The organism is Polynucleobacter sp. JS-JIR-II-50 (assembly GCF_018687895.1).
GTDB lineage: Bacteria > Pseudomonadota > Gammaproteobacteria > Burkholderiales > Burkholderiaceae > Polynucleobacter.
Genome location: NZ_CP061307.1, coordinates 1,659,563 through 1,715,384, shown reverse-complemented (window position 1 = coordinate 1,715,384; position 55,822 = coordinate 1,659,563). Strand labels below are relative to the sequence as shown.

Genomic DNA, 55,822 nt, shown 5'->3' with positions numbered 1-55,822 from the left:
CCGCGCTAGCTATCGCGAAGGTCCTGCGAAAGATGGTTGGGAAAAATGTATTGCTTGGTTTAAGAAAAACGGAGTGGCATAAGCGCGATGACTGTTTTACAAAGCATCCTCTTAGTCACTGCGTTAGCGGGTACTGCCAGCGTCTTGGTGGCTGCAAGTTGTTCTTTGGCTATGCTATCCAAGATGGTCAACAATATGGTGAGCCTATCGGTTGGTATTTTGCTAGCAACAGCTTTGCTCCACTCCTTGCCTGAGGCATTTAGCATGGAAGGTGCAAATCCCCAGTTTTTATTTGCTACTTTGCTTGCTGGGCTATTAGGATTTTTCTTGCTTGAGAAGATTGCTTTATTGCGACACGATCATCATCATGAGGGTGATGGTCACCACCACCACCATGGGCATGATGCAGAAAATGCTGGGCGTAGTGGCTGGATGATTTTGGTTGGGGATGGCATTCATAACTTCGTAGATGGCATCCTGATTGCTGCAGCCTTTATGGCCGACTTTCAAGTAGGCATTTTTACAGCCATTGCGATCATTGCCCATGAGATTCCACAAGAGATCGGCGATTTCATTGTCTTGTTAAATGCTGGGTTCTCGCGCGCGCGCGCCTTGTTGTACAACTTTATTTGCGGCTTGTCGGCGGTAGTGGGTGGCGTATTGGCTTATTTCTTCTTGGAAAAAGCGCATGCAGCGATGCCATATTTATTGGTGGTCGCTTCTAGTAGTTTTATTTATATTGCGGTGAGTGATCTCATCCCGCAGATGCACCGTCGCCCACACTGGGTCGAGTCTTTACGTCAGACGATCTTGATTGCTTGTGGCGTAGGGTTTGTGATCCTACTGTCCCTATTGCACTAACAAGCTTTAAAGCTCAACAGGCCTTTTGGGGTCTGCGCACCATTCGCTCCAGCTACCTGCATACAGGCGTGAGCCTTTAAAGCCAGCAAGCTCCATCGCTAGAAGATTGTGGCAGGCAGTGACGCCAGATCCACATTGGTGAATCACTTCAGAAGCTTTAGTAGTCCCGAGGAATTCTGAAAATTCTTTGAATAACTGCTCAGGAGTTTTGAATGCAGTCGCATTAAGATTATTTTTAAAGAAGCGATTCATCGCCCCCGGAATATGCCCGCCAACTGGATCCAACGTTTCATTTTGACCATGAAAGCGATCTTCAGTGCGCGCATCGATGATTTTGTTTTTCTTTGTCTCTAGATTAGCCACCACTTCATCAACTAGAACCAGCCCCGCATAAGGCATCACTCCAATGGCTTCGGCGCAAGGGGTAGGCGCTCTTGGAATAGAACCCATGGGGCCATTCCAAGAATCTAAGCCGCCATCTAGTACTCGAACATTTGCATGCCCTGTTGCCTTGAGCATCCACCACAAACGGCTGGCATACACAGAGCCTTGTTTGTCATAGGCAACTACTAAGGTATTGGGGTTGATGCCTAAGCGCGTTTTAGTTTGAGCCCAGACTTCTGGATTGGGCAGGGGATGTCTGCCGTTCATCCCAGTTTTACTCCCTGAGAGATCTTTATCGAGGTCTACATAAATGGCACCAGGAATATGGCTTTCTTCGTAGGATTTTTTGCCGATTAGTGGGTCGGCTAAATCAAAGCGGCAATCACAGAGCAATACATTTTCACCACTATTAATGATTTCTTCTAACTGGTTAGCTGAGATCAGAGGAGTCATGATGCTTCCTATTTTTAGTGATGAGGGTTATTCATAAAGGGTATTAATGAAACCGTGAAGCCTGTTTGGATTATGCGCCTTCGAAGTTCATGACGCGGCGATACCACTCATGAAAATGTTGCATGCCATCTTCCATTGGGCTTTGATAGGGACCTACTTCATTAATGCCACGGGCAAGTAGGGCTGCTCGGCCCTGATCCATGCGCTCAGCAATTTCATCATCTTCGATGCAGGTTTCCATATAAGCAGCACGTTCTGCTTCCACAAATTCGCGCTCAAACAAAGCGATTTCTTCTGGGTAATAGAACTCGACGATATTTCGTGTTTTACCGGGCCCCATTGGGTGCAGCGTTGATACGCACAAAACGCCTGGGTACCACTCCACCATGACATTGGGGTAATAGGTTAGCCAGATAGCCCCATGGCGTGGGGCTTTACCGTCAAATTGGCGAAGCACTGCTTCGTGCCAGTTACGATAGGTTGATGAGCCTGGAGTTTGTAAATCTTTGTGAATGCCAACGGTTTGAACGCTATGCCAATCACCGAACTCCCAGTGTAGATCCTCGCAAGAAACAAATTTTCCAAGACCCGGATGAAATGGCACAACGTGATAGTCCTCGAGATAGACCTCGATGAATGTTTTCCAGTTGTAGTTGCATTCATGCACTTCAACATGGTCTAGAACGTATCCTTCAAACTGAAGATCGTCGGCAACACCCAGCTTAGCAAGATCAGAGCGCACATCGCGAGGACCTTCAAATAACAAGCCTTGCCAATTTTGTAGCGGGGACTTGCCAAGATTTAAACAAGGCTTATCTTCAAAGTGAGGTGCGCCTAATAAATTGCCTCCTAAGTCATAGGTCCAGCGATGTAATGGGCAAACAATATTGTCTGCTTTACCGCGACCATTGAGCATCAATGCTTGACGATGGCGACAAACATTAGAAAGAAGTTCTACGCCAGACTCATTGCGAACAAGGATGCGACCTTCGTTTTCTGCGCTTAAAGTCTGATAGGAGCCCATTTCAGGCACCATCAATTCGTGACCAACATAGCCAGGGCCCTGCTTAAAAAGCAGTTCAATTTCCCGCTGATACAGGTCAGCGTCAAAATATGCCGAAACCGGCAATTGCAGATTGGACGGCGCAAGCTTCTGCGCGGTAGCCAGATTAGTCATTCTCCCCACCCCCGAAAACGTCAGCCGAAGCTAAGCGGAATAACCAATCCAACCATCGACGGATCGATATTGGAAAGGAAGGGGTGAATTATACCCATCCAAGGGGCTTCTCGCTTTAATATGTAGGGCCATCTGCACAAGAAATATCAAGGAAATCGCTTATGCCAGCCAAGAAGTCAGAGAGTCAAAAACCAGGCCTTGAGGTCCAAATCGACCCAGATCTTCGCTATGAGCAAGCGGTAAAAGAGCTTGAAAAGCTTATTTCCGATATGGAGTCTGGCAAATTTTCCCTAGAAGAAACCTTATTAGCCTATCAACGTGGCGCAGCCTTGCTAAAACATTGTCAGGGGATGCTGGCCCAGGTTGAGCAACAAGTTCGAGTGTTCGAGGCTTAATTGGGCGCTGCTTTTCAATTTCAGGAGTGGATTACTTCTCACTCCGAGCGAACTGAGTTGGCTTTAGATCGCTTGCTCGATTCCGCCCAAACTACGCCGCATCGTTTACATGATGCTATGCGTTACGCAGCGCAAGGTGGCGGCAAGCGTATTCGCCCCTTATTGGTTTATGCCGCAGGTCAACTTGGCGAAAACACAGAAAGTAGCGAAGCATTAGATGCTGCGGCCGTAGCAATTGAATGTATTCATGCTTATTCATTGGTACACGATGATTTGCCATGCATGGATGATGATGACTTGCGTCGTGGTCGTCCGACAGTGCACAAAGCTTTTGATGAAGCAACAGCATTGCTGGTTGGCGATGCATTACAAACGCGCGCTTTTGAAATTTTGGCCAATGCAAATGGCGATGCGCAAGTTCGCCTCAACATGATTTCTGCATTAGCGGCTGCCTCTGGCTCACGCGGCATGGCGGGTGGTCAGGCAATTGATTTAGAAAGTGTTGGCAAGAAATTAGATCTGAATGGGCTAAAGCAAATGCATGCTATGAAGACAGGTGCCCTGTTGTCATGCGCCGTGGAATTAGGCGGTATTGCTGCCCACCTAAATCCAACGCAAATGGCGCACCTGGCAAATTACTCAAAGTCCCTTGGATTGGCGTTCCAGATTGTGGATGATGTGCTGGATGCCACTGCGGATAGTCAAACCTTGGGGAAGACGGCCGGCAAGGATGCCGCTGCCAATAAGCCGACCTATGTGACCTTGATGGGTTTAGACTATGCACAGAAGCAGGCTAAGGGGTTGCAAGAAGCAGCAATTACTAGCTTAGATAGTTTCGGCGCATCTGGACAAGCATTAAAAGATTTGGCTCTCTTGGTTGTCAATCGCGGCAAGTAAGAAAGATGCAAGTTAAATACAAGAGAAATTCATCGGTACAGATAATTTAGATTCAATGACTTTACATTCCATTAATTCCCCCGATGATCTCAAAAAACTCTCCCGCGAAGAGCTACCGGTTTTAGCGGATGAGTTGCGCGAGTTTGTTTTGGATTCCGTATCTAAGACGGGCGGACATCTGTCGTCCAACTTGGGAACAGTGGAGCTATCTATTGCTTTGCACTACGTATTTGATACCCCAGACGATCGCATCGTTTGGGATGTTGGGCATCAAAGTTACCCACATAAGATTCTGACTGGTCGTCGTGAACGTATGGGAAGCTTGCGTCAGTACAAAGGCCTATCAGGTTTTCCGCATCGCTCTGAAAGTGAGTTTGATGCTTTTGGTACCGGTCATTCATCCACTAGTATTTCTGCAGCAATGGGTATGGCGCGTGCGTTTCAAACTAAAGGCGAACGACATGTAGCTGTAGCAGTGATTGGCGATAGTGCGATGACCGGTGGTATGGCTTTCGAAGCCATGAACAATGCTGGCGTGTATGACGACTTACCGCTCGTAGTGATTCTGAACGACAACGACATGTCGATCTCGCCTGCCGTGGGTGCGCTTAATCGCCACCTGGCTAGATTACTCAGCGGCAATATATATTCGGCAACTAAAAAAGGTATTGATAGTGTTTTATCAATTGCGCCCCCTTTACGTGAATTTGCAAAACGCCTTGAGGATCATGCTAAAGGGATGGTTTCTCCATCAACGATCTTCCAAGAGTTTGGCTTTAATTATTTCGGCCCGATTGATGGTCATGACTTAGACGCCTTGATTCCGATGCTGCAGAACGTGCGTCGCTTAGCTTTAGAAGGCCGTGGTCCGCAGTTCTTGCATGTAGTGACTAAAAAAGGTCAGGGTTATGAGTTGGCTGAAGCAGATCCTGTGCTGTATCACGGTCCCAGTAAATTTAACCCTGAAGAGGGTGTCAAAAAAACAGCTGCTAGCAAAAAAACTTTCACTCAAGTATTTGGTGAGTGGTTGTGCGACATGGCGCACGCAGATCCTTTATTGGTTGGCATTACTCCAGCAATGCGAGAAGGTTCCGGCTTAGTAGAGTTTGAGAAGAGTTTCCCTAAGCGTTACTACGACGTAGGTATTGCTGAGCAGCACGCGGTCACTTTTGCAGCCGGTATGGCATGTGAAGGAATGAAGCCAGTGGTAGCGATTTACTCTACCTTCTTGCAGCGCGCGTATGACCAACTGATTCATGATGTGGCGATACAAGACTTACCAGTATTGTTTGCATTAGATCGTGCTGGTCTCGTTGGTGCTGATGGCGCCACCCATGCTGGCGCTTATGACATTCCATTCTTGCGTTGTATTCCGAACATGCTGGTAATGACACCGGCTGATGAATCTGAATGCCGCGACTTATTAACTACAGCTTTTCATCAGCCGCATCCAAGCGCAGTTCGCTACCCGCGTGGCGCAGGTGTTGGCGCTATTCCGTCTAAAGAATTGCGTACTTTGCCATTCGGTAAGGGTGAGATTCGTCGCAAATCCACTGCACCTGCTGGTCAGCGCGTGGCGATATTAGCGTTTGGCACTTTGCTCTACCCGGCGCTCGAAGTGGCCGAAGGGATTAATGCAACGGTGGCCAATATGCGCTTTGTGAAGCCGCTCGATGTGGACCTCATCCAATCGTTAGCAGCCGATCATGATTATTTTGTGACGATTGAGGATGGGGCTATTGCCGGCGGTGCAGGCAGCGCTTGTTTAGAGGCACTCTCGAATCTCGGTATTCATAAACCCCTCCTGCAATTAGGTCTTCCTGATCAATTTATCGAGCATGGTGACTACAGCCTGCTGATGACCAAGTGCGGCTTGGACGTTGAGGGTGTTGCCAATTCCATCAAACAGCGTTTTCCAGCAATTTTGACTGTAAATTCAGCGCTTGTAGGCAAATAAGCCCGTTTTGCCTGAAAATAGAGCCATGAATGACTTGAATCCCGCGTTTCTGAAAGCCAGCGCAATGCCTGACGTGCAATCCACTTTGGATGAGCGCGCACTGCCTATTGAGCAAGTTGGTATTCGTGGCGTACGTCATCCACTGACCATTCGTAGCAAGACAGGTAACTTTCCATCGGTTGGAACTTTTGAGATGGATGTGGCATTGCCCGCCCATATAAAGGGTACGCACATGTCTCGATTCATGGCGCTTCTCCAAAAACAAGATGCGGCTGTGGATAGTGCGACCATTGTTGCCTTAGTACGCGATATGTTGCCTTTGCTCGATGCTAAAGAAGGCCACGTGCAATTTACTTATACGCACTTCGTTAAAAAAGCGGCACCGGTTTCTGGTGTAGAAAGCTTGATGGATTACGAAGTCACGTGGATGGCAACAGGGAAGCAAAATTCAACGAGCGCTGCTGACGTTGAATTGGGTTTGCGTGCACAAGTTCCAGTAATGAGTTTGTGCCCTTGCTCAAAAGAGATTTCTGAGTTCGGTGCGCATAATCAACGTTCACACGTCACTATGACGGTGGTATTGGATTCCGAGACGCAGATGACGGTGGAAGATTTAGTTGCCGCTGCTGAAAGTGAAGCTTCTAGTGAGTTATGGGGATTGCTGAAACGTCCTGATGAGAAGTGGGTTACCGAACATTCTTATAGCAACCCAAAGTTCGTCGAAGACTTAGTGCGTGATGTGGCCGGCAATCTCAAGGCAGATCAGCGTATTCGCTCTTTTGTGGTGGAGGCTGAGAACTTTGAATCTATCCACAACCACAGCGCATTCGCCAGAATCAGTCATCAGAAATAACAAGCAATCAGTCTATTTCAGATTATTGCTTTGCAAATCCCAGCGGGGTTTGATATCAAAGGCTCCAGATGTTGTGGAGCCATTATTTTTTTCGATCATGCGTAGCGCTCCAGCAAAAGCAATCATCACGCCGTTATCGGTGCAGAGTTCAAGCGGTGGGTAATGTACTTCAAAGCCATTGCGTTTTGCTTTGTCATTGAGCGCAGCACGTAGTTGCAAATTGGCACCAACGCCACCTGCGAGCACTAAATGTTTACAACCCGTTTGCTTGAGCGCTTTTTCTGACTTACTGACAAGAACCGCTACGATCGAGTCAACAAAGCTTCTGGCAAGATCCGCATGAAATTGTGCGACCTCCGAAGGATTCGCAATATTTTTTTCTGCAAACTTTTTCACTTGATTGAGGACGGCCGTCTTTAATCCCGAGAAAGAAAAATCTAAATCGCCAGAGTGCAGCATGGGTTTTGGTAAATCAAAAATGCCTGGGCGACCTTGCTCTGCCAATTTAGAAATAGCTGCGCCACCGGGGTAATCCAAGCCGAGTAATTTAGCCGTCTTATCAAATGCCTCTCCTGCCGCGTCATCCAAGGTTTCGCCAAGCAGTTCGTATTGACCAATCCCAGAGACCTTCATGAGTTGCGTGTGGCCACCAGATACCAGTAGGGCAATAAAGGGAAATTGAGGTGCTGTTTGACCCAAAAGCGGGGAAAGAAGGTGTCCTTCGAGGTGATGTACCCCTATAGACGGTAAATTAAGGCCTTGGGCTAGGGATTTAGCAAAAGCGCTTCCAACTAGGAGGGCGCCAGCCAATCCGGGCCCCTGAGTAAATGCCACGGCATCAATATCGGCCAATTTGAGGCCAGATTGGGCTAAGGACTGGTCTAAGAGCGGTAAAACACGACGAATGTGGTCGCGGGAGGCTAATTCGGGGACAACGCCCCCATAGTCCCGGTGCATGGCGATCTGGGAGTGCAAGCCCTGGCCCAATATGCCCTGGAAGGCCGGTTTACCGTCTTCCCAAGGCGTGGTGTTGTATAAAGCCACCCCGGTCTCGTCACAAGAAGTTTCTATTCCTAAAACAATCATTTTTTTACTTAGCCGTGCTAGAATCGCAATTCAGTTAATTTTTCGATATCTATCGAGCATATACGAGTTAAATAAGTATGACTACAGTCCGCCTCCGCGAAAACGAACCATTTGAAGTGGCATTGCGCCGTTTTAAGCGCACCATTGAAAAGAATGGCCTTTTGACAGACTTGCGAGCACGCGAGTTCTACGAGAAGCCAACGGCTGAACGTAAGCGTAAGAAGGCCGCAGCTGCTAAGCGCCATTACAAGCGTATTCGCAGCCAAATGTTGCCTAAGAAGCTTTACTAATAGAATTTAAAAGCTCTCCTCACCGAGAGGCTTTGAAACCCGCTGACGGTGAAACGCAGCGGGTTTTTGCTTTTTAATCACCATTATTAAATGTTCGACGTTTTATATTCAACATCAGGAATAAAGCCATGAGTCTAAAAGATCAAATCACCGAAGATATGAAAAACGCTATGCGCGCTAAAGAAGTTGAGCGCCTTGGAGCGATTCGTCTTTTGTTGGCGGCGATTAAGCAACGCGAAGTTGATGAGCGTATTGTGGTTGACGATGCTGGCGTAATTGCGACTGTTGAAAAAATGATTAAGCAACGTAAAGATTCGATCTCTCAGTTTGAAAAAGCTAATCGCGCCGATTTAGTGGCGATTGAAGCTGCTGAGATGGTGATTTTGCAAACCTACTTGCCTGCGCAGTTATCCGATGCTGAAGTAGAGGCTGCAGTAGCTGCTGCCGTTGCTTCGACTGGCGCTGCAGGCCCACAGGATATGGGTAAGGTCATTGGTGTACTTAAGGGTCAATTGGCTGGCAAGGCAGATATGGGTAAAGTATCTGGCTTGGTAAAAGCCGCATTGGCGAAGTAAGTAATTTCAGTGGCTAGCTAAGAAAGCAAAATCCTTTCATACTGGCTACATGGCGCTCATCCCACAATCCTTCATTGCCGATCTTTTAAATCGGGTTGATATCGTTGATGTGGTTGGGCAGCACGTTAAGTTAAAAAAAGCGGGTGCGAACTTTCAGGGTTTGTGCCCGTTTCATTCAGAGAAGTCTCCCTCATTTTCGGTATCGCCTACTAAACAGTTTTATCACTGCTTTGGTTGCGGCGCCCATGGCTCTGCCATTAGTTTCTTAATGGAGTATTCCGGACTTGGATATGTGGATGCTATTGAAGATCTTGCGCGTTCCGCAGGCTTGGATGTGCCTCGTGAAGAGCGCACTGCAAATGATGTAGCGAGACAGCAGCAAGCAATGGCATTGAGTGAGGTGATGAGCACTGCTGCAGATTGGTATCGCCAACAACTCAAAGGCAATACCAGGGCGGTCGAGTATTTAAAGGGCCGCGGACTTACCGGTGAGATTGCTAAGCGTTATGCCTTAGGTTATGCGCCTGACGGCTGGCAAGGTCTTGAAGCAGTATTTGGCACCTACTCTAATGATGAAGTTGCCAAGACCTTGCTCGAGGGCGGCTTACTGATTCAGGGTGAGCAGTCTGAAGGTGCAAATGTAAAGCGCTACGACCGTTTCCGTGACCGTATTATGTTTCCTATTCGCAATCCCAAAGGTCAAACCATTGGTTTTGGTGGACGGATTTTGGATCAAGGTGAACCTAAGTATTTAAATTCTCCTGAGACTCCATTGTTCTCAAAAGGTAATACGCTCTACGGTTTGTTTGAGGCAAGACAAGCGATTCGTGCCCAGGAATATGTTTTGGTGTGCGAAGGTTATATGGATGTTGTTGCCTTAGCGCAATTGGGATTCCCTAATGCGGTTGCTACTCTAGGCACGGCTTGTACTGCAAACCATGTGCGCATGCTGCTTAGACAAACCGATAAAGTAGTTTTCTCATTTGACGGTGACTCCGCTGGTCAACGTGCTGCACAGCGTGCACTTGAAGCATGTTTGCCACTCATGTCAGACGATAAAGAAATTCGTTTCTTATTCTTACCGACAGAGCATGACCCTGATAGCTATGTTCGTGCTTATGGTGCACCCGCTTTTGAGAAGGTGATTAAAGAGGCGATGTCTATCTCTAGCTTCTTCTTTAAGGTTGTTAGTGAGGGTCACGAGCAAACTACCCCAGAAGGTCGAGCCTATACCCATCATGCCGCTAAGCCGCTTTTACTGTCGATGCCTCCCATTGCTTTGCGTACGCAAATTTTGCGTGAGCTCGCGATTCGTACCAATACCACCCCTGCGGAACTAGAAGCATTTTGTGGTTTAACAGTAGCGCCTGCACCGGTTCGTCAAACTACGTATCAACCAATGCAAGCAAGAACGCAAGGCGGCCAAGGTAATCAAAATAATTCAAATACCTACGCAAGTAATGGCAATCGTCAAGGTGCGCCTTGGCAAGCATCCAAAGGTTCCGCAAAACGGGTTGCCACTCAAAATATCGAGCCACCCAAAGCGCCAACGGATTTAGCGGAGCAAATGCTGCGAGTGATTATTCAGTTTCCGCATTTAGGTAAAGCTTTGGATTCGAACAAGCGCGCGCTTGCATTGAAGGCGGCAGAGCAAAGATCTGTAAAGGCCCATGCTTTGATGCAAGATCTATTGTCACAGTGTGACTTGGTTGAGCTGATTCCGGGCGAAGGTAATAAACCAGCGATCGCTGGTGCCGGCGCATTTGCCATGTTCCAAGATCAACTCTCTCATAGTGAGTTGGCTCCTCTGTATGAGGTCCTGAGAAATCGGGTAATGGGTTCTGATTTGGAGTTAGAGGGTGCAGCCGCCGATCTTGAGGGGGCATTCAAAAAGCTGGAATTAACCCATCTCAAGCAAGAAATGACTGAAATCGCCCAAAAGATCTCTGGAAGCACCGCTTCCGAGCAAGACAAGGCCCGTTATCGGGAATTGGGCGAAAAGCTGAAATTCTCCTAAGAATTTACTGAAACACCCCTAGAAAACTCTCAAAATTACCCCATATTTTTAGGTGATGCGGGGGTAAAAAAGTCGCAATCGACTATAATCCTCTGTTCCCAAGAAAAAACCGATTTAATTCAGCCACTTGCGCTTTATTTTGATGAAATTTGGGGTAAGTGGGTAAGTGAATTACTACGGGGCTGTGTTTCATCAGTCGATATCAATAACAGTAATGTGAGTAAGTGCTAATAAATGCCGAATACCAAGACCAAAAAACCAGCTCCAAAAGCGAAAGCTCCAGCTAAACCAGTAAAAGCTGCTGCAAAACCAGCGGCTAAAGCAAAAGCTCCAGCTAAGCCAGTAAAGGCTGCAGCCAAACCAGTTTCTAAAGCAAAGGCACCAGCTAAGCCGGCCCCAAAAGCGAAAGCTCCTGCTAAGCCAGTAAAAGTTGCTGCTAAACCAGCGCCGAAAGCGAAAGCTCCAGCTAAGCCAGCCCCAAAAGCTAAAGCACCAGTTAAGCCAGTGAAGGCTGTCTCAAAGCCAGCACCTAAGGTTGCGGCTAAAGCACCAGCAAAACCAACAAAAGCAGTTGCAAAGCCAGCGGCAAAAGTACCTGCTAAGCCAGTTGCCAAAGCCCCTGTAAAAGCAGCAAAAGCAGAAGTCAAAGTTGAGCCGCTAAAAAAAGGTAAAGCTGCACCTGCACCTAAGGCTGAACCAATTAAAGAAGTAAAAGAAACCAAAGATAAAAAAGCCAAGGTTGCTGAAGTTGAGGCGCCAGTAGCTGAAGATGAAAAGAAGCGTGGCCGTAAAGCAAAGGCGGATGCCCCTGCGGAAAATGCAGAGCCAGTATTAACGGATCGTCAAAAAGCGCGTGAGCGTAAGGCTAAAGAGAAGGCGCTTTTAAAAGAATTCGCAGCACAGCAGTTGGGTACTGAAGAGCAGCAAGAATTACGTCGTGCACGCTTGAAGACCTTGATCAAGATGGGTATGTCCAAGGGCTATTTAACCCATGGTGAGATGAATGACGTGATGTCTGACGAGTTGTCTGATGCGGACGCATTAGAAACCTTGATTAGCTTGCTCAACGACATCGGCATTACTGTTTACGAACAAGCACCTGATGCTGAAACCTTAATTCTGTCTGACAACACAGAAGCTGCAGCTTCCGAAGAAGAGGCTGAAGAAAAGGCTGAAGCTGCTTTATCTACAGTAGATTCAGAATTTGGACGCACTACCGATCCAGTACGTATGTACATGCGTGAGATGGGTACAGTTGATTTGCTGACTCGCGAAGGCGAGATCGTCATTGCGAAGAAGATTGAGGCCGGCCTCAAAGATATGGTGATGGCTTTGGCTGCTTGCCCAGTAACGATTGCTGAGATTATGAGCAACGTTGACAAGATCGCTAGTGGCGAGATGGAGATTGACCAGTTTGTTGATGGTCTAGTTGATCCTAACGCAGAAGATATTAAGCTTGGACCTGAAGAGCCAGAAGTTGATCCGGATGCCGAAGAGGGTGAAGACGACGGTGGTGAAGATGAAGGCGGCGGTGGCGGTGGTGGCGCTGCAACGGCTAACGCTAAGCAATTAGAAGAGTTGAAGCAGATTTCTTTAGAGAAGTTTGCAATCGTACGCACACAAGCCGACAAGATGCGCCGTGCGTTTGATAAGGATGGTTATAACTGCCCTGCGTATCTGAAGGCACAAGAAGCAATTCGCGCTGAGTTACTTGGTTTCCGTTTGACAGCGAAGAGCGTCGAGAAGTTATGCGACACCATGCGCTCACAAGTAGACCAAGTATGGAAACTTGAGCGTGGCATCGTTAGCTTGTTGGTAGACAAAGTCGGCGTCAATCGTAGTGAAGTATTAAAAGACTTCCCTAAGATGTCTATGAATTTGACTTGGACTGAGAAGTTGCTCAAAGAGAACAAGCCTTACAGCGCGCTCTTGGAGCGTAACGTTCCGGCCATCCAAGAACTTCAGCAAAAGTTGATTGATATTCAGAAGAATGTTGTTATTCCACTTCCAGAATTAAAAGAAGTAAACAAGCAGATGATCGCTGGCGAGAAGCGTGCCCGTGAAGCGAAACGTGAGATGACAGTAGCCAACTTACGTTTGGTAATCTCCATCGCTAAGAAATACACCAACCGTGGCCTGCAGTTCTTGGACTTGATTCAAGAAGGCAACATTGGCTTGATGAAGGCGGTAGATAAGTTTGAATACCGTCGTGGTTATAAGTTCTCTACCTATGCAACATGGTGGATTCGTCAGGCGATTACTCGCTCTATCGCTGACCAGGCCCGTACAATTCGTATCCCTGTTCACATGATCGAGACGATCAACAAGATGAACCGTATCAGCCGTCAGATCTTGCAAGAAACTGGTCATGAGCCAGATGCAGCAACTTTGGCACTGAAGATGGAGATTCCTGAAGACAAGATTCGTAAGATCATGAAGATTGCTAAAGAGCCTATCTCCATGGAGACACCAATTGGTGACGATGAAGATTCTCATTTAGGTGATTTCATTGAAGACGGCAACACATTGGCTCCAGCTGAAGCGGCATTACATGACTCTATGCGCGATGTGGTGAAAGACGTTCTGGATTCATTGACACCACGTGAAGCAAAAGTATTGCGTATGCGCTTTGGTGTTGAGATGAGCACTGATCACACCCTCGAAGAAGTCGGCAAACAGTTTGACGTGACTCGTGAGCGTATCCGTCAGATTGAAGCTAAGGCCCTGAGAAAAATGCGTCACCCAAGCCGTAGCGACAAACTCAAGACCTTCCTCGAAGAAGATTGATCCAAGACTAACGGGCCCATAGCTCAGTTGGTTAGAGCAGAGGACTCATAAGAAAGAAGCCCAAGGGGTCTTGTAACAAAGACCTCAATAGATTCAAGAGGTTAGTGGTGAATTAGGTAGTCAAAATTGCTTACACACCGCTTACACACCAAGGTAAAAACCGAGGTGTGTAGTAAATGCGGTTTTAGTGTGGTTTTAAGAAGTAAAGCACCCCTCAAAAGGTGTGTAGTAAATGAAAGTTTTAGGGCCCATAGCTCAGTTGGTTAGAGCAGAGGACTCATAGCGAAAGTTGTGCCTTATGCGTGGAAACTGCATAAGGGATGGTGTCAAATTCGGAGAAAGCTAAATTCAGCCAAAAGCTGCACAAGCTAACGCCGAGCCAAGCTTCAGTATGAAAGTGCTGTTGAAGGTGTAGAGACTAGACGGCACCCACCTAAGTGCGCAAGCATATGGTGAAGGCATAGTCCAGGGAGTTAGGAAACTAACACAAACCGGAATCCTTTGGTCCCAGGTTCAAGTCCTGGTGGGCCCACCAGAAATGAAAATACCAACCTTCGGGTTGGTATTTTTTATTTGGCCATCGCTTTTTATTCCCCAAACTTAATTCATTTGGTGTAAATTTATTGTGTGCCTGCCTCATTTATTTTGTTAAATACTGAATCATCAGTTTAAAAAGGTGCCAACGTTGAATATTGATGTCAATCAAGTACTACTGAGAGAGCGGTACCCTGCGGGAAAATTTAGAGATGGTAAAGAGTATCCTGCAATTGATGAATTAAAACCATTGAGCTTATTAAATGCCAGCATTCCAAAGCTCTTTCAGTACACTGGCAAAGATGAATTATTACCACCACCTGAAAGATCTCGCCCCAGAAAAGAAGTGCTGGCCGCCACTTTAATAAAGGCTATTCAAGCTAAAAGTTATTGGGAAGAGGAGTGGATTAGTTTCTGGAGGGATCATTTCTCCGTCTATGGATATGAGCAGAATGTCGGTGCATTTCTTCCGCATTGGGAGAATGAAGTCATTCGGAAGAATGCTTTTAGCAACTTTCGAAAATTTCTAGAAGCTACCGCAACCCATCCCTGTATGCTGTATTACTTAAATAATAAAAGTTCTCGCGCGGGAAGTGCGAATGAGAATTACGCAAGAGAATTGTTTGAATTACACACTTTAGGACGTCATTCTTATTTAAATAATTTGTATGCTCAGTGGCGAGAAGTGCCCGGGGCGTTACAGGGTAAGCCAAAGGGCTATATAGATCAAGACGTATATGAAGCTGCTCGGGCATTTACTGGCTGGACGGTAGAGGATGGCACTGGTATTGGCGGCGGACAAAGTCTTCCAAAGACGGGCCAATTTATTTACCTAGAGTCGTGGCATGATAACTACCAGAAAAGAATTCTGGCAAATGAATTTGATCCCTATAGTGGCCCGATGAAAGATGGTAAAAAAGTATTAGACTTATGTGCATTTCATTCCGCTACCGCGCAGCATTTAATGCGAAAATTAATCAAGCGTATGATTAGCGATGAGCCGTCAGAAAAGATGATTCAAAGTGCGCATGCGGTATTTGTCGAGCATCGAAACGCGCCAAATCAATTAAGCCTTCTTTCTAGGCACATTGCAAAGCTAGCTTCATCGATACCCAAAGAAGGTCGTCAAAAAGTAAGAAAGCCAATGCGACTTGTTGCCGCTTTCGTAAATGCAGTAAACCTGCCATTTGATCTTTCTGAAGGAAAAATCATGCCTCAAGTCGAGTCCGCAGGGCCTGCTCTATATGGCTGGATTTCACCTGACGGTCCGCCAGATGGTTTGCAATGGAATCTATCTGCCGCATACCTCAAACAGAGGATCACCCTGATTCAGGGAGTTGCTGAAAATTGGTGGGGTACTGGCGAATGGAATCCTTTTGCTAATCTTCCTTCTAGCCCTACTTACACTCAACTTTTATCGCGTTGGGAAACCCCATTGTTTGGTCAATCAAGACCTGAGTTATCGCAAGCACTTATACGTTCACAGGGATTAACTGGAATTGAGCGGGTCAGTGATCCAAAAGTGGCAAGAAAAATGGTTGGCTATCTTGCTTGTTCACCGTCATTTCAGACCGAGGCAATTGAACCTGATTTTTACGCTGGGGAGAATATATGAATGTGAAATATATTGATCGCCGCACATTCCTAAAAATTGGTTTAGCCACCCCTCTATTTGGTATTAGTGACATTGCTTTTTCGCTTGATCAAAAAAAGTCTGCTGGTATATTGGTGCCCCCGCAGATGTTGCATCCCTTTATAGTCGTATTTTTGCGAGGCGGTGCTGATGGACTCTCTATTTTGTCGCCGCTCGAAGATGAAAATTTCTTGGCAGCAAGGCCACCAGAGATGCGTTTTTCTTTAGAAGTAAGCGGCGGTAGGGTCGAAGCAGGAGGTGCTAATTTATTTTGGCATCCGGAGGCGGCGCCTCTAGCCAATTTATTTGCCCAGAGAAAATTGATTGCATGGCCAGCATTAGGCATTATGGATGAGACTCGATCGCACTTTGAGGCTCAAGAAATTATGGAGCGCGGTATAAATTCCCTAAATACATTACCTGATGATTTGGGGTGGATGGCAAGGCAAATTATTGCGAAAGATCGATTTCAAAAGAACGCAATTCCGTTATTTGCTGGAAACAATAACTCTCCAAGGTCGATGCAGGGTGCCCATAGAGCGATTGCAGTTCGAGATATTCAAAATGGGATTGCATTGCCAAATAGCGTAGGAGGATTTAATGCTGTCAGTGCATTATGTAATGCGGACTCCAACACAGTATCTACGCCTTGGATGAAAGATCATCTGAGTAATTTAGATTTCATTAATCAAACCCTCACCAAAGGATCTAATAAACCGATCCCATATGAAAGCGCTGGGAAAACTGCTTATCCGAATGCTGATCCAGGCGTTGGGCTTCGATCTGTTGCTAGATTAATAGATGCGAACGTAGGTCTTCAGTATGCTTGGGTAGATCAGTCAGGGTGGGATACGCATGAAAATCAGCCCAGTAGGCTCAATGGACAGATTAAAAATCTGAGTACAAGTCTTGCGGCATTTTCTGAGGATATGGAAGCTAAAAAACAACCCTATACATTGGTGGTAATGACTGAGTTTGGAAGACGGTTGCGCAGTAATCGAAGTAACGGAACTGATCATGGCCATGGATCTCTTGGACTCATTATGGGAAGTAATGTTCCCGGCGGTAGGGTAATGGGGCAGTGGCCTGGGCTGAGTACCGAACGACTGGATCGAGGTGTTGACCTAGCTGTTACTACAGATTATCAAAAGTTTTTAAATCAAGCCTTCAGTTATCAAAAAGCGTAATCATGAAAATCAATAGATTTAAGGTTGCTACTTTTTTCTTTTTTCAAGTCATACGGGCTGCGTCAGCAAATGATGAAATCGGGGATGTGGATAAAGCAAGGGTATTTCCTGTTCAAAAAAATAACACCGTGATTCATAGTACCTCCAAGAATGAAGGGGATGCCAATGAAAGCCAGGCTTTGTCTTCCTCAACTCCAGCCAGTAAAGTACAAACCAAAGACACTAGTTTGATAATTAATGGCAATGGTGGCTCGACCAATCGCGCGGCTGGTGGTAATGCAACCCTACGAAAGCGTTTTAAATTTGATTAATTGGGAGATGTGTTTTTTATCGCACAAGTGCTTACACGCCGACGCTGACCACCCTCATACCCACTGTTTATATGGCTCTATCATGGGTCTCTGCTCTCATAATCCTTTGGTCCCAGGTTCAAGTCCTGGTGGGCCCACCAGCAATATCGACGACTTAGGGAGAAATTCCTAAGTCGTTTTTCTTTCTGTGACACAAAGCGTGTAAGCAACCTCAGCAGCAGTTCCTCGTCCAGCAGTCACAATATAACCCAGAGAAATCAGTAAATATAAATCTTATCAAGGGCATCTATAGTGAGACTATTGACTCGGTCACTGGGTTTAAAACCATCATTGATACCCGAGACTCTCATGGCCATATTGCCGGAGCTCGGTAATAATTGCTAATGCTGGTATGAGATTTAATTTAGTCTCTTTTGGGCTGTTACCAGTCGGCTGCCATAATCCTTGCTTAGAGTAAGGATGGGGTAATTGCCTTAAGGAACGGCGGCTAATACCTATTTAACTAAGTTTGGCCCAATCAAAATAGTAGGGATTGGTCTTTTAGGTCTTTTGAATTAACTGCTCAAATGCATTGATAAATGACTCGGGAGGCTGAGCACCCTGTAAAAGATATTGATCGTTAAGAATGATAGAGGGTACAGAGCTGATGCCTGCATTTGTATAAGTAGCTTCTTCATCCCGAACTTCCTGAGAAAATTCTTTACCCTGGAGTATCCCTTTGGCCCTTTCCTTATTTAGGCCAGAACGAGTTACTGCATCTATTAGATTTTTCTGATCATCTAAATTAACTGCCAGGCAAAAGTAAGTATTGAGCAATTCCTTTTTGAGGACTGCTTGCTTCTCTAGTCCAAACTCCTCTCCCGCCCAATATAAAAGACGGTGAGCATCAAATGTGTTGTACACCCTTTTACGACCTTCTGGATGAAATTCAAATCCTGCTTCCAACGCTTTAGCCCTAATATTGGCTTGATTAGATTTAACCTGATCGACTGTTAAGCCATATTTTTCTGTGAGATGCTCGATGGCATCTTGACCACCCAAAGGCATATTGGGATTGAGCTCAAAAGGATGAAAGTGCACCTCAAAATTAGCCCGATCACTTAACTGGGAAATTGCCTGATTGAGATTGCCTAGCCCGACAGCACACCAAGGGCAGGCTACATCAGATACATAGTCTATTTTGATCGTTGGTTTCATGAGCTTTATTCTACAGAAGCATATTGCTGAAGTATTTAGGAGTAACTAGACGCTAGGATTAGTGCTCCCAAGCATTTTGACTTTCAAAACTAAAGAGTAAGAAAGTGGTTTTCTTCGGATATCTACTCATACAGCTCTTTGGTTTTACCAAGGTAATTTTTCACCTGAGTAAGTCAGAAAGCTGCCTGAATCTTCTTTCTTCACATTTGCAAGGACATTAAACATGTCACTTACCGCCTCTAGGGGATCCCTGCCGATTTGCTGGCCGCGAAAAGGTTGTGACAATCCAGAGTTCACGGTGCCGGGGTGAAGGGCAATCAAAGCAATATTGGGCTTCGTTCTTGCAAATTCGATAGAGGCTGTTTTGATGATCATATTCAGCGCGGCTTTTGAAGCTCTATAGCTATACCAACCACCCAGTCGATTATCTTCAATGCTGCCCACCTTAGCAGAGAGGGTTGCCATAACTCCATGCTTTGGGTCCAAGAGTTTTGAGAAATGCTTGATTGTTAGGGCTGGACCAATAGTGTTTGTATTGAACATCTCAGCCAATTGAGTTGCATTTAAATCATCCAATTTCTTTTCAGGCATCCATTCTTCTGAATGTAATACACCAATAGTGTTGATGATCAATTGAAATGGCCCTAACTTAGCCAGACTTCTTGCAGAAGTTTCAATAGTCTGTGGATGATGGTAATCAATTGCATGAGCGGAGTTACGATGTATGCCAATTACCCTGGAGCAAGATGGATGATTCTGCAGTAGTTTTACAAAATGGGAGCCAATAGTCCCCGATGCTCCAATGACAAGTGCGCTAAATGGTTTTGGAAGTAAGCTCATCGCTAAGTATTAATTATTTTTCTGAATGTTAGGTTAATGCGGGGTTCAGCTATTGTTTTCGTTTTCAATAAGGCATGATGCCAAAATTCTTGAGTGGGTGCATGCATCATTAATGCGCTACCATTTTCTAGGAAAACTGAGATAGTTGTTTTATCCAGCTTGTGTCTAAAGGCGAACTTGCGCTTGGCACCAAGGCTCAGTGATGCAATAGGGGACGATGCATCAAGCTCTTTCTCATTATCGCTATGCCATCCCATACCGTCATCACCATCATGGTAAAAATTGAGTAGGCAAGAGTTAAATTCAGATTGAGATATTTCTTCTAGCCTAGCTTTTATCATTAATAGTTCGGGCGTCCATGCTTGAGGACTCTTTGTTATCCCAGAGTAGGTGTAGGAGCAAGAGGGCTCTCCCACCCAAGAAACTTGCCGGCGAGTAGTGATCGTTTTGCCAAACATCACCAGTCGATCAGATTCCCAAGCAAGAGACTCTTTCAGCTGATTCATTAATTGCGTGGTCTTCTGCTCAGAAAAGATGCCGGAATAGTAATGAGCACATCCATCCTTTGGTAGCAGGTTTAGGGTGCAATCGGCGGGGTTAGTTTCAAATAACGAACTTTGCATCATTGCTGGCGAGTGGTAAGCACTAATTCTCTAAAAACCCTAGAATAGTCTTAATTTCAATTTCTAGAGAAGGCATACCCATGAAAGCCCCAGATAAGCGATGCTGCGGCTCCGGTGTTTGCATCATTAATGATGTTGGCGAGTGCTGGTGTGGACAAGTTTGGGATGGGGAAAAAATGGCTGCCCCAAGCCTTACCTTGAACAAGTCAAAAGATCTGGCGCCTGACATCGGCAGGCAAGTAGATCAGAGTAATTCCGAGTCAAAATAAAGCAACGCCACTAGGAGGCATCCATGTTACAAAAACTTCGCATCAAACTCGCTCGTTGGATTCTGGGTAAGCATTGCCCTTGTTATCAAATGGGTTATCACACCATGGTTGATTTTCAGCAAAGAAGCGCTGATCAGCTAGCCAAAGAGCAAGAGCGTAAAAAAATTCATTAACCCTTTTTAGCTAATCATCTAATAGGTATATTGAGAATGAAGCGTTGGCAAATGCGAAGAAATTGTGCGCTGACGCCAAAGCAGCTACTACAGTTTTATATTGTTTTGGTCTGTCTTTCGCTGATCGTTGCAGCAGGCTTCTTTTTGGCAGGGGTATGGGTTATACCCATTTTTACCGCCCTAGAGTTAAGTGCGGTAACACTTGGATTTTTAATCTATTGCCGGCATGCCCTCGATTCTGAAACCATTGAAATTGAAGGCAAGCGCTTAATAGTCAAAAAATTTATCGGCTACAAGGAAACTGTTCATGAATTTAATACTCAGTGGGCAAAAATAGACTTGCCAACCGAGGAGTCAAAGGTATTCCACATCAGCCAATCTCATTTACGAGTCGAGTTAGGACAGTTTTTAAGGCGGGAGCAACAGTTGCCTTTGATTGCTGCCGTTAGAGCCCATCTAGGGTGATCAAAGTAACGAGAAAAATGCTGTATTGCTATGTACGACACTGTACCCATCCCTTGAGAAGAATTCTTAAGACCGATAACTTCAACCATAAATGAAATAGGGTTAATGAATGTGCTGCAGCACAAGTTTGGAATCAGTTTCATACTAGCCTTAATAACATTTTTATATCCAAAAAACCATGGAAGTCACAAAAGCAGTTAAGTCAGCACTCAACACTTTGGTTGATATTGCAAGTCATTCTGTCAATGGACAACTTGTAACTGTCCCAGAGATTTCAAAAAGGCAGCATATATCGATTAGTCGTCTTGAGTTGTTGCTACGCCCACTTAGGGAGTCAGGACTTGTGATTGGCATCAAAGGCCGATCTGGTGGATATCAGCTTTCAAAGGATCCTCGAATTATCACCATTAAAGATATTGTTTTGGCGATGAATCAGATTAAGAAGAAAAAAGTTGAAGTAGCGGATATTGCTAAAGAGCTTTATCAATCACTTGAGACTTACATGATGAGTTGTATTTCAAATGTTACTTTGGCTACTGCAATCAAAGATTACATTCCACGGTTTAGTGAAGTTCAAGCGGCCCCTGAGCGAAAGCCTTATTTGCCGGTTGACCCTTTAATGAATGCTGGGCGAGAAAAGAAGCAAAAGAGGGAAGTTCAGAGGGCAGTTAAAACTCCCTTTAAACAAGTGGAGAATATCCCTCGCGGTCCTAACTCAATCTTTAGCTTTGCTGAATATTTGAATAGAGATACCTCTACAAACTAAATAAATCCAAGACCTCTAGCGTGGACGTTAAGCCGCACTCATACCCTGATTTAGCATTTGTTGATATTGAAACCACGGGGTCGAATTTTGAGCGTGATCGAATTACAGAGATAGGGATTAAAACCCTGGCAAGTCATGAGATTCATGTATGGGAAAGGTTAATTAACCCCCAGGTCTTTATTCCACAAAACATTCAAAAACTGACGGGCATAGTCCCATCCATGGTCGAGTCTCAACCATGTTTTTCTGAGATCGCTAAGGAGTTGGCAAAAGAGCTTCAGGGAAAAATATTTGTTGCTCACAATGCTAGATTTGATTATGGGTTTATCAAAGCCTCCTTTAAAAGAATCGGAATTGACTTTAAGCCAAAAGTTTTATGTACAGTAAAACTCTCCAGATTGTTGTTTCCAGAGCAGCCTCGCCATAATCTCGATACTCTTATTAGTGCCCACGGCCTGAAAGTGGGTGCTAGGCACCGTGCACTTGGCGATGCAGATCTACTGCTTCAGTTTTGGCGAGTGTGCGAATCCCAATTTGGGTTTGATAAATTAAATCAGGCAATTAACCAGCTGATTGGCAACCCTAGTCTTCCTCCAAACATTGATCAGCATGCAGTAGATTTAATTCCGGATGGCCCAGGTTGTTATATCTTTTATGGGGATAACAAGATCCCACTCTATATTGGTAAAAGTATCTCGTTACGCAGTAGGGTGATGGGACATTTTCAGGGGGCATTAACACAGCGTAAGGAAATGAAGCTTTCGTTGCAAGTTCGCGACATTGATTGGATTGAGACTAGTGGTGAGTTGGGCGCCTTAATTCTTGAATCCAAATTAATCAAAGAGCGCATGCCTGTAATGAATATCAAGCTTCGTAAATCTAAGGATTTATGCGCATGGCGTTTGGAGGAAGATGCATCTGGAGTCCTTGTTCCCCAGCTGGTTACACACCATCATCTTGCCCCCGGCTTGCAAGAGAACTTATACGGTTTGTTTTATAGCAAGCGAGAGGCGCACTCTTACTTAAAAGCGATTGCAAAAAAACATCACTTATGTGAAGCGCTATTAGGGCTTGAAAAAAGATTGGACGGCAAATCTTGTTTTGGGTATCAGGTGAAGCAATGTGAGGGAGCTTGTCTCAATCTCAAACCGGTTGCCATGCACAATCTGCAATTGAGGACGGTAATGGACTTATTCAAGGTGCAGGTATGGCCTTATTCCGGAGCTATTGCCATTAAAGAGGGTGATGAGATGATCGTGGTAGATAGGTGGTGTTACCTGGGTACCGCTATCAATCACGATGAACTTCATGAATTGGCTGAGTTTGGAGAAGGTGATTTTGATCTCGATATCTATAAGATATTGAAAAAAGCCCTGGCTGGAGCTTATAAAAATAAAGTGATAGAGCTCTGATTTGAGGGCCTATTCAGCATCAACTCTATTTGCTTGCTATGCTTAGCTATGTTTGTATATATGAAATGTCCTAAGTGAATATTAATTCTGATTACAGCAAGAAAGTTGTTGTAAACCACCATGACTTACCATGGGTTCCTAGTCCCGAGCCTGGGGTTGAGCGTCGCATGCTCGATCGTATCGGTGATGAAGTAGCAAAGGCAACCTCTATCGTGCGCTATCAACCAGGAGCCCAATTTAACACTCACGCCCATGAATTTGGTGAGGAGATTTTGGTTTTAGATGGTGTCTTTAGTGATGAGACAGGAGACTACCCTGCCGGCACCTATCTCATGAATCCCCCCGGATCCTCTCATGCGCCATTTAGTCAAACTGGCTGCACTCTGTTTGTGAAGCTACGACATCTGGGTCCAGATCAAGTGGAGCGAGAGGTCATTAATACCAAAACTGCTCCTTGGTACCAGGGTATGGTTCCAGGTCTTAATGTAATGCCACTAATGCAACAAGGCAGCGGATCTACTTTAGTTCGGTGGGCTCCTCAGACCTATTTCAATCCCCATAAACATTACGGCGGTGAGGAAATCTTTGTGGTTGAAGGCGTATTTGAGGATGAGCATGGGCGCTATCCTGCTGGTTCCTGGATCAGAAGCCCTCATATGAGTCTTCATCAGCCTTTTAGCAAAGAAGGCTGCACTATCTTTGTAAAGACTGGTCATCTACTCGACTGATGCGGTGACGGTAATGGTGTTGCGGGAGATAATAGCGCTCATGTCATCTTTCGCACTATTTTGGAATCATCCCCATGGAAATTAAAGTCAATTTTCTCGATAAGCTTCGTCTAGAGGCAAAGTTTGATGACTTTACGGTCATTGCTGACCAGCCAATTCGATATAAGGGCGATGGTTCTGCCCCAGGGCCGTTTGATTACTTCTTAGCCTCATCTGCTTTATGCGCAGCTTACTTTGTAAAGCTGTATTGCGAAACTCGGAATATTTCTACCGAGAATATTCGGCTCTCACAAAACAATATTGTCGACCCAGAAAACCGCTACAAACAAATCTTTAAAATTCAAGTTGAGTTGCCGACCGATATTTCAGCAACTGATCGACAAGGTATTCTGCGCTCAATTGAGCGTTGTACGGTTAAGAAGGTGGTGCAGGAAGGCCTCGATTTTGTTATTGAGCAGGTTGCTAATCTTGATGCTGATGCGCAGAGTCTATTGACCTTAAAGCCTGACGTTAGTGCTAGCACCCATATTCTGGGTAAAGATCTGCCCCTGGAGGAAACGATTGCCAATATGTCGGGTCTTTTGGCTAATCTTGGTATTAAGATCGAAATCGCTTCGTGGCGCAATCTGATTCCCAATGTATGGTCATTACATATACGTGATGCGCATTCCCCGATGTGCTTTACCAATGGTAAAGGCGCAACCAAAGAAAGCGCTTTAGCTTCTGCTCTGGGCGAATATATCGAGCGCTTGAGCAATAACCATTTTTATGCAGGTGCATATTGGGGCGAGGATATTGCTAATGCAGAGTTTGTGCATTACCCCAATGAGCGTTGGTTCAAGCCTGGCAAAAAAGATGCATTGCCCACTGAAATTCTAGATGAATACTGTCAAAACATTTATAACCCAGATGGAGAGCTAAAAGCTTCACATCTAGTGGACACCAATTCCGGTAATGTAGAGCGCGGCATCTGTTCATTGCCGTACGTGCGGCAATCCGACGGCGAGACTGTATATTTTCCATCCAACCTGATTGAAAATTTATTCGTCAGTAATGGTATGAGTGCTGGTAATACCTTAGCCGAAGCCCAGGTACAGTGCTTGTCAGAGATTTTTGAGCGAGCAGTAAAGCGTGAAATTCTGGAAGGCGAAATTGCATTACCGGATGTACCGCAGGAAGTGCTCGCGAAGTATCCCGGCATTCTGGCTGGTATTCAGAGTCTAGAGGAGCAGGGTTTCCCGGTATTGGTTAAAGATGCATCACTCGGCGGCATCTATCCAGTCATGTGCGTCACCTTAATGAACCCAAGAACAGGTGGTGTCTTTGCCTCATTTGGCGCACATCCAAGTCTTGAAGTTGCCTTAGAGAGAAGTTTGACTGAGTTATTGCAGGGCCGTAGCTTAGAAGGCCTGAATGATTTGCCCCCACCTACCTTTGCCAGCGAGGCTGTGACTGAGCCCAACAACTTTGTGGAGCACTTCATTGATTCCAGTGGCATTGTGTCTTGGCGCTTCTTCAGCGCCAAATCAGATTATGAATTTGTAGAGTGGGACTTCTCTAGCAGGGGTGAGGATTCGAATGCTAAAGAGGCACAAACTCTGTTCGGTATTCTGAAAGAGATTGGCAAAGAGGCTTATGTAGCTGTCTATGATCAACTGGGCGCAACAGCTTGTCGAATCTTAGTGCCTGGCTACTCTGAGATCTACCCAATTGAAGATTTGATTTGGGACAACACTAATAAGTCTTTGCTGTTCCGCAAGGATGTTCTCAATTTATCCCAACTAGACGATGCTAGTTTATCTGCACTTCTGGATCGTTTGGAAAATAACGAGCTAGATGAGTATGGCGATATCGCCACATTAATTGGCATTGAGTTTGATGAGAATACCGTTTGGGGTCAACTTACTGTTCTCGAGCTAAAGCTGTTGATTCATCTTGTTTTAAAGCAATTTGAGGAAGCACATGAGCTAGTGGGTGCCTTTCTTCAGTTCAACGACAATACAGTAGAGCGTAAATTGTTTTACCAAGCCCTAGATGCTGCCCTTGAAGTTCACCTAGATGATGAATTAGAGATGTCAGACTATGAATCGAACTTCCGCCGTATGTATGGTGATGCTAGGATGGATGCCGTTTTGGGTTCAATCGATGGCAGCGTTCGTTTCTGCGGTTTAACGCCAACGAGTATGAAGTTAGAGGGGCTAGATAGGCACCATCGTTTGATCGATAGCTATCGTAAGCTACATAAGGCAAGAGCTAGTAGCGCTAAAGCTAAATAAAGTTAAGGAATCTTGATGAAGACATTAACTGCTGCCGAGGCAATTACCTCACGTATGTCGGTAAGAGCTTTTACAAAAGAAGCCGTCTCAAAAGAGATCATCCTCAAGCTGCTCGATATCTCTGCGCGAGCACCCTCAGGTACCAATACACAACCTTGGAAGGCCTATGTTGTAGAGGGTGAGGCACTTGATAATTTATGCAAAAAGGTATGCGCTGCTTATGATGACATTGCACTTAATCCCGAGTTGGCGAAAGAATATCAATCTGCATACGACTATTACCCCACCAAATGGTTTAGCCCTTACATAGATAGACGTCGTGAAAACGGTTGGGGCTTGTATGGTTTATTAGGGATTACTAAAGGCGATAAAGACAAGATGCATGCTCAGCATCGAAAAAACTTTGAGGCATTTGGTGCGCCAGTTTGCATCTTCTTCACTATCGATAAGGAGCTTGGTAGAGGCTCGATGCTTGACTATGGAATGTTCTTGCAAAATATGATGGTTGCTGCCAGAGGTGAGGGTTTGGATACCTGCCCACAAGCCGCTTGGAATGATTACGCAAAGATCATCCTGCCTTGTGTTGGTGCGAAAGAGAATGAGATGCTTGTGTGCGGTATGGCACTAGGATATGCCGACAAAAACGCCTTAGTGAACAGTTTTCACACTCCCAGAGTCAGTGCAGAGGAATTTACTACCTGGGTAAAGTAGGGGCGCCTAACCCTTTATTGCTAATGATTTTTGGAAGTTTCTAGTTAATTCCCCTAAAAACTATATGGGAAAATTAGAATTTAATTGCCCAATAAACCTCATTTAAAGGCTTGAAATGGGGTTTTAGAAAATATATGTTGCTTTGCAACAAAAATATCTTGCTTTTGGAAAATGGCGATCTTAAAATGGTGCATCGCAATAAAAAACCCTCATTTACTTTAAGTTAGGATAAATCATGTTTCAAACTCAATTAAACGACCAACTCGCTTCTGCACAAGCTAAAGCAATCGAAACTGCTAAACATTTGGCACAAGTTGCTGTTGAAAGCGCTCAAGAATTAGCTGAAATCAACCAAGCAGCTGCTAAAGATGCTTTAGTTGCCGCTCAAGATACAAGCTCACAATTGTTGGCAATCAAGGATCCACAGCAATTAGCTAAATTAGCTCAGCCAGAAGCTGCTCAAGAAGCCGCTAAATATGCTGCTGCTTACCAAGCTAAAGTAAACCAAGTAGTTCGTAACGGTAACAAAGAAGTTGCTCAAGTAGTTGATGCTTCTATTGATGACGCACGTGCTGATTTGGTTAAGTTTGTTAAAGAAGCTACTAAGACAGCTCCTGCTGGTTCTGAAGCTTTTGTTTCTGCATTCAAAACTGCATTTGATTCTTCACTCCAACAGTTTGACCAAGTTCGCGCATCTGCAACGGACGCATTTGCTAACTTTGAGAAGAGTGTTGATGCTGCTTTGGCAAACATTCAAGGTCAATACGCTGTTGCTAAGCCAGCTGCTAAAAGCCGCAAAGCTGCTTAATTAACTGAATAGTTAATTTTGCTGTTAAAAAAGCCACCCTTGGGTGGCTTTTACTTTTTCTATACTTCTATTTATTACTCAATCCAAGTAACAAAGTCTTCCTTAGGCTTTCTGACTTTTTTCAAGTTAAGCAACCAGTCTTCGTCTGCTTTTCTGTATCCTAGCGGCAGCATGACCACGCTGCGCAAACCTTTTTCTTTGAGGTTGAGGATTTCATCGAGAGCTGCAGCATCAAAGCCTTCCATTGGCGTGGAATCTACCTGCTCGTAGGCTGCCGCAATGAGGGCAGTACCAAGTCCAATATATGCTTGCTTTGCAGCATGGGTGTAATTGGTTTCAGCATCTCTTGCGGTGTAACCACTTAATAGCTTTTGGCGATAGACGTCACCAGCTTCGCTTTTGAAGTTACGCAGCTTCTCAGTCATATCAAATGATTGATTGATTCGGTCTGCCGTGTAGGTATCCCAGGCGGCAAAAACGAGCAAGTGAGAAGAATCTACTACCTGGGTTTGGTCCCATGAAATAGCTTTAATCTTCTCGCGAATAGCTTTATTAGTAATCACAAGCACTTCATACGGCTGTAATCCACTAGAGCTGGCAGTCAAACGAATGGCCTCCAGTATTAGCTCTACCTTTTCCTGCGGTACGGACTTTGAGGGGTCCATTTTCTTGGTGGCATAGCGCCACTGTAATTTGTCTATCAAGCTCATTCTGATTTCCTTGGATTTAATATAGCAATAGTGAGACAGTGTAATTTATAACGAGTGCTAGTGCTAAACAAGCTAATATGTAGGCATTCAATCTCAAAAGACCGAAATATGAATCAAATTGAAATTATTAGAGATGTCAGCGATGTGATGGATGCTCTTGGAGTCGCCGTGGTGTCCATCGGTGTTTTATGGGGCCTCTTCTGTTTTGCAAAAGGCTTGATTACGCAGACGGCCGATATTGCTTATAAAACCTTTCGCATACAAATCGTGCGCTCGCTTATTCTGGGGCTCGAAGTCCTGGTTGCGGGTGATGTGATTAGGACGGTAGCCATAAGTCCAACATTGACCAGTGTGGCGGTACTGGGCGCCATTGTATTAATTCGTTGTTTCTTGAGTTGGTCTTTGACATTGGAGATTGATGGCCGCTGGCCATGGCAAGCACCTAGATCAGGTCAATCAGAATAAGTCATATTGGGCTTTAAACGAGAAAGGGAGTCGAAAGACTCCCTTTTTTTGCTGCAGATTAATTGTTGCTTACGCAGCAACCGCGTCTTCTGGCTCAGTAACCGATGAGCGAATGAGGTAATCAAATGCTCCTAGCGAGGCTTTAGCACCTTCACCCATCGCAATAATGATTTGCTTGTATGGAACGGTGGTGCAGTCTCCCGCTGCAAATACTCCCGGCAAAGAGGTTTCACCTTTTGCATCGACGATGACTTCGCCGTGCTTGGATAAATCAATGCTGCCTTTAAGCCAATCAGTATTTGGTAACAAGCCGATTTGGACAAAGATGCCTTCCAATTCAATATTGTGCTCAGTGTTGTTGGTACGGTCTTGGTAGCGCAAGCCATTGACTTTGCCATTGGCACCCAATACTTCTTTGGTGAGGGCGCTCATGATGACGGTTACGTTTGGCATGCTAGCCATCTTCTTTTGCAACACCGCATCAGCACGCAATTTGCTATCAAACTCAATTAAGGTAACGTGACTAACGATCCCCGCTAAATCAATTGCAGCCTCAACACCGGAATTACCGCCGCCAATCACTGCAACACGCTTGCCTTTAAATAAAGGGCCATCACAATGAGGGCAGTAAGCAACCCCTTTACCGCGGTATTCTTGTTCGCCAGGAACATTCATTTCTCTCCAGCGAGCGCCGGTGCTGATGATTACAGACTTGCTAGTGAGGACTGCGCCATTAGCCAATTCCACTTCAAGACCATGATTCGTTTTGCGCAAAGCATTGGCGCGCTGTAAGTTCATGATGTCGACTTCATAGCTCTTCACATGTTGCTCAAGTGCTTGCACTAATTTAGGCCCTTCAGTTTCTTTTACAGAAATGAAGTTTTCAATACCCATGGTGTCCATGACTTGCCCGCCAAAACGTTCAGCCACAATACCAGTGCGAATACCTTTACGTGCCGCGTAGATTGCAGCAGCAGCACCAGCAGGCCCGCCGCCAATAACTAAAACGTCAAAGGGCTCTTTAGCAGAAAGCTTCGCAGCCTCTTCTTTCGGTGTGGAGGTATCTAATTTGGCAACAATCTCTTCAACGCTCATGCGTCCTTGACCAAATACTTCACCATTGAGAATCACGGTTGGAACAGCCATGATTTGGTATTGATCTACCAAGCCTTGATAGAGGGCGCCATCAACCATTTCATGGGTAACGTTTGGATTGAGGGCTGCCATTAAGTTCAGCGCCTGTACAACGTCAGGACAGTTGTGGCATGACAAAGAGATGAAGGTCTGAAAGCTAAGCTTGCCATCCAATCTAGTAATGCGATCAATCACTTCTTGCTCAACTTTGGCTGGGTAGCCACTGGCCTGCAAAATAGCCAAAATGAAAGAGGTCATTTCGTGACCCATTGGTAGGCCGGCAAAGGTAATGCGTGCCTCTTGATCAGTCTTGCTAACGGTAAAGCTAGGAATATGCTCACTCTTGCCGTCAGTTTTTAAGCTGATCTTGTCAGACTGCTCAGCCACTTCATTTAAGAGCTCCAGCATCTGCTTAGAGCTGTCGCTGTCATCGAGGCTAGCCACGAGAACGATCGGGCTAACGATCTTTTCAAAATATACCTTTAACTGGGATTTGATATTGGTATCGAGCATGATGATTTCCTTAGGAATTTTTTAGGTGAGTCTATTGGGCAGGATCTGGTCCTCTCCAATAGACTCTCTTAAAGAGAGTCTATTGATTACTGATTTAACTTAGATCTTGCCTACGAGATCCAAAGATGGAGTCAATGTTGCTGCGCCTTCTTTCCATTTGGCTGGGCATACTTCGCCTGGGTGCGCTGCTGTGTACTGAGCGGCCTTCAACTTACGCAATGTTTCAGAAACATCGCGAGCGATTTCATTTGAATGAATCTCCGCTGTCTTGATGATGCCTTCTGGGTTGATGATGAATGTGCCACGCAATGCCAAACCAGCTTCAGGAATATGAACACCGAAAGCGTTTGTCAATGTGTGTGTTGGATCGCCAACGAGTGGGAACTTTGCTTTTCCAACAGCAGGAGAGGTCTCGTGCCAAACTTTGTGTGAGAAATGAGTGTCGGTTGTTACGATATAAACCTCAGCACCCATTTTTTGAAATTCAGCATAGTTCTCGGCTGCATCTTCAATTTCTGTTGGGCAGTTAAAAGTAAATGCTGCTGGCATGAAAATCAGAACTGACCAATGGCCCTTGAGGGATTCGTCAGTAACAGTTACAAACTTACCATTGTGGAAAGCTTCGGTTTTGAAGGGTTGAACTGCGGTATTAATAATGGACATACTGTGCTCCTAGTGTTGGTTAATCAATTTCTTTAGTAACTACTGCAACTGGATGAATTTTGAACCTCAGTTGTTTATTTGTCTAATGAATAAATTTGATATTTATGATCGATTTTTTAGATAATTGATTTCAGAGCCTACAGCGTGCTTAAAACGGGTTATTTCTGGATTCTTTAGGAAAACTACTATTTTTTTATGGGTATTTGAAGGGTTCGGGTAAGCCTTTGGGCTATAGTGGTCTTAATGCCTACAAGGCTAATTTTTTACTGAATCTGGAGAAATGACATGAGTTTCATGAAACAAGGATTAATTGCCATATCTATTGCAGCACTTGCACTCTTAACTGCTTGCGTTACTGATGGCAAATACAACCAATTGGACCAGGCCTATAGCCAGCTTCAACAGGCCTACCAAGGCGACGAAGTGGAAATTCGTCAATTACAGGGTGAATTGCGCATTACGATTCGCGACAAAATTTTGTTCCCAGAGGGTGGCTATCGTTTAAATGCTAAGGCCGAACAGGTATTGGCAAAGATGGCCCCAACATTATCTGGCTTCAAAAATACTAAGGTAGTGGTTCGTGGTTATACAGATAACGTTGCTATTGGTGCTGATCTTCGTAAGCAAGGAATTGCAACCAATCTTGATCTGTCTTCAAAGCGGGCAGATAACGTAGTCGACTACCTCATTCGCAAGGGCGTAAGTCAGGGACTTATTTCTGCGCAAGGCATGGGTGAATCTAATCCGATTGCCTCTAATGCAACTCCAGAAGGTCGTGCACAGAATCGTCGTATTGAAGTTACCTTGGTCGGCCCAGGCAATTAATTCGTAGCTTATCTAAAAGGATCAACAATGAAATATTTATTAAGACTTTGCGCAGTAGTAATGGTTGCATTGGGATTAGCTGCTTGCTCAAGCGCGCCCGATGTCAAAACATCCTCAGCAGATTTTATTAAAGTAACAAATGGCATTTTGACCAGCAGTTATGGCAAGACCATTTATACCTTTGATAAGGATCAGGCTGGCTCAGGCAAATCTGAGTGCGTAGCAACTTGCGCTACAAACTGGCCTCCAGTCTACGTAGAGCCTGGTATTAAGCTCTCCGGTGACTTTTCCTACATTAGTCGTAACGATGGTCAGAAGCAATTGACATACAAAGGCAAGCCGCTGTACTTTTTCGTTAAGGATAAAAATCCTGGTGACAAGACAGGTGATAACGTCAACAATGTTTGGCATGTTGTAACGCCGTAAGCTGAAAAATATTTAATGAGTTAAATGTAATAAATGCCACCTTAGGGTGGCATCGCCTTTTTATGAAATTATTTTTATTACTCATCATGAGTCTTTTTGCCTTAGCAAGTAATGCTGAGGACTTGTTAGTTCCCCTCTCAAAATTTGATAATGATTCTCAGCAATTAACAAACAGTAAGGTGCTGGAGTTTTGGGGTTATCACAATTACGACGGTAACGATAACTATCAAAATATTTTGAAGTTGCGTTACTACAATCCCTTGGCGGCAGGTGACTGGCGTGGACGTATACGTCTCGATAGTTCTTATGCATCCAATTACAACTCTATTTCATCGGCTAATAATTCAGGGCAGTACAGCGCAGGAAACACCATGGTCACGATCTGGGGGCAGGACCGAACTTTTCTAAAGCCATTGGGCGCTTTGGTTGGTGGCCGCCTTGTATTTCCATTTGGCAATAATGGGCAGTGGGCGGTTGGACCCCAATTAGGCTGGTCATTCATTCCTGAGGTCGATAGCTTGTTGGGCGTGACTGATTTCTCGCCCTTATTGCGCTACATGTACGGTTTTGATACTAAAAATAATAGCCAAACCATTAACCCCAATCAGCCTGCATTGGTCAGAAACCTGCAAATATTCCCAACCATTGGCTTTCAGCTATCTCCAAACACAATGCTGCGTTTTTGGGATGAAAACGGGGCGGTTTACAACTCTGCTGGTGGAGGGTGGTTTGTGCCAATTGATGCCATGGTGACCCATCGCTTCGCAAGGCAATGGGTATTTGCAGTGGGCGCCAGCAAACAAGTGGTTCAAAGTTATCACCAGTACGACTGGTCTACCTACGCGAAGATCTCCTATAACTTCTAGAGCGTAAGCCTTTAACGGTAAAGCCTACAGACTATAATTATTTCCAAAATTAGTATAAATATTCCCTAGCTAACCTTATATCAAACCGATCCTTTTATGAATAAGAAAATTTTTACATCTCTAATGGCTATATCTTCAATCTTCATGTCTGTAGGTGTTGCTCATGCAGATGAGGCGCTCACTCCGATTCCCAAGATCTCCAATCAGTGGACTGTTGATGTAACGCCGTATGTTTGGCTTCCTAATGTTAGTTCTACACTCAATTACAAAGGTCAATACCTGAATACTGCTGATGTGAATATGAATAACATTATTAGTAATCTGAAGTCTGGGGGAATGATTTCTGGGGAGGCTCATTATGGTAGCTGGGGAATTATGGCTGATCTAGTTAGCGCTACATTGCAAAAGAGTGGTACTACCTCGGTCACTCCAGCGCCGGGTTACAACTTTAAGCTAGCGATGAAGCCTACCCTTCAACAAACCATGTTGACTGGCGCAGCTACATATAACCTTGTAAACAATAAGGACGCTACTGTGGATGGTTTATTGGGGGTGCGTTGGATTAGCATGACCGCCACACTGAATCTTGCGCTTGACGGAACAAATTATTCATTAAGCGACTCTAAGACTGTCAGTACTGTTGATCCGATTGTTGGCTTTAAAGGACGCTATCGCATCGCAGATTCCACTTGGTATATCCCTTTCTACGCTGATATTGGTAGTGGTGGTGGAACAACTAATGTGACTTGGCAGGCAATGGCTGGTGTTGGCAAGACTATTGAAAAGTGGGTTGATGTCTCCTTGGTTTATCGCGGTCTTTACTATGACATGAGTAGCTCGAAGACTAACGGTGCGGGCCTTCTTCAGAAGACAACCTTTCAAGGCCCACAATTATCAGCAACATTCCACTTTTAAATCTCTTTTAAATATTTTATGAAACCTACTTTAAAAATAGCGGCTACATTATTGGCGCTTGGAGTTATATTCACCTCAGTTTTTGCTCAAGAAATTCCTGCACGTGCAGGCACAATTGCTGCTGAGAAATCAGGCGCCGTAACTGTTTCTGCTAAACCGGCTGTAGATAGCGTTGAAATTGCTAAGAAGCTGGCAAATCCAATTGCTAATATGATTTCTGTACCGCTGCAATATCAGTTTAGCCGCGGTGTAGGCCTAAATCAGGGCGGCTCTGAGCAGACTCTTTTATTTCAGCCAGTCATGCCATTCAACCTAGGTGGCGGCGATGTTTTCATTGTTCGTCCTATTGTTGCGGGTGCTAGAGAAACTAGTGTTCAAACTGCGCCTGGCCAATCATTTTCTGGATACGGCATTGCTAGCGTAACTCTCGAGTCTTTTTATGCGCCCAATACCAACTCTTCTTGGATTTGGGGTATTGGCCCCTATGCACAATCACCATCCGGTAATAGCGGTAAGTTTGGTTCGCAACAAACGGGTGCCGGCGTGACTGCTGTTGTTTTGAATCGTGAAGGTCCATGGACTTATGGCTTGCTTGGCTATCAATCATGGAACGTGGGCGGCAACCCAACTTTTGGTACGCAAAATAATCTGTACGGACAACCTTTTGTTGCTTACACCGATAAACAGGCTTGGACATATACAGCCAATATGGAAGCGCAATATAACTACGATACGCATCGCACATCTAACCCTCTATATGTAGGCGTTTCCAAATTAGTAGTGATTGATGGTGTGCCTTTCTCCTTTGGTGCTGGTCCTATGTATTACGTCAGCAATACACCCGGTGGGCCATCTGGTTGGGGTGCGCGTGCTACGGCCACACTAGTTGTTCTTAAGTAATTTGCTGCAGAGTTTCCCACTTATAAAAGATAGGAAGTTAATTATGAAAAAACGGATGTTTAATAAATTACTAGCCGCTTCGGTTTCGGCGACCTTGGCATTCGCACCATTGATGAGTGATGCTTGTACTAGCTTCTTACTCAAAGGGAGCGATGGCGGCTATGTTTATGGCCGCACAATGGAATTTGGTTTGCCCTTGAATTCGCAATTGACGACTATTCCAAGAGCTTATGCTCATAAGGGCATTGGTGTTGATGGTAAATATGGTTCTGGTCTGAATTGGAATTCTAAATATGCAGTAGCTGGCATGAATGCGCTTGGCTTGCCTGAGTTGGTAGATGGTATGAATGAAAAAGGCCTGATTGGAGGCGTATTAAATTTTCCAAATAGTGCTGCTTACCAGGCGGTTACTCAAGCTGAGTCATCCAATAGCATTAATTCAGTTCAGGTGCTCACTTATGTGCTGACAAATTTTGCTACCGTTGATGAAGTAAAGGCTGGCCTACCAAAGATTAAAGTGAATGGCGCAAAGTTGGCTGTTTATGGGAATCAAACTCCACCGGTGCACTACACATTCCATGACAGCAATGGCAAAAGTATTGTGGTCGAGTATTCCAAAAATGGATTATCTATCATGGACAATCCAACGACTGTATTGACAAATGATCCCCCATTTCAGGATCACCTTAACAGCATTGGAAATTATGCCAATCTCTCTAAGGTAGAGAAGCCACCACTAGTCATTAATGGAGCAACTTACGCAGCACCGAGTTCTGGTAATGGATTGCATGGTCTTCCTGGCGATTTCCTGAGCCCAAGCCGCTTCATTCGCGCACTATTTTTATCTAACTCAGTGCCAACAAACTTTACCAACGCCCAAATGGACGGTGCTGCTTGGCACATTCTAGGAAGCTTTGATATTCCCCCTGGATCAGTGACCTTGCCAGCTAGCAATCCCTATGGTGGTGGCACAGGCGGCTATGAGGTAACTGAATGGAGCATTGTGGCGAACAATAAAACTATGATTTACAACGTCAAGATGTTTGAAAACAATAATACGTATGCATTTGATCTGAAAAAAATGGATGTGAATGCTAAAGAAATGAAGTATGTCAAATTAGCTCAGCCCAAGATTTTGGTCCCAGTGAATTGATGGATTTAAGCTAAGACATCTGATATCAAAAAGAGGCTCGCTTGTCGAGCTTCTTTTTTTAATAGATTGATGATTGCAATTAACGCATGGTTAGTATTTTATAAATGAAGGTTTGATAGAGGCTCCCAGTGAATCTAAAGTCTAAAATTATTTATGCCGGTGTACTAGGCCTTTTCTCTAGCCTAGCTTCAGCGGTTCAATTGCTTGATCCACCATCAACACCTAAGGTCACCAATATCACTGTGTTCGTGGCTAAAAAAATTGTCACGATGGATCCGGCGATTCCAAATGCAACTGCTGTTGCTGTTGCCGACGGACGTATTTTGTCCGTAGGTTCTTTGGAGGATATGAAGCCTTGGACAAGTAAGTACCCTACGCAAATTAATCGGGATTTTGCTAATAAAGTCATGTACCCGGGATTCATTGAACCACATGCACACCCTTTGTTGGGCGGTATTTTGTTCAACAAACCATTGCTGACACCATCGCCCATGCCTAATCCGTGGGGGCCGGCGTTCCCTGGGGTTGCCAATTTACAGTCAGCAATGACGCAGCTCAAAAAATACTCTGATGACATCAAGGATCCGAGCAAGACTCTGTTGGCATGGGGCTTTGATGTAGTAGCTATGGGGAAGATGCCTGATCGTCAACTCTTAGATCAAGCTTCGAGCACGAGACCAATTGTTGTATGGGATGCTTCGGGCCACGATATGTACGTCAATAGTGCTTTTATCAAGTTCTATGGCATCACGCCTGAGAAGGTAAAGAATGTGAAAGGCGTTGGTATTGATAAGGATGGTCAATTAAATGGCCAGTTCTTAGAAATCCCTGCAGTAACTTATATTTTGGGCGTTGCAGGAAAAGATGTTCTCAATCCAAGTGAAATTCCGACTGACTATTTGTATATGAGCGATCTCATGCAGCAGGGCGGAATCACCACCTCTGGTGATTTAGCATTTGGAACCTTGAACATCGAGATGGAGCTCAAGATTGCCAAGGCTTTTAGTCAATCTTCAGCAGGCGCTTTACGGATTGTGCCTGTCGTTTACTCAGAGCCCTTTATTCAGAAGTATGGTGACAAGGCGATTGCAGAAGCACAGGCTCTACAACAGCAAGACAACGACCGTTTGATATTTCAGGGCGTAAAGTTCTATAGTGATGGCGGTTACTTACCAGAAACCATGCGTATGGAGCACCCGGGTTATACCGATGGTAGCCTGGGATCATCAAACTACAAGTCAGCCCAAGACTTTGCTGCTGCCATGAAGCCATGGTGGGATGCTGGCTATCACATTCATATTCATAGTAATGGCGATATTGGCAATCAAAATTCTATTAATGCTTTGCAGTTAATGATCGATGCCAAGCCACGCTTTGATCATCGTTACACGATTAACCATTTCGGCATTCCATCGACTGCAATGGTGATGAAGATTAAGGCTCTTGGTGCAGTAGTCAGTGCCAATATTTCTTATATTTCCGAGCGCGCTAAATTGGAGTATCCAGCTTTAGGTATGGATCGTGTGTCTTATGCGACTCGACTAGGCACCCTGGTTCGTAATGGCATTGTTACCTCCATTCATTCGGACGCGCCTGTATCTGCACCTGTGCCATTAAAAGAGGCATGGACTGCAGTGACCCGTAAGGATGTATATAACGATGGCAAAGTATGGGCTCCAGCGGAGGCGGTAACTGCCTCTGATGCGATGAAAATGATCACCATTAATGCTGCTTACACATTAGGGGTGGAGGATAAGGTGGGAAGTATTGAAGCCGGCAAGTTCGCAGACTTTGCGGTCTTAGATGCGGACCCACAAACTGTTCCCGCAATCAAAATTAAAGATGTTGGGGTCTATGCGACAGTTTTGGGTGGAAAAGTCATTCCGGTATCGGAAACCAAGAAGCCTAGACCTTTGGAGTAGCGCTTCCAGATAAAGTATAGGGAGATCTGAAAATGCCAACCATAGGGTTGGCATTTTCTTTTGAGGTTGCTTCCAGTAATCAATGGTTACTCAGGAAAGTGCAACTACTCCTGAAATCAAGTTGATAGCCAATGCAAGTAAAGAGGCATTAAAAACAAAGGCAGTCATTCCTTGAAGCATAACCACGAACCGGATTCTGGAGCTAGCAATATTGACGTCAGCGGTTTGGCAAGTCATACCAATTACCATGGAGAAATAGAGAAAGTCCACATAGGTCGGCCTTAACTTGGAGGCAAATAGCAAAGGCGCTTCTTTAGTTTTTTCAAGTTCTTGGTAGTAAATATGTGCATAGTGCAGGGCAAATGCTGTGTGTACATATAGCCAAGAAATGATGTAGGTTGCTAAAACCAGCCCCACATGACGAATGGCAAGATTGGTTGGAAGCGCCTTGATGCCTGAAAGAATGATCACGATCGTCACTAAACTGGCTACGGCTGCAAGTACGATGATCAATAGAATCATCGCTGCACCATCATCCTCTCTCTTCGAGAGGTCAAGAATGTTTTCTTGGGTGGAGAAATACATCATGACGTAGGTCAGCATCAAGTAGAACCCTCCTGCAGCCAACCAGGAAAGGGCTAAGCGGACAATTGGGCTCTGATCAGCTGGAATGACAAAATAAGATCCAAGTCCAGTGAGCGCAACAATGATGAGTCGGTGAGTGGCGCCTATTTGATGCCAGTATTGTGTCCAACGGGATACTTTCATAGTGGCTCTAGTATGCCTTTAAAATGGAATGCATTACCCGGGCAATAAAAATCCACCTGAAATGGAATCTGGGAGTGAATGCAGATGGTAAACATAAAGAGGGGAATGTTAGATTGAAGTCGAATATCAGAACTTGGAGCTTAGTGGCGGGCGCACTCATTATTTTGGCAGCCTGTGTTTTCTCCTATATATTGACTAAGCCTGCAGAGGCTGACGTGTCTATCCTACGTCTCCCTGCCGCCATTCAAACTGTATAAATAAATTTTCCTATGACTATTACATTTAAATATTTTTCAAAATACGTTGCTCTAACTTTGCTAGCAGCAGCCTTTCTGGCTGGTTGCCAATCTACTGGACAGGATGGTAAGCCACTCACTACTGCAGAGATTATTCAAAAGCGTGATGCTACGTTAAAGATGTCGAAGACGGGTCTTGATGCATTGATCAAGCAAAAACCGGATGTTCAAAAAGAAATTGATCAGGCAGCTGGCTATGCAGTATTTACGACTACCAATGTCAATATCGTTTTGCTGGTAGTGGCCCGTGGCGAGGGTGTCTTGTTTGATAAGCGACGCAAGGAGCCTATTTTTATGCAAGCACTCAAAACAGGTGAGGGCTTGGGGGCTGGCTATCAAGATCAATACCAGGTGGCGATCTTTAAGACCCCGGGAGCCATCGATCAGTTTTTATTGACCTCGATTGATGGTCGTCGTGGTGGCATCGATGTAGACGCGAATTTTTCTGCTGGTTCTGGCGGTACGATTCGCTCCTTTAATCCCGAAATTACCTTCTATACAGTGGGGCTCTCAGGATACGATTTACAAGCTAACTATGGCGGCACGCTCTATTTAGTGGACCAGCAGCTTAATAGTGCTGAGACCCTGAACAGTCTTCCAAAGAAGAAGCCAGATACAAAGTAAGTTTGGCGTAAAGTAAGCGCCAGAGCCTATCTATGGCCCAGCATTTGTAGAGCCCCAGCTAGCATGTCTGGGGCTTTTCTTTTGCCTGTATCGGTTTGATCTACTGGTATTTCTCTATAGAAACCCGCCTGAACCAGAGTAGATTGGTATCTGAAATTACCCATCTGAAAGGCTGATATGAGCAAGAAATCACTTGATATGAATGCAATCCCAGGACAACAAAGAGCTATTGACGCCACCAAGGCGGCTGGGCGTGTGGCGATTGAAAGTGCTCAGGCAATCGCACAAATTAATCAGCAGGCAACTCAGGAATTGGCTGGAAGGATTCAGAAGAGAGTATCTGAGTTAATGAAAACCCAGGACCCTCGATCGGCATTTGAGTATATCCATTCTGAGGTATTACAGGATGCTGCTAAAGAGATCTCTCAGTATCACAACCAATTACTTCAGGTGCTTAAAAGCGGCAATCAAGAGCTGGCTGATATAGCTGAAACCATGATTCAAGAATCTAAGGCAGATTTAATTCACTTTGTAAATGATGCAACGGATAATGCGCCACTTGGTAGCGAGGCTTATGTCTCTGTATTTAAAACCTCATTTAACAATGCGTTACAAAATTTCGAATTGATTCGTGCTGCAATGGCAGACTCATTTACGAATTTTGAGAAGAGCGTCGAGAATGTCAGTAATCTCGCCAGCCCAAAAAGCGCCTCAAAAAAGAAGAGCTAAAGATTTAATATTGCCTCTGAAATTGCAGGGCGGTCTTAATGGTCTGAAAGTGAATATCCACTGTAGATGTCATTTCCTTTCCGTAGCCGCCCGCCATTGAAAATGCGATGGATAGCTGCCTATCCAATGCATACTGAAATACCGTCTCATCCCGCAAGTGCATTCCTGCTGTACTGACCTTCAGCCTTCCTAAACGATCACCTTCATGGGGGTCTGCACCAGCTAAGAAAATGAGGCAGTCTGGCTTGAAGCGTGAATCCAGTTGATCTAGTGATTGGCGCAGGGCATATAAATAGGCGGCATCATCGCAACCGTCCTCTAGGCCCAAATCAAGATCGCTCTCTTCTTTTTTGAATGGAAAGTTATTTTCCCCATGAATAGAAAGAGTAAAAATAGAATCGTCATTTTGCAAAATCGACGCAGTACCATTTCCTTGGTGCACATCCAAATCAATTACTGCAATCTTGAGAGATGGGCTAATCTCTTTTTGTAAAGTGCGGGCTGCAATAGCCGAATCATTGAAAACGCAAAAACCGCTGCCAGAATCTCGATAAGCATGATGGGTGCCGCCCGCAAGATTAGCGGCAATACCTTCTCGTAAAGCGGTTTTGGCTGCCGCAACAGTGGCGCCTGCTGAGCGACGGGAACGTTCCACCATCTGCTTGCTCCACGGAAATCCAATTTCTCTTTGCTCTTGCAGAGAAAGCTTTCCTTCAATGACTTTAATGAGATAGCTTGGATCGTGAGCATACAGAATTTGAGTATCTGTTGCAGGCGGTGCTTCTACAAGCACAATATTTTTTTCACCACTCACCAAATCACGTAAACGCGAATACTTTTCCATTGGGAAGCGATGACCCTCAGGAAGTGGCAATACAAAATGGTCGGTATAAAACGCTTTCAAGCTTTTACATTTCTCTCGAATATTCTTTTAGGATATTCAAGGGGACAGTCTCTAGAGCTTTGATGTGAGTGCTTTCCAGTTTGATGGATGGTGCGCATTGGGCATTGAATGCCTCAACCCAGCGATTAATACATAAACACCATTGGTCACCAGCCACTAACCCTGGAAATTGATACTCTGGTCTTGGGGTGATGAGGTCATTTCCTTTTTGCAGGCTAAATTGCAAAAATTCATTTGTCACAATGGCGCAAACTAAGTGACTGCCCACATCCTCTTCATTGGTTTTGCAGCAGCCATCCCTAAAAAACCCTGTTAGGGGATCGAAAGAGCAGGGAATGAGGGGTTCACCAAAAACATTTAGCGCAACTTCTTTTTGCATAGCAACCTTAAAAATAAACGTGTCAGCCAGTTTATTGAATAAGCCGTAAACTTGCTGAACAATGACCCAATTAGAAAAGCTCACCTTGTTTTACGATGGCGCTTGCCCGTTGTGCCAGGCGGAGATTCTCTTTTTATCGGGCCGCAATCAAGACAATCTATTGGGCTTTGTCGACATTAACTCAGAACAGTATGACCCTCAAAAGGTGGGGGTATCCTGCGAGGCTGCATTGGCGGCGATGTATGGTCAATTTGCTAGTGGCAAGTTGATACAAGGCATCTCAGTTTTTCCTGAGGCCTATCGTCGTGCAAACTTACCTCGTATGGCCTGGTTCTTTTCAAGAAAGCCACTTCAACCATTCTTGAAATTAGCGTATCTCTTTTTTGCCAAGAATCGGCATGCAATATCTAATCTCTTTGGACCGGCAGCATTACGATTGGTGAAGGCTCGTTCAAGGTCAGCGCAGCAATGAAGAAAATTCATCCTCTTCTCATCGCCACTCTACTGAGTTTCTTGGTGCCGCTCAGCTTTGCTCGCGATCCATTGGAGGTGCCGGCATACTTAAGTGCTGCAAAACTTCAGGGAAGCGGCCGACTGACTTGGTGGGGTCTACATATTTATGATGCTTCCTTTTATAGGGTAGGCTCACTGTCCTCCTCTGAGTTTGCATTGGATATGCGCTATCAAAAATCTTTCTCCGGTAAATCGATTGCCAATCGGAGTGCAGAGGAAATGAAGCGCACTGGCGTACCTGATGATCAGGCTTCCCTTTGGGGTAAGGAGTTGGCATCATTCTTGCCTAATGTTGAATCAGGGCAGACTTTGACGGCTGTCTATTCCCTTAAGCAAGGGACAGTTTTTTATTATGATGGCAAGCAAATCGCACACATACCTGGAGCAGAGTTTTCAAAGGCATTTTTTGGAATTTGGTTAGATCCCAAAACAAGCGCCCCTAAACTCAGAACAGAATTATTGGGACAGAACTGTCCGCCACCACTTTTTAATGAGGCTTGTTAAGCTATGAAATCTTTTTTTACACGCCTTGCACTCACAATATTTTGTGGGGCGCTGTTAATCTCATGCTCTGCACCTCAGGTGTCTCAATATGCGTCCGAGAAACCAGCTTTGGATCTAAGTGAATACTTTTCTGGAACGATTGATGCCTATGGCATCTTTACTGATCGTAGTGGTGAAGTTAAAAAGCGGTTTACTGTGCTGATCAAAGCAAATTGGACGGTAGTCGAAGGTAAAAAAGTCGGCACCTTAGACGAACGTTTTGAATACTCTGATGGCACAAAGCAAACGCGCATCTGGACGCTAACTGAACAATCTCCAGGCAACTACATTGGTAGGGCCGATGATGTGGTGGGGGAAGCGCAAGGCCAGCTCGCGGGAAATGCGCTTAACTGGACCTACACCCTTGCTTTGCCGGTAGATGGCACTATTTATAACGTGCAATTTAATGATTGGATGTACTTAATTGCCCCCAAGGTAATGCTTAATAAGGCCAAGATGAGTAAGTTTGGGATTGATTTGGGTGAGGTCACTTTGAGCTTCTACAAGCGCTAAGCAAAAGCGCACGATTTGTGTCACACTTTCCTGGAGGTTGCCTTTGGGCGCCTCATCCAAGGAGACCAAGATGATTAAGAAACTAAAGCACGCTTCATTTGCTGTATCTGTCGTAGGAGTTTTGTCACTAGTGGCATGCCAAACGATGGAGCAAGGTACTGGGCAAAAAGCCAGCGCAAATTTAGATTCAAGATCAGGCTCTCGGGCTAAGGGCGAGGTTATGTTTACCTGGCAAGGAAACGATGTCCTAATCAATGGTAAGTTTTCTGGATTAAAGCCAAACTCAGAACAAGGTTTTCATGTTCATGAAAAAGGCGATTGCTCTGCTCCGGATGCAACCAGCGCAGGTGGTCACTTCAATCCTGAAACAAAATCCCACGGCATGCCCAATAGCGGCATGAATCATGCGGGAGATTTACCCAACATTAAGTCCGATGCCAATGGCAACGCAACTTACACGGCTAAGTTACATGGATTTGCTGTAAATATAGGCCCAAATGGAATTGTTGGTCGCTCAGTGGTTGTGCATAGAGATCCGGATGACTACAAATCTCAGCCTGCAGGAAATTCTGGTCCACGTATTGCATGTGGCTTGATTAAGTAATCACATCTATTTATTAAATTAGTACATACAGGGCATTTCATGAGAATCGAAGATACCGATCCAGCGCGACATGCAGGGATTGAATATCCAATGGAGGTGGGTGCCCCGGTATTTGCACCTATCAAAGTAACTGAGGAAAAAGATAAGGCTGTTAACGTAGCTCGCCAAAACGCCAAGCTTGAGTACGATCGCATTATGGAGCAGGCTGAGGTCTTGATGAAACAGGCTAGAGCATTGCAAGCAAGGCTAGATGCTACGGAGATGGTGCATAGCGCTAAATTTGGCTTTAATCCTATTCATGGAAAAATTTACCATCTGTACTATGACGGTAGAAATAACACTAATGTATTGATTCAAAATGGTCCAAAAGAATGGAGTTGCGGAATTCCAGATGGCTGGACCTATTCAATGGCGGTAAAGAAGTTGGGTGACAGCACTTGGGCGGTGATTGAAGAGGATTCTGTTGGCGCCCTTACTGTATGATGTTTTTTCTCTATAAATAATAATTAGGTGACCTGTGACAAAAGCTCGAGTCGTTAGTCTTACTGAATTAGGTAGTGCAGACGTAATCAAGGTGATTGATAAAGAATTGCCGCCACCTGCAAAAGGTGAAGTGCAGCTCCGTCAGACTGCTATTGGATTTAATTTCATTGACGTATATCAGCGTTCAGGTGTTTATCCATTGGAAATGCCTACCGGTCTTGGACATGAGGCAACAGGCGTAGTTGAGGCTTTGGGCGAAGGCGTCACTGATTTAAAAGTGGGTGATCGCGTCGTTTATATGAATGCTGGGATCGGTGCTTATGCAAGCGCACGTAATGTAGCGGCCGACAAATTAGTTGTTCTACCAAACAATATTTCTGATGAAGTTGCCGCAGCTGTTTTCTTTAAAGCAATGACTGCGCAATATCTTGTGCAGAAAACCTATAAAGTAAAAGCGGGTGATGTAGTGCTGGTGCACGCAGCGGCAGGCGGCGTTGGTCAAATTTTAGCTGGTTGGGCAAAAGCATTGGGTGCATTTGTTGTTGGTACTGTGGGTTCACCAGCAAAGTTTGCAGCCGCTAAGGAAGCGGGTTGCGATGCTGTTGTGGATTACTCCCAATCAAATTGGGTTGAAGAAGTGCTTAAAGCCACTGGTGGAAAAAAAGCCAATGTGGTTTATGACTCTGTTGCTAAAACTACTTTCTTAGGCTCCTTAGATTGCGCTGCCCCCTTTGGAACAGTTGCTTTATTTGGTGCTGCTTCCGGTCCAGCCCCAGAAATTCAACCAGAGATCTTAAATAAGAAGGGTTGCCTGTTTTTAACAAGACCTTCTGTATTTCCGCACAACGCTACTCCAGCTTTATTAAAGGAAAACGCTAAAGCAGTATTTGATGCAATCGCCAAAGGGCAAGTCAAAGTACAAATCGGTGCTAGGTTTTCCTTAGAGCAAGCCGCTGACGCGCATCGTGCTGCTGAGGGACGAAAAGTTTCAGGCGCCATCGTGATGACGCCATAAGCTTAAGTGTCTTAGCGTACATAAGCCCCGTGAATGCGGGGCTTTTTTTATGCGTCAATCAGACGTAATATGGAAGTATGAAAACACTTCTCAAAATACTGATTGCCACTCCACTCATCATATTGAGTTCCTTGTCCTTGGCGCAAATTCCTGAGACACAGCATTCACAGGGAATTTCTTACATCACTGGTGGCGTAGGTGAGAGTGAGACGATTGCGATTTTAGCTGATGCAAAGCAATGGCCATTGCTATTAGAAATGTCTCAAATAGAAAATGGCAGGGGAGTCTGGATTTTCGGGGCAAGTATCAAAATCATGAGCTCAAAAAAACAACTCATTTTTGACGCACAAGCAGATGGACCTTATATGTTGATTAATCTTGAGTCTGGTGACTATGTGATTGAGGCAGCCTATCAAGGAGTGGCTCAAAAGAGGGCGCTTTCTATTAAATCCGACTCACCACAAAAGGTTTCCCTTTTCTGGAAATAATGCCTTGAAAATTGACGCATTGCGTCATAAGTCTAAATATTCAATTTGGTCTATAGTTTCCTGATTACTACAATCATCAGGAGATGAATGAATGAAATGCTTTTCAACTAAAAGCGGTTTGGGTGTATTGCTTTCGGCAATATTAGTTTCAACAGCCTCACTCAGCAATGCGCAGAATTCTCCAGCTGTAGGCGCTCAGGGCAAGACTGAGGCGCTATGGCTTGGGCAGGCAGGGTTCCGGATTAAATCCCCTCAGGGAAAAATGATTCTGATTGATCCCTGGATTACTGGCGGACCTAAGACACCGCCGATTTACAAGAATGATTTGGCAGCGATTGGTCCGATTGATGTGTTGCTAGTGACGCATGCACACGTTGACCATCTTGGCGATGCGCCAGCTGTGGCTAAGATGAATAACATCAAGTTGTATGGTCCAGCCGATATGGTGACACCACTAACTACTTTGGGAATTCTGCCAGCAGACTTGGGTCATCGCTTTAATAAAACAGGTCGCGTAACACCTGCGCCTGGAATCAAGGTAACCGCAGTTCAAGCAGAGCACTCTTCTTTATTGGTTTGGAAAAATCCGGCCACAGAAAAATTAGAATCTCACCCTGCTGGCGAGCCTATGGGCTTCATTATTGAGCTTGAGAACGGCTTTAAGATTTGGCATATGGGGGATACCGGCTTATTTAGTGATATGAAATTCATTAGCGAACACTACAAGCCCGATCTAGTGATGGTTCCGATTGGAGGAAATTTCACAATGGCCCCTGATGACGCTGCATATGCATTACGCACCTGGGTGAAGCCAAAGATGGTGATCCCAATGCATTACAACTCTAACCCCATGACTAAAGGTACCTTAGCCGAGTTTCAGGCGGCTATGAAGGGCAGCAATATCAAAATTATCCCCATGACTGAAGGTGAAACAGTTCAATTCTGAGCAGCCTCTAATTTTCAATCCCAAGGATTATTTTGAATTTAATTGCTTCTGAAGTGAGGGCGCAGCTTGCCCCTCACGGTGTACTTTCTGCTGCTGTCTATCTCGGCAATTTCTTGTTGGTGACTGGTCGCACGTCTTCGGGCGAGCCTGCGGGTATTGCGCCGGATATCTGTCGCGCGATAGCAAAGCGTCTGGATGTGAAATTAGACCTAAGGGGTTTTGAAACCCAAGACGAGGTGGTAGATGCTGCGGCTACCGGCAAGTGCGGCATTGTTTTGGTGGGCTCCGATCCAGCGCGCGCTCAAAAGGTTACTTTTACACCTGCGTATGCTGAGCTCGAGGCAACTTACTTAGTGCCTGCGAATTCGCCGATCCAAGATATTTCTCAAGTAGACCAACCAGGAGTGAGAATTGCATCATTTTTTAAGAGTGCATATGACCTCTGGTTGCAACGCAACTTAAAGCATGCAACTTTGGTGCATGCGGATAGTGTGCAAGCAAGTAATGAGCTTTTCATGAGCGAGCACTTAGATGCATTAGCTGGACTGAAAACTGGCCTGGTGTCGTTTGCAAAAATAGCTCCAGGCTTGCGGATATTAAATGGACAATTCACTGGAATTCAGCAAGCAATCGCAACCAATAAATCTAATGTGGAAGCAATTGAATTTCTGAGTGCATGTGTAGAAGAATTTATTCGTAGCGGTCTGGTGACCGACTTGATTCGACAATACCAAGTTCAAGGCTTATGTGCAGCACCCATTCATCACAGATCAGTAGCAAAATAATATGAAAAAAATTGCATTTGTCTTTACTCTGATGTTCGGCTTGTTTGCTTATCAAAACACCTTTGCCCAAGCAGTTGCTTACCCGAACCACCAAATTAAAATCATTTCTCCTTTTGCCACGGGTGGGATTGCGGATGGATTCTCCCGCATCATTGCGCAGGGCTTGAGTGAGTCTTTTGGGCAGCCAGTGATTGTTGAAAACAAGGCAGGTGGCGGTGGAAACATTGGCGCCGACTTTGTGGCTAAATCGCCAGCAGATGGATATACCTTAATCATGGGTAGCATTGGCACGCATGCCGTGAATCCCTATTTAGTTAAAAACATGCCCTATGATCCACTGAAAGATTTTGTGCCGGTGGTATTCGTATTGGATGCAGAAGGGTTGTTAGCGGTTAATCCAAATCTCCCCGTCAAAAATGTGGCCGAGTTAATTGCTTATCTAAAAGCAAACCCAGGAAAAGTTTCTTACGGTTCTGGCGGCATCGGTACCGCTAGTCATTTAGCGGGAGAGCTTTTTGTAATGACTACAAAAGTGGACATGACGCATATTCCTTATAAAGGGAACGCCTTAGCTATTACTGATCTCATTGGGGGTCAAACTCAGGTGATGTTTGCAACCATGCCCACTATTCTTCCTTACGTCAAAAGTGACAAGTTGCGAGGTTTGGCTGTCACTGGCGCGGGGCGAGATCCATCTATGCCAGATTTGCCAAGTATTAGTGAAACCTTGCCGGGCTTTGATGTGAAGAATTGGATTGGTCTATTTGCTCCAGCTGGTACTCCACCTGCAGTTATCAAAAAGTTACATGATGAAGTTGCCAAAATCATGCAGCAACCAGCGGTTCAAAAGAAACTAGAGGCAGAAGGCGCCAAGTATTACGCTATGACTCCAGAGGCATTCGGAGTGTTTCAAAAGAAGGAATCAGTGCGCTGGGGCAAGATCATTAAAAGCGCTGGGATTAAGCCTGAATAGCCTTTTTTGCTAGCTCCCAAGCCAACCCTGCTTAGTTGCGGGGTTTTTTATTGCCAAAGCTTGCATTTAGTCCGCGTTAGTACTAAACTAGTCCTAATTAGTACTTTATATGAGCCAAATGAACTTTTTACCAGCCCTGCGCAATCTTGTTTCTGCCTATCAGGCGTTTGAACGTTATTCCGCTCCCGACGTCAAAGCGATGGGACTAACGACTACTCAGTTTGATGTGATTGCCACTTTAGGTAATCAACCGCCGATGACTTGTAAGGAGTTAGGGGAGAAGACTTTGGTTACCAAGGGAACGCTTACTGGAGTGCTGGAGCGTCTCGAAGTTAAAGGAATTTTAGAGCGGAAATTAAATCCTGAGGATGCCCGTAGTCAAATGATTGGCTTAACTTCAATCGGCCAATCCTTATTTGAAAAAGTATTTCCGGCACATCTACAGCATCTTCAAAAAGCATTTTCAAAATTGAGTGAAAAAGAATTATTAGAAGTAACAAAATCTTTGCAGTCAATTAATCAGATTTTTACAAATTAATTTATTGGTCAACAGGAGTAGTCATGAGTTCAACATCAAAATCATTGGCATTAGTTGCCAGAATTTTATTAGCAGCAATTTTTATATCAGCAGGCTTTTCCAAAGTCATGGGATTTAATGAGGTCACTGCCTATATTGCATCCAAAGGTTTACCAGTGCCGATGATTCTTGCTTGCCTGACTATTGCACTAGAAATAGTAGGTGGTTTAGCCATTGCCTTTGGTTATAAGGCCCGCATTGCAGGCTTGCTCCTAGGATTATTTACTCTCCTGGCAGCCTTGATATTTCATAACTTCTGGGCTTTCCCTCCGGAGCAGGTTTACCTACAGAACATTATGTTTATGAAGAACTTGAGCATGGCGGGCGGACTATTTTTATTAACGGTATTTGGTGCCGGTGGATATTCTATTGATGCAATATGTGAAGCGAAGAAACAAAAATAATCTCTTGAAATTATTCTAAAAGGAAATGGAAATGACAAAAATCGCGGTGGTATTTCATAGTGGCTATGGTCACACAGTGAAACAGGCAGAGGCGGTTGCAAAAGGTGCAAACGCTACTTTAGTAGCCATTGATGCAGAAGGTAATGTAACTGATGCACAGTGGGAAATCTTGAATGCAGCGGATGCAATTGTCTTTGGTTCGCCAACCTACATGGGCACCGTCAGCTGGCAATTTAAAAAGTTTGCCGATGCTAGCTCTAAGCAGTGGTTCTCTCAGCAGTGGAAGGACAAGGTATTCGGTGGTTTTACCAATTCAGCGACTATGAATGGTGACAAGCACTCAACTTTGCATTATTTCTTTACCTTGGCTATGCAGCATTCGGGCTTATGGGTTGGTACCGGTTTAATGCCTTCTAACTCTAAGGCTGCTAAACGCGATGATATTAACTATGTTGGTTCATCTGCTGGAGCAATGATGCAAACGCCATCAGATGCGAGTGTGGACGAAGTCAATGCTGGCGACTTAGAGACCGCTAGACTCTATGGACAGCGTATTGCAGAAATCACTAAGCGACTCAAATAAGCTAAGTAATTGATTTAATGGTTAAAACCACCTGCGGGTGGTTTTTTCTTTCTTAGTTCACTCGGTCTATAATTACATAAGTAATTGAATTAAAAGGGATTATTCCTTTAATTCCACTTTTGCTGGTTTGACAGCTCTCAGGGGCTCTTGGACAATGCCATGGGTGGTTGATTCAAGCCCCAAGCCCTCATGACAGTTGATACTCACTCCTCCTCCAATACGCCGCATTTGACGCTCGAAGCTCGTGCGCTGACTTGTATTCGTGGCGAGCGACAGTTATTTCAGAATTTGAATCTCACGGTAATGGCTGGAGAGTGCCTACATGTGCGCGGCGAGAACGGGGTCGGGAAAACTAGCCTCTTAAGACTCCTGACGGGACTTTCTAAACCAGAGGCGGGAGAGGTTCTTTGGAATCATCAGTCAATCGCCAAAGACCCTTCTCTTTATCATCGCGAACTTTTATTCCTGGGGCATCGTGATGCTCTTAAAGAAGATCTCACTGCGCTGGAAAATCTTCAGCTATACGCAGTGTTGGATGACATTCATTTGCCTGGTGATAAGGCTTTAGCAGCGCTCTGGCGTTTTGGTTTGCGTGGGCGCGAGAACCTACCGGTCAGTTGTTTATCTGCTGGACAAAAGCGTCGAGTCTTAATGGCTCGCATGTTGACACGTCAAGCTAAGTTGTGGATCTTAGATGAGCCATTCAATGCGCTTGATATTCATGCTGTACAAGATTTACAAGGGTTAATAGCAGAGCATGTAGAGCAAGGTGGTTTAGTAGTGCTGACTAGTCATCAAGCAGTGGATCTTCCGCGTGTGAGGGTGCTAGACCTATGAACGCTCTGCTCGCAATCATTCGCCGTGATTTGCTCTTGGTCATGCGCCGTAAGAGCGAGGTACTTACGGCCCTCTTCTTTTTTGTTGTGGTGACTAGTTTGTTTCCATTGGGTATTGGTGCGGATGCTGCTTTGCTACGCAAAATTGCTCCCGGGGTTCTTTGGGTTGCAGCCTTACTTTCTGCCCTATTGGGCATGCATCGGATGTTTGCTGCTGATTATCAAGATGGTGCCTTAGAGCAACTTGCTTTATCGCCCCAGCCGATGGTCCTTCTAGTAACTGGAAAAATTATTGCTCATTGGATTGTGAGCGGACTACCACTCGTGCTGTTGGCTCCGATCATCGGTATTCAGTTTGATCTGGATGCTAGTTCTTTATATGTACTAATGGGAACTCTATTATTGGGTACCCCAGTGCTATCCTTGCTAGGCTCGATAGGCGCAGCCTTGACCTTGGGTGTTAGAGGCGGCAGCGTGTTATTGAGTCTATTGATACTGCCTTTGTATATTCCGGTTCTCATTTTTGGCGCTGGCGCCGTATATGCCAATAGTGTCGGTTTGGATACCTCAGGCCATTTTTCATTGTTAGGCGCATTATTGATTTTGGCTTTAGCATTTGTTCCTTGGGTGAGTAGTGCTGCTGTAAAGATTGCAATTGAATGAATCCGATAAATACTTTTTCTAATCACCGCGTAGTTAACTGGTTTAAGTTATCTAGCCCCAGCACTTTTTATCCGGTGGCGGGTAAGCTCATTCCATTTTTCTGGATCTTGGCTTTTTTATTTGGCGCTGCTGGTTTGTGGGTTAGCTTCTTTGTTGCGCCCGTCGATGCCGTGCAAGGGCAGGGCTATCGCATCATCTTTATTCATGTGCCCGCATCCTGGATGTCGATGTTTATTTATTTAGTCATGGCTGCATGGGCAGGGTTAGGACTGGTCTTTAATACCCGTTTGTCTGCCATGATGGCACAGGCTCTTGCCCCTATAGGTGCTTGGATGGCATTTCTATCTTTGTGGACCGGCGCATTCTGGGGTAAGCCCATGTGGGGTGCTTGGTGGGTCTGGGACGCTCGCCTTACTTCAGAGTTAATTCTTCTCTTTCTGTATTTGGGCTTTATTGCCTTGCGAGCATCTATTGATGATCCTCGCCGTGCCGATAAGGCGAGCGCCATTTTGGCTTTGGTAGGTGTTGTAAACGTACCGATCATTTATTTCTCGGTGAAATGGTGGAACACCTTGCATCAAGGCGCCTCTGTTTCCCTCACAAAAGCCCCGGCGATGGCGCAAACCATGCTCTGGGGAATGCTGTTGATGGCTTTATGTCTTTGGATGTACACCATTGCAGTCACCTTAATGCGAGTGAGGGCAATCATTTTGGAGCGTGAAGCCCATGCTGATTGGGTGAGACAATCAATTGAGGTGAAAATCTGATGTGGAATAGCCCTTCTGAGTTTTTTGCCATGGGCGGCTACGCACTGTATGTGTGGAGTAGTTTTGGTGTTTGTGCGCTGGTATTGATATTGGAACCCCTCATGGTGCGTGCTCGCTTTAGAGCAATCGTACGTCGGTTGAAGCAAGAGCAATTAGCTGAGCAGTTTGATAAAGAGATTAGTAAGTGAAGCCTAGACATAAACGTGCATTGATGATTGTTGCAGCGCTGATCGTAATTGGTGTAGCTGCACTCTTAATTTTGAATGCGCTCAATAGCAATATTGCTTTATACGTCACCCCAAGTGAAGTGTCGGCAGGCAAAGCTCCTCAGGGTCAGGCTTTCCGAATTGGTGGCATGGTGAAAGACGGCTCTTTAAAGCGCGATGGCTTAACCGTGCACTTTGTGATTACTGATCTGGCGAAAGATATTCCGGTGGCTTATACCGGCATTCTTCCCGATTTGTTTAAAGAGGGTAAAGGTGCCGTGATCCAAGGTCGCATGAATGCCAATGGTGAATTTATTGCCAGTGAAGTATTGGCTAAACATGACGAGAACTACATGCCTCCTGAAGCTAAACACGCTTTAGAGCAAGCTCAAAAAAACGGAACGAATAAATGATTCCTGAGTTTGGACATTACGCACTAGTTCTGGCGCTTTGCATTGCCTGTATTCAGGGGGTTTTGCCACTGCTAGGTGCGCACTATGGCCGACGCGACTGGTTAGTGCTGGCAAGACCTGCTGCGCAAACTGTTTTCTTATTGCTGGCGATTGCTTTTGGAATCTTGGCTTGGAGTTTTTACGCCAATGACTTTTCTGTGCTCTATGTCGCTGAGCACTCGAATTCACAGCTGCCGGTGATTTATCGATTAGGCGCAGTATGGGGTGGACATGAAGGATCGCTCTTGTTGTGGATTTTCTTGCTGGCTACCTGGACTATTTTGGTTGCTCAGCTTTCTAAAGCATTAGATGACTTTATGGTGGCGCGAGTCATTGGTGTTTTGGGGCTGGTCACTAGTGGCTTGCTCCTGTTTGTTTTAACAACCTCAAATCCGTTTGAACGTTTATTGCCTGCTGCTCAAGATGGCCGCTCATTAAATCCACTCTTGCAAGATCCGGGCTTAGTATTTCATCCGCCAATGTTGTACATGGGCTATGTCGGTTTTTCAGTGGCGTTTGCATTTGCGATTGCCTCTTTATTGTCTGGAAGATTAGATGCGGCTTGGGCTCGTTGGTCACGTCCTTGGACAACTGCTGCTTGGGTTTTCCTGACCCTTGGTATTGCTTTGGGTTCATGGTGGGCCTATTACGAATTGGGTTGGGGTGGTTGGTGGTTCTGGGACCCCGTTGAGAATGCCTCGTTTATTCCTTGGCTCGTGGGCACTGCCCTATTGCATTCTTTGGCAGTTACCGAAAAGCGTGGCGGCTTTAAGAGTTGGACTGTGCTCTTGGCAATTACCGCATTCTCTTTATCGCTACTGGGAACCTTCTTGGTCCGTTCGGGTGTCCTGACTTCGGTTCATGCGTTTGCAACCGATCCAAGGCGTGGCATCTTTATTCTGATCTTCTTATCACTCGTCGTTGGTTCGTCTCTGATGCTTTACGCATGGCGTGCGCCTAAGAGTTCGATGGGCGGCAAATTTAGTTTGAGCTCCAGAGAAACTTTGATTTTGCTTGGTAATGTCTTTTTAGTGGTTTCTGCCGGATCTGTTTTGCTAGGCACCCTATATCCATTGCTAATTGATGCTTTGCATTTAGGTAAGATTTCTGTAGGCCCTCCTTATTTCAATAGCGTATTCGTGCCCATCATGGTGCCATTGCTGGTATTGATGGGTATCGGTCCATGGGCAAGCTGGAAGCAGAGTAATTTAATTAGCATCATCAAGCGCTTATGGATTGCAGGCGCAGTCGCTCTGATTGCAGGCGTTGCAATTCCCTTCATCATGGGCCAATTTACTTGGCTTGCAGGCATGGGCTTCATGATGGCATTTTGGGTGATCGCTTCTGGCTGTATGCAAATCATTCGCCAAGCCAAAGCCGGTAAACCAACCCGTTCTTTTATTGGTATGCAGGTGGCGCATTTAGGTATTGCGGTATTTGTGATTGGCGTCACAATGGTGGGCGCCTATCAAGAAGAAAAAGATGTGCGCATGTCCGCCGGGGATACCGTCAGTGTTGGCGGTTATCAAATCCAGCTACAGGGTGTTAGTGCTGCTCGCGGCCCAAATTACCAGGCAATGCGCGGTACATTCTTGCTATCTAAAAATGGCAGCGATCAGATCAATCTTTATCCAGAGAAGCGAAGCTACTTTTCATCAACGATGCCGATGACTGAAGCAGCAATTGATGCTGGGCTCACCCGCGATATTTATGTATCGCTAGGCGAAGAGCTGGGCGATCAATCTTGGGCTGTACGTGTTTACTACAAGCCTTTTGTGGATTGGATTTGGGGCGGTTGCTTGTTGATGGCTTTAGGTGGCGTGTTGGCTATGTCGGATAAGCGCTATCGACTGAAGTTAAAGAGCAAGTTCGCATGAAAGCAAAATTTCTAATCCCTCTGATCTTGTTTGTAGGTTTGGTAGTCTTTTTGGCTATTGGCTTAAATCGTGATCCACATGAAGTGCCTTCACCATTAATTAACAAGTTGGCGCCTGCATTTGAAGTTTCTCAATTGGCTGATGCTAATAAAACATTTTCACCGGTAAGCATGAAGGGGCAGGTATGGATTCTGAATGTTTGGGCATCCTGGTGCGTAGCTTGTCGTGAAGAGCATCCGGTGTTGGTTGAGCTTGCTAAGTCCCATATGGCGCCAGTGATTGGTTTGGACTACAAAGATAAGCGTGAAGATGCTCTGGCAATGCTGGCAAAACAGGGCAATCCTTATGCACTCTCTGCTTTTGACGGCAATGGACGTGTTGGTATTGATTACGGTGTCTATGGTGTGCCTGAGACTTACATCGTCGATAAGGCAGGAGTGATTCGCTTTAAACACATTGGCCCGTTAACAATGGATTTATTGAATCAAAAAATTTATCCTATGCTGAGTGAGTTAAAGAAATCATGAGACTGATTTTATTAATCGCCGTTTGCGTGTTTAGTTTAGGCAACGCGTTTGCCAAAGATGCCGCACCACTCGCGGATGATCCAATAACAGAGCAGCGTCTTATTAGTATTTCAGAAGAAATGCGCTGCTTGGTGTGTCAGAACGAGTCTTTAGCTGGCTCTCGCTCAGATCTGGCCAATGATTTGCGTCGTGAAATTCGGATATTAATTA

The 55,822-nt window shown here is 45.1% G+C and carries 66 protein-coding genes (2 of these 66 cut by a window edge); 54 read left to right on the top strand and 12 right to left on the bottom strand.

The annotated features are described in order from the left end of the window. Nucleotides 1-82, top strand: the final stretch of a protein-coding gene (locus FD963_RS08555) for a dienelactone hydrolase family protein (protein ID WP_215361936.1). The gene continues 794 nt to the left of window position 1, outside the view; the window shows 82 of its 876 coding nt (coding positions 795-876); its start codon lies off the left edge, out of view; its stop codon occupies nt 80-82. Between the two features lie 5 nt (nt 83-87). Beyond that, nucleotides 88-861, top strand: a complete 774-nt coding sequence (locus FD963_RS08550; RefSeq protein WP_215361934.1) for a ZIP family metal transporter — start codon at nt 88-90, stop codon at nt 859-861. A 6-nt stretch (nt 862-867) separates the two neighbouring features. Here the strand turns inward: FD963_RS08550 and FD963_RS08545 are convergent, their stop codons facing one another. After that, nucleotides 868-1,698, bottom strand: a complete 831-nt coding sequence (locus FD963_RS08545) for a sulfurtransferase (RefSeq protein WP_215361933.1) — start codon at nt 1,696-1,698, stop codon at nt 868-870. Nucleotides 1,699-1,768: 70 nt separating this feature from the next. Beyond that, nucleotides 1,769-2,875, bottom strand: coding sequence for an SRPBCC family protein (locus FD963_RS08540; protein WP_215361931.1), 1,107 nt, complete (start codon nt 2,873-2,875; stop codon nt 1,769-1,771). A gap of 161 nt (nt 2,876-3,036) precedes the next feature. Here FD963_RS08540 and xseB point away from each other — a divergent pair, with 161 nt between their 5' ends. Genes xseB through folE2 form a run of 4 tightly spaced genes read left to right on the top strand, consistent with a single transcriptional unit; the run spans nt 3,037 to nt 6,977 of the window. Further along, nucleotides 3,037-3,270, top strand: a complete 234-nt coding sequence (xseB, locus tag FD963_RS08535; RefSeq protein WP_072582862.1) for an exodeoxyribonuclease VII small subunit — start codon at nt 3,037-3,039, stop codon at nt 3,268-3,270. Then, nucleotides 3,271-4,167: a polyprenyl synthetase family protein gene (locus tag FD963_RS08530; protein ID WP_215361929.1), complete on the top strand. Its 897-nt coding sequence runs from the start codon at nt 3,271-3,273 to the stop codon at nt 4,165-4,167. A gap of 55 nt (nt 4,168-4,222) precedes the next feature. Further along, the gene (gene dxs / locus FD963_RS08525; RefSeq protein ID WP_215361927.1) at nt 4,223-6,124 is read left to right on the top strand and encodes a 1-deoxy-D-xylulose-5-phosphate synthase; all 1,902 of its coding nucleotides are present in this window, start codon (nt 4,223-4,225) and stop codon (nt 6,122-6,124) included. Nucleotides 6,125-6,149: 25 nt separating this feature from the next. Then, complete coding sequence (gene folE2, locus FD963_RS08520) at nt 6,150-6,977, top strand: GTP cyclohydrolase FolE2 (protein ID WP_215361926.1); 828 nt, start codon at nt 6,150-6,152, stop codon at nt 6,975-6,977. Nucleotides 6,978-6,989: 12 nt separating this feature from the next. Here the strand turns inward: folE2 and tsaD are convergent, their stop codons facing one another. Continuing rightward, nucleotides 6,990-8,063, bottom strand: a complete 1,074-nt coding sequence (gene tsaD / locus FD963_RS08515; protein ID WP_215361924.1) for a tRNA (adenosine(37)-N6)-threonylcarbamoyltransferase complex transferase subunit TsaD — start codon at nt 8,061-8,063, stop codon at nt 6,990-6,992. A gap of 77 nt (nt 8,064-8,140) precedes the next feature. Between tsaD and rpsU the strand changes: the two genes are divergently transcribed. The 7 genes from rpsU (at nt 8,141) to FD963_RS08480 (ending at nt 17,397) form a co-directional block, all read left to right on the top strand. After that, nucleotides 8,141-8,353, top strand: a complete 213-nt coding sequence (rpsU, locus tag FD963_RS08510; protein WP_011903537.1) for a 30S ribosomal protein S21 — start codon at nt 8,141-8,143, stop codon at nt 8,351-8,353. A gap of 128 nt (nt 8,354-8,481) precedes the next feature. Continuing rightward, a complete protein-coding gene (locus tag FD963_RS08505; protein ID WP_215361922.1) occupies nt 8,482-8,928 on the top strand; it encodes a GatB/YqeY domain-containing protein in 447 nt (148 codons plus the stop codon). A 49-nt stretch (nt 8,929-8,977) separates the two neighbouring features. Continuing rightward, a complete protein-coding gene (gene dnaG / locus FD963_RS08500) occupies nt 8,978-10,945 on the top strand; it encodes a DNA primase (RefSeq protein WP_215361921.1) in 1,968 nt (655 codons plus the stop codon). 234 nt (nt 10,946-11,179) lie between these two features. Further along, nucleotides 11,180-13,732, top strand: a complete 2,553-nt coding sequence (rpoD, locus tag FD963_RS08495) for an RNA polymerase sigma factor RpoD (RefSeq protein ID WP_215361919.1) — start codon at nt 11,180-11,182, stop codon at nt 13,730-13,732. A 676-nt stretch (nt 13,733-14,408) separates the two neighbouring features. Beyond that, entirely contained in the window at nt 14,409-15,881 is a 1,473-nt protein-coding gene (locus tag FD963_RS08490) for a DUF1800 family protein (RefSeq protein ID WP_215361918.1), read from the top strand. Next, a complete protein-coding gene (locus tag FD963_RS08485; RefSeq protein ID WP_215361916.1) occupies nt 15,878-17,086 on the top strand; it encodes a DUF1501 domain-containing protein in 1,209 nt (402 codons plus the stop codon). The genes FD963_RS08490 and FD963_RS08485 overlap by 4 nt, the downstream gene beginning before the upstream one ends. A 2-nt stretch (nt 17,087-17,088) precedes the next feature. Next, nucleotides 17,089-17,397, top strand: a complete 309-nt coding sequence (locus FD963_RS08480) for a hypothetical protein (protein ID WP_215361914.1) — start codon at nt 17,089-17,091, stop codon at nt 17,395-17,397. Nucleotides 17,398-17,937: 540 nt separating this feature from the next. Here the strand turns inward: FD963_RS08480 and FD963_RS08475 are convergent. The 3 genes from FD963_RS08475 to FD963_RS08465 form a co-directional block, all read right to left on the bottom strand. Further along, nucleotides 17,938-18,594: a DsbA family oxidoreductase gene (locus tag FD963_RS08475; RefSeq protein WP_215361913.1), complete on the bottom strand. Its 657-nt coding sequence runs from the start codon at nt 18,592-18,594 to the stop codon at nt 17,938-17,940. A gap of 144 nt (nt 18,595-18,738) precedes the next feature. Beyond that, nucleotides 18,739-19,434: an SDR family NAD(P)-dependent oxidoreductase gene (locus tag FD963_RS08470; RefSeq protein ID WP_215361911.1), complete on the bottom strand. Its 696-nt coding sequence runs from the start codon at nt 19,432-19,434 to the stop codon at nt 18,739-18,741. Nucleotides 19,435-19,436: 2 nt separating this feature from the next. Then, nucleotides 19,437-19,940: an alpha-ketoglutarate-dependent dioxygenase AlkB gene (locus tag FD963_RS08465; RefSeq protein ID WP_251367216.1), complete on the bottom strand. Its 504-nt coding sequence runs from the start codon at nt 19,938-19,940 to the stop codon at nt 19,437-19,439. Nucleotides 19,941-20,137: 197 nt separating this feature from the next. Here FD963_RS08465 and FD963_RS08460 point away from each other — a divergent pair, with 197 nt between their 5' ends. The 9 genes from FD963_RS08460 (at nt 20,138) to FD963_RS08420 (ending at nt 27,665) form a co-directional block, all read left to right on the top strand. Beyond that, nucleotides 20,138-20,326 carry a hypothetical protein gene (locus FD963_RS08460; protein WP_215361907.1) on the top strand — a complete coding sequence of 63 codons (189 nt, stop codon included), beginning with the start codon at nt 20,138-20,140 and terminating at the stop codon, nt 20,324-20,326. Nucleotides 20,327-20,349: 23 nt separating this feature from the next. Further along, complete coding sequence (locus FD963_RS08455) at nt 20,350-20,499, top strand: hypothetical protein (RefSeq protein WP_215361905.1); 150 nt, start codon at nt 20,350-20,352, stop codon at nt 20,497-20,499. 36 nt (nt 20,500-20,535) lie between these two features. Beyond that, entirely contained in the window at nt 20,536-20,964 is a 429-nt protein-coding gene (locus FD963_RS08450) for a DUF2244 domain-containing protein (RefSeq protein WP_215361903.1), read from the top strand. Nucleotides 20,965-21,142: 178 nt separating this feature from the next. Continuing rightward, on the top strand, nt 21,143-21,730 hold the full coding sequence (locus tag FD963_RS08445; RefSeq protein WP_215361901.1) for an Rrf2 family transcriptional regulator: 588 nt from the start codon (nt 21,143-21,145) through the stop codon (nt 21,728-21,730). Between the two features lie 20 nt (nt 21,731-21,750). Next, entirely contained in the window at nt 21,751-23,142 is a 1,392-nt protein-coding gene (locus tag FD963_RS08440; RefSeq protein WP_215361899.1) for a 3'-5' exonuclease family protein, read from the top strand. A 74-nt stretch (nt 23,143-23,216) separates the two neighbouring features. Beyond that, nucleotides 23,217-23,870 (top strand): cupin domain-containing protein, encoded by a 654-nt coding sequence (locus FD963_RS08435; protein ID WP_215361897.1) that lies wholly within the window; start codon nt 23,217-23,219, stop codon nt 23,868-23,870. A 74-nt stretch (nt 23,871-23,944) separates the two neighbouring features. After that, on the top strand, nt 23,945-26,146 hold the full coding sequence (locus FD963_RS08430; protein WP_215361895.1) for an OsmC domain/YcaO domain-containing protein: 2,202 nt from the start codon (nt 23,945-23,947) through the stop codon (nt 26,144-26,146). A gap of 15 nt (nt 26,147-26,161) precedes the next feature. Next, the gene (locus FD963_RS08425; protein ID WP_215361893.1) at nt 26,162-26,857 is read left to right on the top strand and encodes a nitroreductase; all 696 of its coding nucleotides are present in this window, start codon (nt 26,162-26,164) and stop codon (nt 26,855-26,857) included. Nucleotides 26,858-27,092: 235 nt separating this feature from the next. After that, the gene (locus FD963_RS08420) at nt 27,093-27,665 is read left to right on the top strand and encodes a phasin family protein (RefSeq protein WP_215361891.1); all 573 of its coding nucleotides are present in this window, start codon (nt 27,093-27,095) and stop codon (nt 27,663-27,665) included. 74 nt (nt 27,666-27,739) lie between these two features. On the opposite strand, the gene FD963_RS08415 is transcribed toward FD963_RS08420, so the two are convergent. Further along, on the bottom strand, nt 27,740-28,375 hold the full coding sequence (locus tag FD963_RS08415; RefSeq protein WP_215361889.1) for an NAD(P)H-dependent oxidoreductase: 636 nt from the start codon (nt 28,373-28,375) through the stop codon (nt 27,740-27,742). A 108-nt stretch (nt 28,376-28,483) separates the two neighbouring features. Between FD963_RS08415 and FD963_RS08410 the strand changes: the two genes are divergently transcribed. Next, nucleotides 28,484-28,840: a DUF1622 domain-containing protein gene (locus FD963_RS08410; RefSeq protein ID WP_215361887.1), complete on the top strand. Its 357-nt coding sequence runs from the start codon at nt 28,484-28,486 to the stop codon at nt 28,838-28,840. Between the two features lie 69 nt (nt 28,841-28,909). Here FD963_RS08410 and ahpF read toward each other — a convergent pair whose 3' ends face one another. Next, nucleotides 28,910-30,487 (bottom strand): alkyl hydroperoxide reductase subunit F, encoded by a 1,578-nt coding sequence (gene ahpF, locus FD963_RS08405; RefSeq protein WP_215361885.1) that lies wholly within the window; start codon nt 30,485-30,487, stop codon nt 28,910-28,912. A 99-nt stretch (nt 30,488-30,586) separates the two neighbouring features. Next, nucleotides 30,587-31,150, bottom strand: a complete 564-nt coding sequence (ahpC, locus tag FD963_RS08400; protein ID WP_072584055.1) for an alkyl hydroperoxide reductase subunit C — start codon at nt 31,148-31,150, stop codon at nt 30,587-30,589. A gap of 285 nt (nt 31,151-31,435) precedes the next feature. On the opposite strand from ahpC, the gene FD963_RS08395 reads away from it, so the two are divergent. From FD963_RS08395 to FD963_RS08365, 7 genes are all read left to right on the top strand, one after another. Beyond that, nucleotides 31,436-31,975, top strand: coding sequence for an OmpA family protein (locus tag FD963_RS08395; protein ID WP_215361883.1), 540 nt, complete (start codon nt 31,436-31,438; stop codon nt 31,973-31,975). A gap of 27 nt (nt 31,976-32,002) precedes the next feature. Beyond that, nucleotides 32,003-32,401: a hypothetical protein gene (locus FD963_RS08390; RefSeq protein ID WP_215361882.1), complete on the top strand. Its 399-nt coding sequence runs from the start codon at nt 32,003-32,005 to the stop codon at nt 32,399-32,401. 62 nt (nt 32,402-32,463) lie between these two features. Beyond that, the gene (locus tag FD963_RS08385; protein WP_215361880.1) at nt 32,464-33,267 is read left to right on the top strand and encodes a hypothetical protein; all 804 of its coding nucleotides are present in this window, start codon (nt 32,464-32,466) and stop codon (nt 33,265-33,267) included. A gap of 123 nt (nt 33,268-33,390) precedes the next feature. Next, the gene (locus FD963_RS08380; RefSeq protein WP_251367215.1) at nt 33,391-34,182 is read left to right on the top strand and encodes a hypothetical protein; all 792 of its coding nucleotides are present in this window, start codon (nt 33,391-33,393) and stop codon (nt 34,180-34,182) included. 18 nt (nt 34,183-34,200) lie between these two features. Continuing rightward, entirely contained in the window at nt 34,201-35,082 is an 882-nt protein-coding gene (locus FD963_RS08375; RefSeq protein ID WP_215361875.1) for a hypothetical protein, read from the top strand. A gap of 43 nt (nt 35,083-35,125) precedes the next feature. Then, entirely contained in the window at nt 35,126-36,235 is a 1,110-nt protein-coding gene (locus FD963_RS08370; RefSeq protein ID WP_215361873.1) for a linear amide C-N hydrolase, read from the top strand. Between the two features lie 128 nt (nt 36,236-36,363). Next, complete coding sequence (locus FD963_RS08365) at nt 36,364-38,157, top strand: amidohydrolase (protein WP_215361871.1); 1,794 nt, start codon at nt 36,364-36,366, stop codon at nt 38,155-38,157. 90 nt (nt 38,158-38,247) lie between these two features. Here the strand turns inward: FD963_RS08365 and FD963_RS08360 are convergent, their stop codons facing one another. After that, complete coding sequence (locus FD963_RS08360; RefSeq protein ID WP_215361869.1) at nt 38,248-38,925, bottom strand: DUF1345 domain-containing protein; 678 nt, start codon at nt 38,923-38,925, stop codon at nt 38,248-38,250. 113 nt (nt 38,926-39,038) lie between these two features. Between FD963_RS08360 and FD963_RS08355 the strand changes: the two genes are divergently transcribed. The 3 genes from FD963_RS08355 (at nt 39,039) to FD963_RS08345 (ending at nt 40,574) form a co-directional block, all read left to right on the top strand. Continuing rightward, a complete protein-coding gene (locus FD963_RS08355) occupies nt 39,039-39,182 on the top strand; it encodes a hypothetical protein (RefSeq protein ID WP_215361866.1) in 144 nt (47 codons plus the stop codon). Between the two features lie 12 nt (nt 39,183-39,194). Further along, a complete protein-coding gene (locus FD963_RS08350) occupies nt 39,195-39,845 on the top strand; it encodes a hypothetical protein (RefSeq protein ID WP_251367214.1) in 651 nt (216 codons plus the stop codon). Nucleotides 39,846-40,022: 177 nt separating this feature from the next. Then, nucleotides 40,023-40,574: a phasin family protein gene (locus tag FD963_RS08345; RefSeq protein WP_215361864.1), complete on the top strand. Its 552-nt coding sequence runs from the start codon at nt 40,023-40,025 to the stop codon at nt 40,572-40,574. 4 nt (nt 40,575-40,578) lie between these two features. On the opposite strand, the gene FD963_RS08340 is transcribed toward FD963_RS08345, so the two are convergent. Together FD963_RS08340 and FD963_RS08335 are read right to left on the bottom strand one after the other, a co-directional pair. Further along, nucleotides 40,579-41,478 carry a histone deacetylase gene (locus FD963_RS08340; protein WP_215361862.1) on the bottom strand — a complete coding sequence of 300 codons (900 nt, stop codon included), beginning with the start codon at nt 41,476-41,478 and terminating at the stop codon, nt 40,579-40,581. Between the two features lie 4 nt (nt 41,479-41,482). Beyond that, nucleotides 41,483-41,857 (bottom strand): DUF2237 family protein, encoded by a 375-nt coding sequence (locus FD963_RS08335; protein ID WP_215361861.1) that lies wholly within the window; start codon nt 41,855-41,857, stop codon nt 41,483-41,485. A 61-nt stretch (nt 41,858-41,918) separates the two neighbouring features. On the opposite strand from FD963_RS08335, the gene FD963_RS08330 reads away from it, so the two are divergent. The 21 genes from FD963_RS08330 to FD963_RS08230 all read left to right on the top strand — a co-directional run. After that, nucleotides 41,919-42,329 carry a thiol-disulfide oxidoreductase DCC family protein gene (locus tag FD963_RS08330; RefSeq protein ID WP_215361859.1) on the top strand — a complete coding sequence of 137 codons (411 nt, stop codon included), beginning with the start codon at nt 41,919-41,921 and terminating at the stop codon, nt 42,327-42,329. Beyond that, complete coding sequence (locus tag FD963_RS08325; protein ID WP_215361857.1) at nt 42,326-42,874, top strand: chalcone isomerase family protein; 549 nt, start codon at nt 42,326-42,328, stop codon at nt 42,872-42,874. The genes FD963_RS08330 and FD963_RS08325 overlap by 4 nt, the downstream gene beginning before the upstream one ends. A 3-nt stretch (nt 42,875-42,877) precedes the next feature. After that, nucleotides 42,878-43,426, top strand: coding sequence for a DUF3833 domain-containing protein (locus FD963_RS08320; protein WP_215361855.1), 549 nt, complete (start codon nt 42,878-42,880; stop codon nt 43,424-43,426). A 70-nt stretch (nt 43,427-43,496) separates the two neighbouring features. After that, complete coding sequence (locus tag FD963_RS08315) at nt 43,497-44,030, top strand: superoxide dismutase family protein (RefSeq protein ID WP_215361853.1); 534 nt, start codon at nt 43,497-43,499, stop codon at nt 44,028-44,030. A gap of 39 nt (nt 44,031-44,069) precedes the next feature. Beyond that, nucleotides 44,070-44,513, top strand: coding sequence for a DUF2452 domain-containing protein (locus FD963_RS08310; protein ID WP_215361851.1), 444 nt, complete (start codon nt 44,070-44,072; stop codon nt 44,511-44,513). Nucleotides 44,514-44,547: 34 nt separating this feature from the next. Then, nucleotides 44,548-45,528, top strand: a complete 981-nt coding sequence (locus FD963_RS08305; protein ID WP_215361849.1) for a quinone oxidoreductase — start codon at nt 44,548-44,550, stop codon at nt 45,526-45,528. Nucleotides 45,529-45,605: 77 nt separating this feature from the next. Next, nucleotides 45,606-46,016, top strand: coding sequence for a carboxypeptidase regulatory-like domain-containing protein (locus tag FD963_RS08300; protein ID WP_215361848.1), 411 nt, complete (start codon nt 45,606-45,608; stop codon nt 46,014-46,016). Between the two features lie 91 nt (nt 46,017-46,107). Continuing rightward, complete coding sequence (locus tag FD963_RS08295) at nt 46,108-46,962, top strand: metal-dependent hydrolase (RefSeq protein WP_215361846.1); 855 nt, start codon at nt 46,108-46,110, stop codon at nt 46,960-46,962. 32 nt (nt 46,963-46,994) lie between these two features. After that, a complete protein-coding gene (locus tag FD963_RS08290) occupies nt 46,995-47,747 on the top strand; it encodes a transporter substrate-binding domain-containing protein (RefSeq protein ID WP_215361844.1) in 753 nt (250 codons plus the stop codon). Nucleotide 47,748: 1 nt separating this feature from the next. Continuing rightward, nucleotides 47,749-48,720 (top strand): tripartite tricarboxylate transporter substrate binding protein, encoded by a 972-nt coding sequence (locus FD963_RS08285; RefSeq protein ID WP_215361842.1) that lies wholly within the window; start codon nt 47,749-47,751, stop codon nt 48,718-48,720. Nucleotides 48,721-48,829: 109 nt separating this feature from the next. Next, nucleotides 48,830-49,258: a MarR family winged helix-turn-helix transcriptional regulator gene (locus FD963_RS08280; protein ID WP_215361840.1), complete on the top strand. Its 429-nt coding sequence runs from the start codon at nt 48,830-48,832 to the stop codon at nt 49,256-49,258. Nucleotides 49,259-49,281: 23 nt separating this feature from the next. After that, a complete protein-coding gene (locus FD963_RS08275; RefSeq protein ID WP_215361838.1) occupies nt 49,282-49,701 on the top strand; it encodes a DoxX family protein in 420 nt (139 codons plus the stop codon). A 31-nt stretch (nt 49,702-49,732) separates the two neighbouring features. After that, the gene (locus FD963_RS08270; protein WP_215361836.1) at nt 49,733-50,284 is read left to right on the top strand and encodes a flavodoxin family protein; all 552 of its coding nucleotides are present in this window, start codon (nt 49,733-49,735) and stop codon (nt 50,282-50,284) included. A 189-nt stretch (nt 50,285-50,473) separates the two neighbouring features. Beyond that, on the top strand, nt 50,474-51,121 hold the full coding sequence (ccmA, locus tag FD963_RS08265) for a cytochrome c biogenesis heme-transporting ATPase CcmA (protein WP_215361834.1): 648 nt from the start codon (nt 50,474-50,476) through the stop codon (nt 51,119-51,121). Then, complete coding sequence (ccmB, locus tag FD963_RS08260; RefSeq protein ID WP_215361832.1) at nt 51,118-51,783, top strand: heme exporter protein CcmB; 666 nt, start codon at nt 51,118-51,120, stop codon at nt 51,781-51,783. The genes ccmA and ccmB overlap by 4 nt, the downstream gene beginning before the upstream one ends. Then, a complete protein-coding gene (ccmC, locus tag FD963_RS08255; RefSeq protein WP_215361830.1) occupies nt 51,780-52,550 on the top strand; it encodes a heme ABC transporter permease CcmC in 771 nt (256 codons plus the stop codon). Before ccmB ends, ccmC begins: the two co-directional genes overlap by 4 nt. Further along, the gene (gene ccmD, locus FD963_RS08250; protein ID WP_215361828.1) at nt 52,550-52,738 is read left to right on the top strand and encodes a heme exporter protein CcmD; all 189 of its coding nucleotides are present in this window, start codon (nt 52,550-52,552) and stop codon (nt 52,736-52,738) included. The genes ccmC and ccmD overlap by 1 nt, the downstream gene beginning before the upstream one ends. Continuing rightward, nucleotides 52,735-53,169, top strand: coding sequence for a cytochrome c maturation protein CcmE (ccmE, locus tag FD963_RS08245; protein WP_215361826.1), 435 nt, complete (start codon nt 52,735-52,737; stop codon nt 53,167-53,169). The genes ccmD and ccmE overlap by 4 nt, the downstream gene beginning before the upstream one ends. After that, on the top strand, nt 53,166-55,085 hold the full coding sequence (locus FD963_RS08240; RefSeq protein ID WP_215361824.1) for a heme lyase CcmF/NrfE family subunit: 1,920 nt from the start codon (nt 53,166-53,168) through the stop codon (nt 55,083-55,085). The genes ccmE and FD963_RS08240 overlap by 4 nt, the downstream gene beginning before the upstream one ends. Beyond that, nucleotides 55,082-55,612 carry a DsbE family thiol:disulfide interchange protein gene (locus FD963_RS08235; RefSeq protein ID WP_215361822.1) on the top strand — a complete coding sequence of 177 codons (531 nt, stop codon included), beginning with the start codon at nt 55,082-55,084 and terminating at the stop codon, nt 55,610-55,612. Before FD963_RS08240 ends, FD963_RS08235 begins: the two co-directional genes overlap by 4 nt. After that, nucleotides 55,609-55,822, top strand: partial view of a cytochrome c-type biogenesis protein gene (locus tag FD963_RS08230; protein ID WP_215361820.1) — the 5' portion only. Its footprint extends 257 nt past the window's final position; the window shows 214 of its 471 coding nt (coding positions 1-214); the start codon lies at nt 55,609-55,611; the stop codon falls past the right edge of the window. The genes FD963_RS08235 and FD963_RS08230 overlap by 4 nt, the downstream gene beginning before the upstream one ends.

Coding starts and splice junctions, on each gene's coding strand:
- FD963_RS08550 (WP_215361934.1), top strand. CDS start 88: ATGACTGTTTTACAAAGCATCCTCTTAGTCACTGCGTTAGCGGGTACT.
- FD963_RS08545 (WP_215361933.1), bottom strand. CDS start 1,698: ATGACTCCTCTGATCTCAGCTAACCAGTTAGAAGAAATCATTAATAGT.
- FD963_RS08540 (WP_215361931.1), bottom strand. CDS start 2,875: ATGACTAATCTGGCTACCGCGCAGAAGCTTGCGCCGTCCAATCTGCAA.
- xseB (WP_072582862.1), top strand. CDS start 3,037: ATGCCAGCCAAGAAGTCAGAGAGTCAAAAACCAGGCCTTGAGGTCCAA.
- dxs (WP_215361927.1), top strand. CDS start 4,223: ATGACTTTACATTCCATTAATTCCCCCGATGATCTCAAAAAACTCTCC.
- folE2 (WP_215361926.1), top strand. CDS start 6,150: ATGAATGACTTGAATCCCGCGTTTCTGAAAGCCAGCGCAATGCCTGAC.
- tsaD (WP_215361924.1), bottom strand. CDS start 8,063: ATGATTGTTTTAGGAATAGAAACTTCTTGTGACGAGACCGGGGTGGCT.
- rpsU (WP_011903537.1), top strand. CDS start 8,141: ATGACTACAGTCCGCCTCCGCGAAAACGAACCATTTGAAGTGGCATTG.
- FD963_RS08505 (WP_215361922.1), top strand. CDS start 8,482: ATGAGTCTAAAAGATCAAATCACCGAAGATATGAAAAACGCTATGCGC.
- dnaG (WP_215361921.1), top strand. CDS start 8,978: ATGGCGCTCATCCCACAATCCTTCATTGCCGATCTTTTAAATCGGGTT.
- rpoD (WP_215361919.1), top strand. CDS start 11,180: ATGCCGAATACCAAGACCAAAAAACCAGCTCCAAAAGCGAAAGCTCCA.
- FD963_RS08485 (WP_215361916.1), top strand. CDS start 15,878: ATGAATGTGAAATATATTGATCGCCGCACATTCCTAAAAATTGGTTTA.
- FD963_RS08480 (WP_215361914.1), top strand. CDS start 17,089: ATGAAAATCAATAGATTTAAGGTTGCTACTTTTTTCTTTTTTCAAGTC.
- FD963_RS08475 (WP_215361913.1), bottom strand. CDS start 18,594: ATGAAACCAACGATCAAAATAGACTATGTATCTGATGTAGCCTGCCCT.
- FD963_RS08470 (WP_215361911.1), bottom strand. CDS start 19,434: ATGAGCTTACTTCCAAAACCATTTAGCGCACTTGTCATTGGAGCATCG.
- FD963_RS08465 (WP_251367216.1), bottom strand. CDS start 19,940: ATGAATCAGCTGAAAGAGTCTCTTGCTTGGGAATCTGATCGACTGGTG.
- FD963_RS08460 (WP_215361907.1), top strand. CDS start 20,138: ATGAAAGCCCCAGATAAGCGATGCTGCGGCTCCGGTGTTTGCATCATT.
- FD963_RS08455 (WP_215361905.1), top strand. CDS start 20,350: ATGTTACAAAAACTTCGCATCAAACTCGCTCGTTGGATTCTGGGTAAG.
- FD963_RS08450 (WP_215361903.1), top strand. CDS start 20,536: ATGAAGCGTTGGCAAATGCGAAGAAATTGTGCGCTGACGCCAAAGCAG.
- FD963_RS08445 (WP_215361901.1), top strand. CDS start 21,143: ATGGAAGTCACAAAAGCAGTTAAGTCAGCACTCAACACTTTGGTTGAT.
- FD963_RS08430 (WP_215361895.1), top strand. CDS start 23,945: ATGGAAATTAAAGTCAATTTTCTCGATAAGCTTCGTCTAGAGGCAAAG.
- FD963_RS08425 (WP_215361893.1), top strand. CDS start 26,162: ATGAAGACATTAACTGCTGCCGAGGCAATTACCTCACGTATGTCGGTA.
- FD963_RS08420 (WP_215361891.1), top strand. CDS start 27,093: ATGTTTCAAACTCAATTAAACGACCAACTCGCTTCTGCACAAGCTAAA.
- FD963_RS08415 (WP_215361889.1), bottom strand. CDS start 28,375: ATGAGCTTGATAGACAAATTACAGTGGCGCTATGCCACCAAGAAAATG.
- FD963_RS08410 (WP_215361887.1), top strand. CDS start 28,484: ATGAATCAAATTGAAATTATTAGAGATGTCAGCGATGTGATGGATGCT.
- ahpF (WP_215361885.1), bottom strand. CDS start 30,487: ATGCTCGATACCAATATCAAATCCCAGTTAAAGGTATATTTTGAAAAG.
- ahpC (WP_072584055.1), bottom strand. CDS start 31,150: ATGTCCATTATTAATACCGCAGTTCAACCCTTCAAAACCGAAGCTTTC.
- FD963_RS08395 (WP_215361883.1), top strand. CDS start 31,436: ATGAGTTTCATGAAACAAGGATTAATTGCCATATCTATTGCAGCACTT.
- FD963_RS08390 (WP_215361882.1), top strand. CDS start 32,003: ATGAAATATTTATTAAGACTTTGCGCAGTAGTAATGGTTGCATTGGGA.
- FD963_RS08385 (WP_215361880.1), top strand. CDS start 32,464: ATGAAATTATTTTTATTACTCATCATGAGTCTTTTTGCCTTAGCAAGT.
- FD963_RS08380 (WP_251367215.1), top strand. CDS start 33,391: ATGGCTATATCTTCAATCTTCATGTCTGTAGGTGTTGCTCATGCAGAT.
- FD963_RS08375 (WP_215361875.1), top strand. CDS start 34,201: ATGAAACCTACTTTAAAAATAGCGGCTACATTATTGGCGCTTGGAGTT.
- FD963_RS08370 (WP_215361873.1), top strand. CDS start 35,126: ATGAAAAAACGGATGTTTAATAAATTACTAGCCGCTTCGGTTTCGGCG.
- FD963_RS08360 (WP_215361869.1), bottom strand. CDS start 38,925: ATGAAAGTATCCCGTTGGACACAATACTGGCATCAAATAGGCGCCACT.
- FD963_RS08350 (WP_251367214.1), top strand. CDS start 39,195: ATGACTATTACATTTAAATATTTTTCAAAATACGTTGCTCTAACTTTG.
- FD963_RS08345 (WP_215361864.1), top strand. CDS start 40,023: ATGAGCAAGAAATCACTTGATATGAATGCAATCCCAGGACAACAAAGA.
- FD963_RS08335 (WP_215361861.1), bottom strand. CDS start 41,857: ATGCAAAAAGAAGTTGCGCTAAATGTTTTTGGTGAACCCCTCATTCCC.
- FD963_RS08330 (WP_215361859.1), top strand. CDS start 41,919: ATGACCCAATTAGAAAAGCTCACCTTGTTTTACGATGGCGCTTGCCCG.
- FD963_RS08325 (WP_215361857.1), top strand. CDS start 42,326: ATGAAGAAAATTCATCCTCTTCTCATCGCCACTCTACTGAGTTTCTTG.
- FD963_RS08320 (WP_215361855.1), top strand. CDS start 42,878: ATGAAATCTTTTTTTACACGCCTTGCACTCACAATATTTTGTGGGGCG.
- FD963_RS08315 (WP_215361853.1), top strand. CDS start 43,497: ATGATTAAGAAACTAAAGCACGCTTCATTTGCTGTATCTGTCGTAGGA.
- FD963_RS08310 (WP_215361851.1), top strand. CDS start 44,070: ATGAGAATCGAAGATACCGATCCAGCGCGACATGCAGGGATTGAATAT.
- FD963_RS08300 (WP_215361848.1), top strand. CDS start 45,606: ATGAAAACACTTCTCAAAATACTGATTGCCACTCCACTCATCATATTG.
- FD963_RS08295 (WP_215361846.1), top strand. CDS start 46,108: ATGAAATGCTTTTCAACTAAAAGCGGTTTGGGTGTATTGCTTTCGGCA.
- FD963_RS08285 (WP_215361842.1), top strand. CDS start 47,749: ATGAAAAAAATTGCATTTGTCTTTACTCTGATGTTCGGCTTGTTTGCT.
- FD963_RS08280 (WP_215361840.1), top strand. CDS start 48,830: ATGAGCCAAATGAACTTTTTACCAGCCCTGCGCAATCTTGTTTCTGCC.
- FD963_RS08275 (WP_215361838.1), top strand. CDS start 49,282: ATGAGTTCAACATCAAAATCATTGGCATTAGTTGCCAGAATTTTATTA.
- FD963_RS08270 (WP_215361836.1), top strand. CDS start 49,733: ATGACAAAAATCGCGGTGGTATTTCATAGTGGCTATGGTCACACAGTG.
- ccmA (WP_215361834.1), top strand. CDS start 50,474: ATGACAGTTGATACTCACTCCTCCTCCAATACGCCGCATTTGACGCTC.
- ccmB (WP_215361832.1), top strand. CDS start 51,118: ATGAACGCTCTGCTCGCAATCATTCGCCGTGATTTGCTCTTGGTCATG.
- ccmC (WP_215361830.1), top strand. CDS start 51,780: ATGAATCCGATAAATACTTTTTCTAATCACCGCGTAGTTAACTGGTTT.
- ccmD (WP_215361828.1), top strand. CDS start 52,550: ATGTGGAATAGCCCTTCTGAGTTTTTTGCCATGGGCGGCTACGCACTG.
- FD963_RS08240 (WP_215361824.1), top strand. CDS start 53,166: ATGATTCCTGAGTTTGGACATTACGCACTAGTTCTGGCGCTTTGCATT.
- FD963_RS08235 (WP_215361822.1), top strand. CDS start 55,082: ATGAAAGCAAAATTTCTAATCCCTCTGATCTTGTTTGTAGGTTTGGTA.